The organism is Streptomyces sp. NPDC087420 (assembly GCF_044744165.1).
Classification (GTDB): domain Bacteria; phylum Actinomycetota; class Actinomycetes; order Streptomycetales; family Streptomycetaceae; genus Streptomyces.
The window spans coordinates 226,557-284,016 of sequence record NZ_JBIUXU010000009.1 but is presented as its reverse complement, the minus strand read 5'-3'; the positions used below and the strand labels follow the sequence as shown (position 1 = coordinate 284,016).

Sequence of the window (57,460 nt, the reverse complement as noted above, 5' to 3'; positions counted from 1 at the left end):
CCCGGGCGACGTCCACATCGACGTGGTCGAGCGCCACGACGCGGGTCTCGCCCGCCCCGTACGCCTTGACGACCTGCCGCGCTCGCGCCGCGACGGCCGTACGCCCTCCAGTGCCCCCGTGCCTGGGGATGGTTGCAGCCGTTGTCACGGTCATTCTCCTAAGTCAGTCGATACCTCCGTCGCGGTCGGCGCGACGGGGTCCCCGGATGTGCTCTGAGTCTGTCGGCCGACGCCCGCCCGCACCCTGGTGCGCGGCGGTGTCTTGGCCAGGGGGTTTTCCCCACCCCCCGGGTGCGGCCGCCCCCCGTACCGGCGGCCGCGGTTGCCGTAAGTACAAGCTAAAGAGCACGGCACTCTCCACGCGTCCTCCACCGGAAGGACAGGCCCCTGGCCAGAAGTAAGGAGGAGCCCCTAGGGGACGAGAGGACCGGGACCCGGGCTCAACCCTGACCCTGGCCCTGGCCCCGGTCCCGGTCCCGGCCCGGTACGCGGAAGTGCACCGACGTGCTCTGACGTGCACCGACGTGCACCGACGTGCACCGACGTGCACCCGAACTGCTCGCGCTACGCCATGGCACCCTTCGCGGAGTTCCAGAGCACCCCGCGGTTCACGTGTTCCGGGTAGAGCGTGACCATCGCTTCGTACAGATCGCTGTAGTCGTTCGCCTTCTCCACCGCCGCCGAGAAGTCCTGGATGTAGCGACGGGTCCGGGCGATGTCCTCCGGGCTGTCGGGATCTCCCTCCCGCTTGTGCCCGGACACCACAGCCGTCGGAGCGAGTTCCTCAACGACGTCCAAGGCGTTGAGCCAGCTGTCGCGCGCGTTCCCCTTCGACTCGGCGAGGTACATGTGGACCTGCCCGTAAACAGCGTCCCCCGCCACGACAAGTCCGAGCGAGGGGACATGCAGCGCGCTGGTGCCGTCGGTGTCGGTGTGTCCGAGTTCAATCGCGTGGAGCTGTTCGCCCTCCAGCTCGATCGTGTCGTCCTGAAGCGGCTGGGCAACGACGTGTTGGCCGGAGATCTGGCCGGGGAAGCGCGGGTCCCAGAAGGCGTCGAACCACTTGGGGCCCCACTGCGCGCCCATGTACGCGACAACGCCGGGCGTCGCCACCAGCTTCGCCCGCGGGAAGCGTTCCAAGATCGAGGGGGCGCCGAAGAAGTGGTCTCCGTGCGCGTGGGTGACGAAGACGGTGGTCACGTTCTTGCCGTGCGCGACGATCTTGACCGACGCTGCCACCGAGACGGAATGGGCCCCGGCGTGGGCGGACCGCGCCCTGCCGCCGCGTGGGTGCGGGTGAGAAGGTGTCCCGGAGCACATACGTGCATAGGGAAGGGATCTTGTGAGCAGCGGCGGCACCGAGGACACCGAGGCGATAACCGAAGCCGCCCCCGCAACTCCCCGCGGGCGCGGCCCCGTCGTCGCGGCGCTGATGCTGAGCATGGCGCTCGCGGCCCTGGACGGCACGATCGTCGCGACCGCCGTTCCGCAGATCGTCGGCGACCTCGGCGGCTTCTCCGTCTTCTCCTGGCTGTTCTCCGGCTACCTGCTCGCCGTGACGGTCACCCTGCCGGTGTACGGGAAACTCTCCGACACCCTCGGCCGCAAGCCCGTCCTGATCGCGGGCATCATCATCTTCCTCATCGGCTCACTGCTCTGCGCGAGCGCCTGGAACATGGCAGCCCTCATCGCCTTCCGCGTCGTCCAGGGCCTCGGCGGCGGCGCGCTCCAGGGCACGGTGCAGACCGTCGCGGCCGACCTCTACCCCCTCAAGGAACGCCCCAAGATCCAGGCCAAACTGTCCACCGTCTGGGCGACGTCGTCGGTGGCGGGGCCGCTGGTCGGCGGGTTGTTCGCGGGGTACGTGGACTGGCGGTGGATCTTCATCGTCAACCTGCCCGTGGGGGCGGTGGCGCTCTGGCTCATCGTCCGCCACCTGCACGAACCGGCCAGGACCGCCGCCGTACCGCGCCCCCGCGTCGACTGGGCGGGCTCGCTCGCGGTCTTCGCCACCGCGACGCTGCTGCTCACCGCGCTGGTCCAGGGCGGGGTGGCGTGGCCCTGGGTCTCCGTACCCTCCCTGGGGCTGCTGGCGGGCGCGGTGGCACTGGCCTGCCTGACCGTCGTGATCGAACGCAGGGCGGCGGACCCGATCATCCCGGGCTGGGTGTGGAAGCGCCGCACGATCGCGGCGGTCAATCTGGCGCTCGGCGCGCTGGGGCTGCTGATCGTCGCACCGACGGTCTTCCTGCCGACGTACGCGCAGTCCGTCCTCGGACTCGGGCCGATCGCGGCGGGCTTCGTCCTGTCCGCGATGACGCTGAGCTGGCCGGTGAGCGCGGCGCTGTCGAACCGCGTGTACAACCGGATCGGCTTCCGCAGGACCGCGATCGTCGGGATGTCGGTCGCGCTGGCGGTCCTGCTCGCGTTCCCGCTGCTCCCCTTTCCCGGGCAGGCGTGGCAGCCGGCGCTGATCATGCTGGTCCTCGGGGCGGGGCTGGGACTCTTCCAACTCCCCCTGATCATCGGGGTCCAGTCGTCAGTGGGCTGGGCGGAGCGGGGTACGGCGACCGCGTCGATCCTCTTCAACCGCCAGATCGGGCAGAGCGTGGGGGCGGCGGTGTTCGGGGCGGTGGCGAACGGGGTCCTGGCGTCGCGCCTCGCGGCGGGCGCGGGTTCCGGGGCGGGGCCGGGGTTGCCCGGCGACCTGGACGGGGTCTCCACCGCGCTGAGCCACCCCGGGTCGCTGAGCGCGTCGTCGGAGGAGTACCTGCGCCGGGCGGTGGACGCGGCGGTGGACCACGTGTTCGTGGGCGCGGCGGGGGCGGCGGTGCTGTGCGTGCTGGTCCTGCTGTTCATAGCGCCGCGCGTGTTCCCGGTCCTCCCGGACGAGTAGCCGGCGTCTGGGGGCGATGCGGCTCAGTCGAAGTCCACCGAGCGGCCCAGCTCCGCCCACCGCGTGTCGCCGGCCACCAGCCCGGCCATGGTCGCCGCGTTCATGTCCACGGCGGCCCTGCCGAGCACCAGGTGCAGCGGCGGCTCGTCCATCTCCACCACCTGGAGGAACACCCGGCCGATCCTGGCCGGGTCGACCGGTTCCTTGCCCCGCATGCTCCGGAGGCGGTCGGCGATGGCGCCGATGGTGGGCGCGTACGCCTCTCCGTGCGGGGGGATCCTCATGGACGGTCCCGACCAGTTGGTACGCATCAGGCCGGGCTCGGCGAGGGTGACCTTGATGCCCAGGGGGCTCAGCTCGTCGTTGAGCACGCCGGAGAAGCCTTCCATCGCGAACTTGGCGCTCTGGTAGGCGGAGAGGCCGGGGGCGGTGCCGCGCCCGCCGATCGAGGCGACCTGGATGAAGTGACCGGAGCCCTGCTTCCGGAAGACGGGGACGGCGGCCTTCGACACGTGGACGGTGCCGAAGAAGATCGTCTCCACCTGGGCCCGGAAGTTGTCCAGGGTGATCTCCTCGAAGGGGATCATGTCGGCGTATCCCGCGTTGTTCACGACCACGTCGAGGTGGCCGAAGGTGTCCACCGCCGCACGTACCGCCTCCTCGGCCTGGCCGAAGTCGGTCACGTCGAGCCGCTGGAGCAGGACCTGATCGCCGTACTTGTCGGCCAGGTCGCGCAGCACGTCCGGGTTCCGCGCGGTGGCCACGACGTTCTGGCCGGCGGCGAGCACTTCCTCGGCCACCGCCCTGCCGAGGCCCTGAGAACTGCCGGTGATGAGCCAGGTCTTTGTGTTCATGCCTCAAAGTTAACGCAACGGCGTTCCGATAACAAGAGAACGCCGTTGTGTTAACTTTGAGGTATGAACGGCCAGCCTCCCGCCTTCCAGCGCGCCCGCAGCCCCGAGAACAAGGAACTGCGAGCGGCATCGATCATGGAAGCGGCCCGGGTCCTGGGGCTGCGCAAGGGCGTACGGGAGGTCACACTCACGGACATCGCGGCTGAGGCGGGCATCAACAAATCGGCGGTCCTGCGCTACTTCGAGACGCGCGAGGAGATCTACCTGCGACTCACGGCGGAGGGCTGGACGCGGTGGGCGGGGGCGGTGGGCGAGCGGTTGGCGGGGGTGGGGACGGGGACAGGGGCAGGGGCAGCTAGCGGTACGGGTGCGGGTGCGACGCCGGGTGCGGACGGGACGCCGGGTGCGGACGGGACGCCGGGTACGGCGGCCACCCTGGCGGACGTGCTGTCCGGGACCCTGGTCGATCAGCCCCTGTTCTGCGACCTTCTCGCCCATGCCGCACTGAACCTGGAGCGCAACGTCTCCCGCGAGGCGGTCCTGTCGTTCAAACTGACCACCCTGGCCGCGCTCGACGAACTCGCCACGACGGCGACGCGCTTCCTGCCGTCACTGGGACCCGACGCGGCAAGGAGACTGATCGGCGCCGTGAGCGTCCAGGCGGCGTCGCTGTGGCAGTTCGCCCACCCCCCGCAAACCCTCGCGGAGCTCTACGCGGAACGCCCGGAACTCGCCCACGCGGTGGTCGACTTCACCCCCAGACTCACGGCGATCACACTGGCCCTGACGGTGGGCCTGACAGAGGTCCAAGCGATGGATGGGCCGTAGGCGGAAGGCTCCACTTGGCTGAGGTTCGGGCCGAGGGGTAGTCGGGTGTGGCCGGTCTTGTGTTGTGTGGCGTGGGGCCGCCCCTTGCTGTTGAGTGTCGCGGGTCCGGTCCGGGCGTCAAGGGCGCTCCTGCGGAGCGTCGGCTGCGCCGATTGCGCTGCGCTTCACCCTTGACCCCCGGCCCGGCCCCGCAAGGGAAGGCTGGGGGGGCGGCCCGGGGGAAGGTCCCCCGGTAATGCCCGGATGCGGTTGGGGTTTCGTCGCGGGCCTCGGCTTTCGGCGGGGTGTTGCGCACGACTTGAATGGGGCAGTTGGTCTCAGTTCGGCGGCTGGCGGGCCGTCCGTTGGCCGGTGCGCAAGCACCGTGTCTGTGGTGAGTGGGTGGTGGGGGGGCGGATGTGACGGGGGGAGGCGGCCGTCCGGCCTGTTTCGGCGGGTTGTGTGCTCTGGGAGCCCGTTAACGAAACGCAGGACACAAGACCGGGGAGGAGAGGCCCGCAGGAGGCCTCAAAGCCTGGGCAAATGGGGCATATGGTCTGCGGGGGGTGGGGTGGTGGGCAGTCCCGGCGGCCAGCTGGCACCCACCGGCCCGCACGCAAGCACCACACCCGAGCCGGGTGGGTGGTGGGGCGGATGCCGCCCGCCGGGGCGGTCGTCGGGCCCGTTTCGGTGGGTTGTGTGCTCTCAGAGCCCCTTAATGAAACACAGGACACAACACCCGGCGAGAGAGGCCCCCAGCGGGCCTCAAGACCTGAGCAAATGGTGCATATTGGCCGCCGGGATGAGGGAAACCTCCCCTGGCCCCGCAGCTGACCACGGATCTCAGACACGGTGCCTGCACACCCACCAACAGACGGCCTGGCGGCCGCCGAACCAGCCCGCCACCGCCCCATTCAAGTGGGGCGCAAAACCCCGCCGAAAGCCGGGGCCCGCGACGAAACCCCAACAACAAACAAGCCCCCCGGGGGACCTTCCCCCGGGCCGCCCCCCTCAGCCTTCACTTGCGGTTTCGGGGCGGGAGTCAAGGGTGACCGCAGGTCATCGCGCAGCGACGCGACGCAGGAGCGCCCTTGACGCCCGACCCGAAACCGCGACACTCAACCGCAAGGGGCGGCCCCACGTCGCCCAACACAAGACCGGCCACACCCGACTACCCCTCGGTCTGAACCCACCCACCCCCCTCACCCCTCCGCCGCCGCCCGCCCCGTCAGCGAAGCAAGAGCGTTGCGGACCAGTGCCATGTGTGCCTGCATCTCCTCCCCCGCCGTCGCGTGCGACCGCGCCACCCCCTCCGCCTCCCGCAGCGTCCGGTCCGCCGAGGCCGCCGCCGCCGACAGCAGTTCCGCCGCCCTCGCCTGCGCGTTCTCCTGGCCGTGGCGGGCCCGTTCGCCCGCCTCGGAGAACGCGCGCTGTGCCTCCGTCAGCTCCGCCTGCGCGTACGCGGAGAGTTCCGCCGTACGGACCTCCCACTCCGCCGCCCGCGCGGTCATCTCCCGCTCCGTCGCCGCGAGCCGTTCCGCGTGGCCCTTCTCCAGGCCCTCCACCACCGCCTGCGTCCGGCGGCGCATCTCCCGCAACTCCTCCAGCGCCTCCCCCCGCCACGCCTTCGCCTCGCGCCGCGCCTCGACGCGTTCGGTGTCGGCCAGCGCCTGGGCCGCGCCGAGCACGTCACGCGCGTACGCCTCCGCCTCCGCCCGTACCGCCTCCGACGCCTCCCGCGCCGCCTCCTTGGCCTCCCGGCCCTCCGCCCTGGCCGTGTCGATCACCGCCCTGGCCTCCTCACGGGCCTCCGCCCGCACCCGGTCGCCCTCGTCGGCGGTCAGCGTCATGATCTGCGGGGCCCGGCCACCCAGCGACTCGTACGTCTGCGGCCCCCGCGCCAGCACCTCCTCGACCCGCTCCCGCAGCAGCGCCGCCTCGCCCTCCATGCGCTTGGCGAGGACGGTGAGGCGGGCCGCGCGTTCCCACGCGTCGTCACGGACCCGCGACAGCGTGGCGACCTCGTGGTCCACCTGTCCCGGGTGGTAGCCACGCCCCCGCGTGGGCACGAAACCGTGAACAGACGGCTGAGCAGCACTCATCGGGAAGCCCCTTCCGGCACACAACGCGATCCGGCGCACATCCTGCTGGATCGAAGCGAAATGCGCATAATGCGACACTCCGCCCATCTGTCCTGCCCAAGGATGCGGCATGGCACGCGGAATGCCGGAATCCGCTGCTCAAGAGGGAGACGAGCCGGAAAACGGCCCAGGGCGCCCACCGCGTCACGCGGAGAGCGCCCAGGTCATCCGTACAGCACGTTGTGAAGCGTCGGAGCGGATCCGTCAGAGCAGTCCGTCCCACATCTGCTCCAGCAGCACCGACCACCAGCTCTCCGGCGACGACAGCGCCGCCGGGTCCAGCGCCGCCAGCTGCGCCTGGAAGTCGACGGTCCAGCGGCCCGCCTGTTCCGGCGTCAGCCCGTAGCGCAAACGCCACATCCGGCCGAGGAGCGCCAGCGAACGGGTGAACTCCGGCAGCCCGGTGTTGACGAACTGCGGCGGCACCGACTGTCCGCCGGGGCCCGGCTCGACGGGGACGGCCATGATGTGCGCCGTACCGTACTGGACACAGATCGCCCGGCCGAAGTCACTGCCCATGACGAGGTACGAGCCCGCGTCGGCGGCCGGCTGGATCTGCCGCTGCGCGGCCAGTTCGGCCAGGGTCGGGACAACCGGGTGGGCCGGCTGCGCCCAGAAGAACGGCCCGAAGTCGGCCGGGAGCCCCGCCCACACGAGCGTGCGCGCGACGAGGTCCGGCACGCCCTGCCGGGACACCGCCCGCTGGTCGAACCGGCAGATGCCCTGCGGACCGAACGCCCCCAGCAGCTCCTGCGCCACGCCCTCGGGCGGGATCGGCGGCGCGGGCGGGATCTGCGGCAGCGGGGCCCGTACCGGCGCCGGGCGCGCCGGGCCGTCCGCGACCTGGTGCAATTCGCCCTGGTGGGTGAGCAGATGCTGCATGCCCTGCTGGCGGCTGGCGTGGTCCTGGCCGTACGGGGCGACGCTGGTGATCCGCACCTGCGGCCAGCTCTCCCGGATCATCCGCGCGCAGTACGCGCCGGGCAGTTCGCAGGACTCCAGCTCCGTGTGGAGTTCGAGGACCTGCTGCGGCGGCACGTTCATGGCGCGCAGCTCGTGCAGGATCTGCCACTCGGGGTGCGGGGTCCCGGGCGCCGAGCGGCGGATGATCTGCGCCTCCGAGCCGTCGGGCGCTCGGTAGCGCAGGACGGCCTGGTAGCCGGGGCCGACGGTCGGCAGGCCGTAGGGCTGCTGCGGATAGCCGTACGGCGGGGGCGGGGGTGCCTGGGGCACGGGACCGGGGCCCTGGGGTGCCATGCCGTGCGGTACGGGGGCGGGACCCGTACCCGGACCCGGGGCGTACGGTACGGGGCCCGGCGGTACGGGGCCGTGCCCGCCCCCGGGCACGCCGGGCGGACCCGGCGGCTGCGGAGGGCCGGACGGCGGGCCGACCGGGTTCGGGCCCGCGAGCATCGTCGCGGCGTGGTGCACCCCGCCTGCCGGCGGACCAGGAGGCTGCGGGGCGCCGGGACCCGCGCCGGGAGGACCGGGCGGGCCGGGAGGCTGCGGGGCGCCCGCGCCAGGGGCGCCGGGCGGGCCCGGCGGCTGGGGGAAGCCGGGCGGCGGGCCGACCGGGTTCGGGCCCGCGAGCATCGTCGCGGCGTGGTGGACCCCGCCGCCCGGAGGCGTACCGGGCGCACCGGGACCGGCGCCGGGGGCGCCCGGCGGACCGGGCGGCTGCGGGGCGTCGGACCCTTGCTGCGGGACGAGTTGAGTCGGCAGATAACCGCCCGCCGGCACACCGGGCGCACCCGGGCCGGACGCCGGCGGTGTCCCGCCGGCCGCCCCGGGAACGCCCGGCGGACTCGGCGGCGGAGGCGGGGCGGAGCCACCCCCACGCCCGCCGCGCGGCGGCGCGTACGCCTTGCTGGTCGCGGCGTCGGCGATGTCCCGGGCCCCGGGGGCGGGACCACTGCCGGGGCCCGCACCGGGAATCACTGGGCCCGCGCCAGGGCCGTGCCCCCCGCCAGGACCCGCAGGACCCGCGCCGGGACCCGCGTGGCCCATGCTGGAACCCGCCTGGCCCATGCCGGGCCCGCCCGGACCCCCAGGGCCCGAACCAGGACCCCCAGGGCCCGAACCCGGACCCGGACCCGTGTGCCCTGCACCCAGCCCCACGCCCGGACCTGCCGAGCCCGCACCCGCACCCGGGCGCGCCAAATCCATGCCGGACGGACCGGCGAAGCCGCCGCCCGGCTCCTCGACCGCCGGTGCGATCGTCGTCCTCGGTAGTCCGCTGCCGCTCGACATCAGTGCCGTCGGGGCGTCCGCCGCCATGCCCGGGGGCGGAGTGTCCTCGTCGTCCGCGCCCGAGAGCGCCGGGGCGAAGACGGTGGGGGGCAGCGGTACGGAACCGTCGCCCGCACCGTTCGTGTCCGTCCCCGTCCAGGGGGTCGCCCCGGGCGGTACCGGCGACCGCGGCCCCGGCGGTACGGAACCGCCGGGCGCCGCCGCGTTCGTGTCCGTCCCGGCCCACGGTGTCGCCCCGGGTGCTCCCGGGGGGACGGCGGAGACCACATCGGTGGGCGCGTACGCGCCACTCGCGGCCAGGGGCGCCGCGCCGCCCAGCGACCCGCCGCCGAGCGACTCGTTGCCGCCCAGCGACCCGTTGCCGGGGCCGCCGGTCCCGTACCCCCGTACGAGATTGGTGGGCGCGTCCTCCAGCGACGGGGAAGGGGTCGCGGACGGAGCGTCGCGCCTGTCCGGGATGCCCAGTCGGTCGGCCGCCTCCTGGAGCCACTCCGGCGGCGTCAGCAGGAACGACGTCTGGTTCAGGTCGATCCGCTGCGGCGCCTCCGGCGCGGGTACGGCGTCCGTCGGCGCCCCGTACTCCTCCTCGTACCGCCGGATCACCTCACCCACCGGCAGCGCCGGCCAGAGCGAGGCGTCGCCGCTGTCCCTGGCGATCACCAGCCGCTGCCGCCCGCCGTCCGAGACCGGACCGCCCTCGCGGTCCTCCGCCCAGACGACGAAGCCCAGTTCGAACTCCCGTACCCGCACCTCACGCTGCTGGTACCCGGGCACCTCACCGTTGATCCACTCTTCCGCGCGCTCCTGCGCCTGCGCGAAGGTCACCATCGTGGTCATCCCTCCACCGGGACGGCGCGGGCGAAGCCGCCGTCCACCATCAGGTTCGCCACCGTCTCCAGCTCCGGCGGGTTGCCCGCCAGGCGGAGCAGGAAGGCGTCGAAGTCGTCCCCGCACGGCAGCAACAGCCGTTCCACCCGCTCCTGGACACTCCAGCCGTCCTGGTCGCGGGCGTCGTCGTACGAGCAGAACCAGACCGAACCGACCCGCTCGCCCCTGACCTTGACGGCCAGGATCCCGCCCTGGACGAAGCCCACGGCCAGGTAGTCCTTGGTCAGATGGTCCCGCAGGCACTTGTTGACGTACACCAGGTCGTTGAACGCCGCCTCCTCACGCACCGTGAAGAACGGCTGGTCCACCAACAGCCCCAGCTCCGCGTCGAGCGCCGCGCCGGCCGGCGCGCAGCCGCCCGCCGCCTTGAGGAACGAGCGGTACGCGCCCGGCAGCCGGTAGCCGAGATCCTCCTCGACCCCGAGCACCTGCTGTTCGGTGACCGACACCGCTCCCTTGGGCAGCCCGAAGTGGCCGGGCCTCGTCTCCTGGAGCGGGCGCGTCCCGCGCTTGGCGTGGTCCACCCGCGCCGTCGCGAGACCCCCGTGGTGCCGCAGCAGGGCCTTCACCTCGACCGGCACCAGCACCAGCCGGCGCGAGCCCGGCGTGTGGTGCCAGGTCCAGCCGTGCGGTGTGGCCACCGCGGGGACCGTGTCCCACAGCTCGTGGCCCGCGGCGGCCAGCGCGGCGTTGGCCGACACGTAGTCCGTGAGCCGCAGTTCGTCCACGCCGAACCCCTCCGGGGGGTCCGCTATCTCCGCCGCGGCGCGCGCGTACGGCACAAAATCCGGACGGCCGTCCTCGTCCACACGCACACCCCCGGGGTGGCGGGACGCCCGGACCGGGTCCGGGAAATGCACGACCTGCCCGGCGTAGGCCGCGTTCGGTGGCGCGGCTTGCTGCCCGAGCCGACCTGTCGTCATGGCGGTTGCCCCCTGCTGCTTCCGGCTGGTTCAGCACAGCCCTGGTCCGGACAGCCTATGCGGTGGGGCAAGAGGGGACCGAGGCGCTCCGGGGCCGCGGCCGGACCCCCGGCCCCGGGTCCCGGCGCACCCCTGGCGCACCCTCCCCGACCCCGTGACCAACGGTCACGCCGGGGTGACCCAGCGCCGACAGAACGCCCCTATTCATGCCCCAGCTTTCCCACGGCCCGTCACATTTGGCAGGCTGTCCCCTCGACACGGGGGCGTGACACCAGCGGCTTCCCGCCGCGGGCACGGGAGGGACAGCACTTTGCACACAGCACCGACCGACACGTCCGGCGACCCACGCCTCAGCTGGAGCAGTACGGAACCGCACCGGGCGCCCGCGCTCCGGCAGCGCCGCGACGGCATCCTGCCCGCCGTCGCCGCGGCCCTGTCCGTACGCGGCGAGAACCTCACCTGCACCGCAGGCAAGGCCGACAGGCCGCCGACGCTGCACCCCCTCGTACAGGACTTCCTCGACACGCTCACCAGCGGACAGCGGGAACGGTTCACCGGCCGCTGCCCCGAGGCGATCCTGCTCTCCCGCCACCTCACGGCCACCGAGGAGGGCCGCTCCAAGCGGGCCAGGCGCAAGCCCCTCACCCACGGCGAGGCACGCCGTTCCCTCAAGCAGGCCAAGCTGACCGCCCGTCGCATCCGGGAGGACGGCGACCCGCTGCACGGCAGTTACGCACCGCCGTGCCGGTCCTGTACGGCCATGCTCGCCCACTTCGGCGTGCAGCCGGTCGACCCCACCGAGAAGGACTGAGCCGCGTCATGCCCGACCTCTCCACCACTCGCTTCCCCGTGCCGATCGACGCCGCGCTCCGCGACGCCGGCTGGCAGCCGGGGCGGTGGGACATAAAGCAGGCCGAGGAGTGGGCGGACACGCTCCGCGCCCACATCACGCCCGCCGGGCACACGCACGCGGTGTTCCCGGCCGCGGTGGAGGCCTGGGCGGAGTTCGGCGGCCTGCGGGTCGCCGCGCCGGGGCCTGGCCGGCAGATAGCGCCCGTGGCGTTCCGTATCGACCCCATGGCGGGGATCCACCTGGCCCGTACCCTCTCGGACCTGGGGCGCTCCCTGGAGACCGGGATGAGCCCGCTGGGCGAGGACGACGGGCAGGGAGTGCTGGCGATCGACGACACCGGGGCGGTCTACAGCATCGACCACACGGGCGACTGGTTCCTGGGCCCGGACATCGACCAGGCGCTGGCCACCCTGATCGCGGGCAAACTCCCCACGCGCCTGACGGAGAACTGACCCCGGACCATCCCGTCCGCAGGTACGAATCACGGCCGCCCCGCCCCCTCCCCGCCCCCTACGCCGCAGTCCGGTACGGAAGCACCGCCGACACCCGGAAGCCCCCCGCGTCCGTCTCCCCCGAGACGAAGACCCCGCCCAGCGCCGTCACCCGCTCCCGCATCCCCAGCAGGCCGTTGCCGCCGCTCGGCAGGCCCGCGTCCTGCGCCCCGCTGTCCGACGGCCCGTTCTCCACCTGCATCGCGACCTCCGCCTCGCGGTGCGCCAGCCGTACGATCACCTTCGCGCCCGCCGCGTGCTTCAGGACGTTGGTCAGCGCCTCCTGCACCACCCGGTACGCGGTCTGCTCCACCTCGGGGGCGTACGCGCGCGACTCCCCGTGCACCGTCAGCTCCACGACCATCCCCGTCTCCCGGGACTGGCCCACCAGCGCCTCGATGTCCCCCATGCCGGGCCCGTCCTCGGCCGCCGCGGCGGCGGCAGCGGCAGCAGCCAGCCCCACCGCGGCCAGCGGCACCGTCAACGCGGGACCCGTGTCCGAGGCCTTGCGCGCCGCGACCTGCTCACCGGCCCGCAGCACCCCGAGCATCTCGCGCAGCTCGGTCAGCGCCTGGCGCCCCATGTCGCCCACCAGCGCCGCGTTCTTCACCGCCTTCGGCGGGTCCTTGAGCGCCACCGCCTGCAACGCCGCCGCGTGCACCACCATCAGGCTCACCCGGTGCGCCACCACGTCGTGCATCTCCCGGGCGATCCGGGTCCGCTCCTCCGTACGCGCCCACTCCGCGCGCTGCTCCGCCCGGTCGGCCAGCAGCGACAGTTCCTGCTCCAGGCTGTCGGCCCGCTCCCGCAGGCTCTCCATCAGCCGCCGCCGCGCCCCGACGTAGAGGCCGAAGAGCACGGGCGGCGCGGTCAGCCCGACGGACATCATGATCGCGATGAGCGGTACGTACCACCGGGCGGCGTCGAAGTCCCCCTCGGACACGCTCTGGCGGGTCCGTATGAACGTGACGATCAGCGTCCCCGCCAGCTGCATCCCGGCCAGCGCGGCGATGACGCGGCGCGGTATCTCGGAGGCGGCGAGGGTGTAGAGCCCCACGACCGCCATCAGGAAGCCCATCTCCGCCGGGGTGACGGCGATCGAGACGAGCACCACACTGGCCGGCCACCGCCGCCGCAGGAGCAGTGCGGAACCGGCCAACAGGCCGAAGACCACCCCCACCGGTACGGGCAGCGCGGCGGTGTCCGCGAACCGGACCCCCTCCAGCCCGCACTCCAGGGCCGACACGCCGGCCAGCCCCACATCCAGAACAACACTCCGCCGACGCTCCCACCACCAGTAGCCGCGGGCGGTCGGGCCCGCGGCGTCCTGATGTGCCCCCGTTGTGGTCATGTCTCCCAGCCTACGGGCGGGCGCGACTCATTTTCCGGCGCTCCCCGGGACCGTGACGGCAGAGAAACGTCCCGAGGCGTGGCGATTCATACCGTCGCGGGGAAGGGCTCCCGTACGGCATAGTGTTGGGTGCCAATCCGGCAGCCTGACGTAATCTCCGTTCTGGTGGCCGATATTCCCCCGTGGTGTAATTGGCAGCACTGTGGCTTTTGGTGCCATCTGTCCAGGTTCGAGTCCTGGCGGGGGAGCTTCACGGAACGGGTCCTGACCTTCACGGTCAGGACCCGCACTCGTTTCCGGCGCGAAACCCCCCGGTATCCTGCGGTGGTCCACCACCCGAAGCCGAAGGGCATTCCCGTGAGCGCCAACCGCCCGGCAGCCGTCGTCGTTCTCGCAGCGGGTGAAGGCACCCGCATGAAGTCGAGCACTCCCAAGGTCCTGCATGAGATCTGCGGGCGTTCGCTCGTCGGACATGTGGTGGCCGCGGCCCGTGAGCTCGGGCCCGAGCATCTCGTCGTGGTCGTCGGACACGCCCGTGAGCAGGTGGAGACCCATCTGACCGAGCGGTACGACGGAGTACGCACCGCCGTCCAGGCCGAGCAGAACGGTACGGGACACGCCGTCCGTACGGCCCTCCAGGAGCTGGGCAGTGTCCCGGACGGGACCGTGGTCGTCGTCTGCGGCGACACCCCGCTCCTCTCCGGCGACACACTGAACGCGCTCGCCGCCACCCACGCGGCCGACGGCAACGCCGTCACCGTCCTGACCGCCGAGGTCCCCGACGCCACCGGGTACGGGCGGATCGTGCGGGACGGCGCCAGCGGCGCGGTCACCACGATCGTGGAGCACAAGGACGCCACCGACGCGCAGCGCGCGATCCGGGAGATCAACTCCGGGGTGTTCGCGTTCGACGGGCAGCTCCTCGCGGACGCGCTCGGCAAGGTCCGTACGGACAACAGCCAGGGCGAGGAGTACCTGACGGACGTCCTCGGCATCCTGCGCGAGGCCGGCCACCGCGTCGGCGCGGCGGTCGCCGCCGACCACCGCGAGATCCTGGGCATCAACAACCGGGTCCAGCTGGCGGAGGCGCGCCGGCTGCTGAACGCACGCCTGCTGGAGCGGGCCATGACGGCCGGGGTGACGGTCGTGGATCCGGCGTCGGTGTTCGTGGACGTGGACGTGACGTTCGAGCAGGACGCGGTGGTCCACCCGGGCACCCAGCTGCTGGGCACGACCCATCTCGGCGAGGGGGCGGAGGTCGGGCCCAACTCCCGGCTCAAGGACACGCACGTGGGCGCGGGCGCGCGGGTGGACAACACCGTCGCGGACAGCGCGGAGATCGGCGCGGCGGCGACGGTCGGCCCGTACGCGTATCTGCGGCCGGGGACCCGGCTGGGCGTGAAGGCCAAGGCCGGTACGTACGTGGAGATGAAAAACGCGACGATCGGCGAGGGCACGAAGGTGCCGCACCTGTCGTACGTGGGCGACGCGACGATCGGCGAGTACACGAACATCGGCGCGGCCAGCGTCTTCGTCAACTACGACGGTGAGGCGAAGCACCACACCACGGTCGGCTCACATTGCAAGACGGGCTCGGACAACATGTTTGTGGCGCCCGTCACCATCGGCGACGGCGCGTACACGGCGGCCGGGTCGGTCATCACGAAGGACGTACCGGCGGGTTCGCTGGCCGTGGCCCGTGGCCAGCAACGGAATATCGACGGCTGGGTGGCGCGGAAGCGGCCGGGCAGCGCGGCAGCGCGGGCGGCCGAGGCGGCGGGTCCCGGGGGCGCCCCGGCGGGCGGAGGGGCCGGCGGCGAAAGCTGACCGGAAACAGCCGCGCCCATCTCGGCGTACCGTGATATCGACCCATCCGTTTATCGCACATCGCATAACTGCACGATTCGGCTGGCTCGCAGCGACACGCGGGTGCAGCGGCAGTCAACACGTCTGAGGAGACAGTGCTGTGACCGGGATCAAGACGACCGGCGAGAAGAAGCTGATGCTCTTCTCCGGCCGCGCCCACCCCGAGCTGGCCGAAGAGGTCGCCGACCAACTGGGCGTCGGGATCGTTCCGACCAAGGCGTTCGATTTCGCCAACGGCGAGATCTACGTCCGCTACCAGGAGTCGGCCCGTGGCGCGGACTGCTTCCTGATCCAGAGCCACACCGCTCCGATCAACAAGTGGATCATGGAGCAGCTGATCATGATCGATGCTCTCAAGCGGGCCTCGGCCCGGAGCATCACCGTGATCGTGCCCTTCTACGGATACGCCCGTCAGGACAAGAAGCACCGCGGGCGGGAGCCGATCTCGGCCCGTCTGGTGGCGGACCTGATGAAGACGGCCGGCGCCGACCGGATCCTGACGGTCGATCTGCACACGGACCAGATCCAGGGGTTCTTCGACGGCCCGGTGGACCACCTCTTCGCGCTGCCGGTCCTCGCGGACTACGTGGCCGGGAAGGTGGACCGCTCGAAGCTGACGGTCGTCTCCCCGGACGCGGGCCGGGTGAGGGTCGCCGACCGCTGGTGCGACCGCCTCGGCGCGCCGCTGGCGATCGTGCACAAGCGGCGCGACAAGGACGTGGCGAACCAGGTGACGGTCCACGAGGTCGTGGGCAACGTGGCCGGCCGGGTCTGTGTGCTGGTGGACGACATGATCGACACGGGTGGCACGATCTGCGCCGCGGCGGACGCGCTGTTCGCGCACGGCGCGGAGGACGTCATCGTGACGGCGACGCACGGGGTGCTCTCGGGTCCCGCCGCGGACCGGCTGAAGAACTCGAAGGTCAGTGAGTTCATCTTCACCAACAGCCTGCCGGACCCGGGCGACCTGGAGGTCGACAAGATCACGGTCCTGTCGATCGCGCCGACGATCGCCCGTGCGGTGCGCGAGGTGTTCGAGGACGGGTCGGTGACCAGCCTCTTCGAGGAGCAGGCGTGACGACCCTCGCCTGAGACGCCCGGGAGCCTGGGCGTCTCAGGCGCCTGGGAGCGTGGGCGAAGATCGATTTCTGGGGCGGCCTTCCCGCCGGGTAGACTCACCGAGTTGCTCGGCGAGGGAAGCCGCACCTGTGTGCGGTTGGTCCGTTATCGACGCGCTCTTCGTAGCAGGCCTGTCGTGGCCGGGTGACGGCATCTTTCCGTCATCTTTTGTCATCATCTACGAGGAGTGCAGTCATGGCTGAACTGAAGATCACCGCCGAGGTCCGCAACGAGTTCGGCAAGGGCGCCGCCCGCCGTGCCCGCCGCGACCAGAAGGTCCCCGCGGTCATCTACGGCCACGGCGCCGACACGGTGCACGTGACGCTGCCGGCCCACCAGCTCCAGATGGCGCTCCGTACCGCGAACGCCCTGCTCGACCTGGACATCGACGGCCGCAGCGAGCTGGTCATCCCCAAGGCGATCCAGCGCAACGCCATCAAGGGCGACATCGAGCACGTCGACCTCCTCGCGGTGAAGCGCGGCGAGAAGGTCATCGTCGAGGTGGCCGTGCACGTCGAGGGCGAGCTGGCCCCGGGCGGGAACCTGCTGGAGTACGTCCTCAACACCATCACCGTCGAGGCCGAGGCCACGAACATCCCGACCTCGGTGACGGTCTCCATCGAGGGCCTGGACTCCGGCGCGACCGTGCTCGCGCAGGACATCCCCCTGCCGTCCGGTACGACGCTGTCGATCGACGGCGAGGCGGCCGTCCTCCAGGTCGTGTCCGCGCAGGCCGAGGAGCCGGCCGCGGAGACCGCCGAGGGCGAGACCGCGGGCGCCGAGGCCTGATCCAGGCCTGATCCCCGACGGGGTGGCGGGCCCGGGGCGTATCCACTTTCCGGATACGCCCCGGGGGCCCGCCACCCCTTTTCGGCTGTACGACCCGCACACAACGAGGAGACGCGGCGCCGATGACAACAGATGCGAACGCCCCCTGGCTGATCGTGGGCCTGGGCAACCCCGGGCCGGGGTACGAGGCCAACCGGCACAACGTCGGCTTCATGGTGGCGGATCTGCTGGCGAAGCGTATCGGCGGCTCGTACAAGCGCGCCCAGAAGGCGCAGGCGCTGGTCATCGAGGGCCGGCTCGGCGCCCCGGGCCCCACCGGCCGTCGCGTGGTGCTGGCCAAGCCGACCTCGTACATGAACCTCTCCGGCGGCCCGGTCGCCGGCCTGCGGGACTTCTACAAGGTGGAGACGGCGAACATCGTCGCGATCCACGACGAGCTGGACCTCGACTTCGGCGCGCTGCGGCTGAAGCTGGGCGGCGGGGACAACGGGCACAACGGCCTCAAGTCGATGACCAAGTCGATGGGTCCCGACTACCACCGGGCCCGGTTCGGCATCGGCCGGCCGCCGGGGCGGATGCAGGTGGCGGACTTCGTCCTGAAGGACTTCTCGTCGGTGGAGCGCAAGGAGCTGGACTACCTGGTCGACCGTACGGCCGACGCGGTGGAGGCGCTGGTGACGCAGGGCCTGGAACGGGCGCAGAGCACGTACAACTCCTGAGCCCACGGGCCCGACTTGACCTTGTGCCATCCCATGGCCAAGGATCGCGGCCCATGAAGGCCAGCTCCTCCGACCGCCTGTTCCTCCTCGGCCGCCGCACGGCGATGGGCGGGGTGGCCGCCCTGCTCCTCGCCGCCGGTTTCTGGTCGTCGTGGGGCACGGCGCAGCACGTGATGCTCGCCAAGGGCCGGGAACACGGCACCCTCACGGTCACCAGCTGCTCCGCCTCGTCCTGCACGGGCCGGTACGACCCGGACGGTCCGGCCGGGCCCCGGACGGGGATGACCGCCGAGCGGTCGGTCGCCGTGAAGAAGGGCGAGCGCATCCCGGTGGTGGTGAAGCCCGACACGGACGAGGTGGTACGGACGGGCGCGGGCGGTCAGCTGCACGCCTGGCTGCCGTTCGGCGGCGCGCTGCTGCTGGCCTCTCCGCTGATCGGGGCGGGCCTGCGGATGACCCGTACGGCGTGGGTGACGGGCCTGGCGGGGCTGGCGCTGCTCGTGGCGACGTTCCTGGCGCTGTGAGGGACACCGTCCGAACGGCACCCGGAGCGGACCGTCACTCCTGAGCCGGCTCCTACCGGTCTTGATACACGCGAAGGGGTACGGGGGCCGCCGAAGCGGCCCCCGTACCCCCGGGAACAGATGTGCGTGCGCGGGTCAGCCGGTGTTGCGCAGTCCCGCCGCGACCCCGTTCACCGTCAGCAGCAGGGCCCGTCCGAGCAGCGGGTCCGGTGCCTCGTGGCGGTCCGCCGCCGCGCGCTGGCGGGCCAGCAGCGAGACCTGGAGGTACGAGATCGGGTCGAGGTAGGCGTCCCGGATCGCGAACGTCTGCTGGAGCACCGGGTCGGAGTCGAGGAGCTTCTCGCCGCCGGTGATCCGCAGGACCTCCCGCACGGTGAGCGCGTGCTCGGCCTCGATGTCCGCGAAGACGTGCTTGAGGTTCTCGGGGACGAGCGTGTCGACGTAGTGGCGGGCGATCCGCAGATCGGTCTTGGCCAGGGTCATCTCGACATTCGAGAGGAAGTTCTGGAAGAAGTGCCACTGGCCGTACATCTCGTCGAGGACCGTGTCGAGACCGGCCTCGCGCAGCGCCTTGAGGCCGGACCCGACCCCGTACCAGCCGGGCACGATCTGCCGTGACTGGGTCCAGCCGAAGACCCACGGGATGGCCCGCAGGCCGTCGAGACCCGCGCCCGAGTCGGGGCGGCGGGACGGCCGGGAGCCCAGGTGCAGGTCGGCCAGCTGGTCGACGGGGGTGGAGGCGAAGAAGTACGCGGGCAGGTCCGGGTCCTCGACCAGGCCCCGGTACGCGGCGTGCGCGGCGTCCGAGACGGTGTCCATGGCCGCGTCCCAGCGGGCCAGGGCCTCGTCGGACTGGCGCGGCGCGGTGTGCAGCGCGGACGCCTGGAGGGTGGCGGCGACGGTCAGTTCCAGGTTCTCCCTGGCCAGGGACGGGATCAGGTACTTGTCGGAGATGACCTCGCCCTGCTCGGTCACCTTGATCTCGCCCTCCAGCGTGCCCCAGGGCTGCGCCAGGATCGCGGTGTGCGAGGGGCCGCCGCCGCGGCCCACGGTGCCGCCGCGGCCGTGGAAGAGCCGCAGCCGTACGCCGTACCGGTGCGCGACGTCACGCAGCCGCCGCTGGGCGCGGTGGATCTCCCACTGCGAGGTGGTGATGCCGCCGAACTTGGACGAGTCCGAGTAGCCGAGCATGACCTCCTGGACGTCGCCGCGCAGCGAGACGAGCCGGCGGTACGAGGGGTCGGCGAGCATCTCGTCGAGGATGACGTCGGCCGCGCGCAGCTCGTCGGTGGTCTCCAGCAGCGGCACGATGCCGATCTTCGCCCAGCCGCCGTGCAGGTCGAGCAGGCCCGCCTCGCGGGCGAGGACGGCCGCCGCGAAGACGTCGTCCGCGCCCTGGCACATCGAGATGATGTACGACTCGATGACCTCGGGGCCGAAGCGCTCGAAGGCCTGGCGGACGGTGTGGAACACGCCGAGGGTCTTCTCGCCGGCCGCGTCGAGCGGCGCCGGGGTGGGCGCGAGCGGGCGGCGGGAGCGCAACTCCTTGGCGAGGAGCTTCTGCCGGTAGTCGCGCGGCATGTCGCTGTAGCGCCAGGACTCCTCGCCGAGCCGGTCGAAGAGCTGTCCGAGGGCGTGGTGGTGGGCGTCCGCGTGTTCCCGTACGTCCATGGTGGCGAGCTGGAGGCCGAAGGCCGCGAGCGTACGGATCGTCCGGTCCATGCGGCCGTCGGCGAAGAGGCCGCCGCGGTGCTCGCGCAGGGAGGTCTGGATGAGCGTGAGGTCGGCGAGCAGCTCGGAGGTGCCGAGGTAGTCGCGGCCTTCCTCGTGCGGGGTGTTCCTGGCCAGGCGCTCGCGGGTGTTGACGAGCTTCTGGCGGATGCAGGTGGCCTTGAGGCGGTACGGCTCCTCGGCGTTGAGGCGCTTGTAGCGGGGGCTGATCTCGGGGAGCCGGGCGAGGTCGTTCTGGAGCGAGTCGAGCAGTTCGTCCGTGGCGCCGGTGTAGCGGATGGAGTTGGAGAGCAGTCCGCGCAGGTAGTCGATGAGCTGGAGGGCGTCGGTGATGCCGTGTTCGTGCTGGAGGATCAGCACCTCGCGGGTGACCTCGGGGGTCACGTTCGGGTTGCCGTCGCGGTCGCCGCCGATCCAGGTGCCGAAGGTGAGGGGCCGGGTGCCGGCGGGCAGCTCGACGCCGACGCGCTCCAGCTCGGCGACGAGGTCCTCCAGGACGTCCCCGACGGCTCCGACGTGCAGTTCGTCCAGGTAGTAGATGGCGTTGCGCGCCTCGTCGGCGGGCTCGGGCCGTACCACGCGCAGTTCGTCGGTCTGCCAGATCAGGTCGATCGACTCGGCGAGCCGCAGGTCGTGGCGGCGCCGGTCCGAGGCGATGACGGGCATTTCGAGCAGCTCGGCGATCCGGCGCAGCTTGTTCAGCACGGAGCGGCGGGCGGCCTCGGTGGGGTGCGCGGTGAACACCGGGCGGACGTTGAGGTTCTTGACGGTCTCGCGCAGGTGCTCGGGGTCGGCGTCCTTGAGCCGGTCCGCGGTGCGCGCGAGGAGCCCGCCCTCGGCGGCGCGCCGCTCGCGCATCTCCCGGCCGCGGTGGACCTGTTCGGTGACGTTCGCCAGATGGAAGTAGGTGGAGAACGCGCGTACGAGCTTGGCGGCGGTCTCCAGGTCGGTGTCCCCGAGCAGCTCGGCGGCGGCCTCGCCGTCCTCGCGGGTCAGCGCGCGGACACGCTCGACGAGTTCGAGGAGTTCGGGGCCTTCCTGGCGGACGAGGGTCTCGCCCAGCAGGTCACCGAGACGGCGGATGTCGGAGCGCAGCTCCGCGCTGGCGGATGGGGTCTGGTCGGCACTGCTCACAGGTGCGGCTCCTTGCAGTGTTCAAGCACGTCTGGAGGGTCTGGGGGCATTCGGACCGGCCGGGTGTTCGAGCGGCGGGTCCGGCGGACCGCGCTGTCCGACCACACCAAGGATAGGTGTCGTTCGTTCGACGTTATCCACAGCCCTACTTGTCGCGGCGTTGGGCGCTGCCATACTTACGATGCCGTAGGTTACGCACCCGTATCCGGGCATCTGCCGCATTCCTCACCCCAGGGGCTCCCCAATGACCACAACCCCCGATGTGATCGAAGAATCCACTCCCCCTCCCTCCGTCCCCGCGCCGTCCGACGGCGGCGCCCCACTCCCCTCCGCCACCCTCGGCGCGGACAGCAAGGGGACCATCGAGCAGGTCGCTCTCCTGCTGTTCATCGCCGTCCCGTTCGTCGCCCTCGTCGCGGCCGTGCCGCTCGCCTTCGCGTGGGGCGGCGTCAGCTGGCTCGACCTGGGCCTGATGGTGTTCATGTACTACCTCGGGTGCCACGGCATCACGATCGGCTTCCACCGCTACTTCACGCACGGCTCGTTCAAGGCGAAGCGGCCGTTGCGGATCGCGCTGGCGGTGGCCGGGTCGATGGCCGTGGAAGGCCCGCTGGTGCGCTGGGTGGCCGACCACCGCAAGCACCACAAGTTCTCCGACGCCGAGGGTGACCCGCACTCGCCGTGGCGCTTCGGCGAGACGCTGCCGGCCCTGATGAAGGGCCTGTGGTGGGCGCACATCGGCTGGCTCTTCGACGAGGAGCAGACACCGCAGCAGAAGTACGCGCCCGACCTGATCAAGGATCCGGCCCTGCGCGCGGTGTCCCGGCAGTTCGCCCTGTGGACGGTCGTCTCGCTGGCGATCCCCCCGTTGGTAGGCGGTCTGGTAACGATGTCCTGGTGGGGCGCCTTCACGGCGTTCTTCTGGGGTTCACTGGTTCGGGTGGCTCTTCTGCACCACGTCACCTGGTCGATCAATTCGATCTGCCACGCGGTCGGCAAGCGTCCGTTCAAGTCCCGCGACCGCTCGGGCAATGTGTGGTGGCTGGCCGTGCTCTCGTGCGGCGAGTCGTGGCACAACCTGCACCACGCGGACCCGACCAGCGCGCGGCACGGCGTGCTGCGGGGACAGGTCGATTCCAGCGCCCGCATCATTCGCTGGTTCGAGCAGCTCGGCTGGGCCTCGGACGTCCGCTGGCCGAGCGCCGACCGCGTGGACTCCCGGCGCCAGGGCGCACCCTCCAACGCGGCATGATGGGCATCGTGGCGATCGACGGCAGTACGGACAGCACGGGCAGCACGGAGAAGAGCCGGCCCCCCGCGGGCGGCCGGCGTGCACGCCGAGTCCGTATGACCGGTGCGGAGCGCCGCGAACAACTGCTCGACATCGGCAGGACCGTGTTCGCCGAGAAGGGTTTCGAAGCCACGTCGGTCGAGGAGATCGCGGCGAAGGCCGGGGTCTCCAAGCCCGTCGTGTACGAACACTTCGGCGGCAAGGAAGGGCTGTACGCGGTTGTCGTGGACCGTGAGATGCGCCAGCTGATGGACATGGTGACCAGCGCACTGACCGCCGGTCACCCGCGTGAGCTGCTGGAACAGGCCGCGTTCGCGCTGCTCGACTACATCGAGCGGTACACGGACGGCTTCCGGATCCTGGTCCGCGACTCGCCGGTGGCCCAGTCCACGGGCACGTTCGCGTCCCTGATCAGCGACATCGCGGTCCAGGTCGAGGACATCCTCGGCACGGAGTTCAAGAACCGCGGCTTCGACCCCAAGCTGGCGCCGCTGTACGCACAGGCGCTGGTGGGCATGGTGGCGCTGACGGGCCAGTGGTGGGTGGACGCCCGCCGCCCGAAGAAGTCCGAGGTGGCGGCACACCTGGTCAATCTGGCGTGGCACGGGCTTGAGGGCCTGGAGCCGAAGCCACGGCTGATCGGGCACCGGAGGTCGTGACGCCAGCGCCCTCCGGGCGGTCAGCCCGGAGGGCGGTGGTCACTCGTTGTGATTGTGATGACGTGATTCGATTCCGGCGTTTACCGTGCAGCTGTACGGCCGTCTCGCGTGGGCGCCAAGATCATTCGCGTAGGCCTCGCGGCGGGCTGAGGCCCACTGGGACGTCCCGGAGTCCCGGCTTTCGGCAAGCGCGACATGTGGTCGATGTCGAGCGACCCCGAGGCGGTGACCGAGATCCCGCATCCGGTTCGACGGGGTCAAGCCGTCGAGTCGCCTGTCACGATCGCGGCCGTGCGGGCCACGATGGACGCGGGCGGGTCGGGTGCGCCGGCCGGCACCGGCGCGGACGACGAGGGCGAGGCACGCAACGCGATGAAGTGGCGCCGTGCTGAGGGTGCCGGTCGTCGGCGTCATCAACATCTGACACCCATCCCGGCCAGGTCTGTCAGCGAACTCCCGCGTCGGAGCCGGGAGAGGCGCCGGAGGGGGCGGCCATGGGGCGTGGCTGTTGCTCATGACGGGCCGGGAGCCGTTCGATGGCCAGGAGGGCGACATCGTCGCCCGGTTCCTCTCCCACATGCTTGACCAGGTCGCGGTGGATCTCCCGGAGCAGTACCTCGGGCGTGGCCCCGGCGAATGAGCGCAGGCGTTCGGCGAGAGGGTAGAACTCTCCGCTCGGCGAACGGGCTTCGATGGCGCCATCGGTGTAGAGCAGCATGATGTCACCAGCCTCGAACGCGAAGGTGTCCATACGCCGGCCGGCAAGGGGTATGCCCGACACACCCAGGGGCGGTGTGGAATTGCCGGGGTCGATGGCTCCGACGTGACTGCGGTGTATCAGCAGGGGCGGCGGGTGGCCGCAGTTGATCATCTCGGCGAAGGGCTCCTGATCGGGGATCTCCAGCACGAGCGCGGTGATGAAGTGCTCACCGATATCGGCTTCGACATCGGCGACTTCCTCAATGTCCCGGTAGACGCTCTCTTCCAGAGTCGTGGCGAGTTCGGGCAGGTTGGAGCAGCGCTGTGCGCCCTCGCGGAAGGCTCCCAGCACGACCGACGCCTCGCCGATGGAAGCCAGTCCCTTGCCCCGGACATCGCCGACGACCACCCGGGTGCAGGGGTCGGCGCCGCGCGCGGCGGCGAAGAGGTCGCCTCCGATCTGGGCCTCATTCTCGGCGGCCAGATACAGGCAGGCGATCCGCAATGGTCCGATCCGGTGTGGCGGAGGCCGCAGCAGGACTCGTTGCGCCGCCTCGGCCACCGACTGCGTCCGGGTGAGCTGCTGGGCGCGCCGTTCGCGTACATAACTGGTGGCGACCATCAGAGCGGAAAGTATGGCCAGGGTGATCAGCTGCGCCAAGTGGTTTGTCGTGCCCAGCCTGCGGTCGAGTCCATCGACGAGTTCCTGGGCGCCCAGGGCCACCACTCCGACGAGGGCGGTGAGGCGCGGCCCGGCGAACGCGGCGGCCAAGGCGGGGCCGAGAGCCAGCAACGGACCCAAGTGCGTGGTGGTCGGGGACAAGAAATCCGCCACACTGATCAGGGCCACCACCGCAAACGCACTACCGCCATCCCACGGCCCCATCGCCGGGTCAGAAGGCGGTCCCATTCGGCGCGCCAATTCCACACACGTCCAGGCTACCCCCGGTTACCGCTGGTGGATCGGCGCAGCGGAGCAGGCAGCTGCCGAAGCCAGGCGGGGCATCGCCATGAACCCCGCGATCTCTTGCGCCAACTGTGGGGTTCCCTCTTCGGCCGCGTCTTTCGCGTCAGCTCTTATGCCCGGTTCGGCCGCCGGCCGGACCGTTCGCCATGATCAAGATCCAGTTCCGCGGGACGAGGCCGGAAGACGAAGACCTGGCTGAGCGACCGGCTTGCGGGCCACCGCGAAGACGCGGCGGAACGGGAAGACCGTGCCGTGCGGGCCCGCCGGATACGCCTCCCGTAGGGCGTCGCGGTATTGCGTGGTGAACCTGTCGATCGCCTGCTGGTCGTCCCCCAGCGCGGTGAGTACCGGGCGCAGGGCCGTGCCCTTCACCCAGTCCAGGACCGCGTCCTCGCCGGGGAGGAGCTGGAGGTACGTGGTGTCCCAGACGTCCGCCTCGCAGCCGAGGTCCTCCAGGAGCGTCAGGTAGTCGGCCGGCTCCAGGACGCGGGCGTCGCGGCGGGCCCGGCCCGCCAGGCGGTCGCGCCAGGCGGGGCTGTCGCACAGTTCGGCGAGCAGGACGTGGCTGGGGGCGTCGAAGTTCTTCGGGACCTGGAACGCGAAGGTGCCGCCGGGCGCGAGGCCGTCGAGCCAGGCGGGGAAGAAGCCGGGATGGCCCGGGACCCACTGGAGCGCGGCGTTCGAGACGATCAGGTCGTACGGGCGGGCCGGGTCCGGCGTCCACGTGGTGGCGTCCCCGGCGACGAAGTCCATCCGGCCGCCGCCCGCGGTGGGGCCCGCGTGCCGCTCCGTGGCCAGCTCCAGCATCTCGGCGGAGGTGTCGAACCCGGTGATCAGGGCGGTCGGCCAGCGGTCGGCGAGCAGCGCCGTGACATTGCCGGGGCCGCAGCCGATGTCCGCGATGGTGAGGGGGCCGTCGCCGGCCGGCGGCTCGGGGATGCGGGCCAGCAGGTCCAGGAAGGGCCGGGTGCGGTGGCCCGCGTGGCGCAGGTACTGGCGCGGGTCCCAGGTCGGGGCGGAGGGGGTCGCGGGGGTGGCGGGGGGCATGGTCGAGTTCCTTGGGGGTCGGGGAACGAGGGCGGGGAACGGCTGCGGGCAGCGCGGAGCCCGACGCCAGGCATTCGCGACCACCTTCACCACCCAGCCTGCACCGGATATATCTTGACGTCAAGAGACTTCACGTCGAGGGACCCTCTACACTGATCGCCATGGAGGATGAGGTCGACCGACTGGTGGCGGCATGGCGGCGGGAGCGTCCTGACCTGGACGTGGAACCGCTGGAGGTGCTCAGCCGCGTCTCCCGGCTGGCCCGTCACCTCGACCGCGCGCGCCGGCTCGCCTTCGCCGAGCACCAGCTGGAGCCGTGGGAATTCGACGTACTGACGTCACTGCGGCGCGCGGGAGACCCGTACCAGCTCTCGCCGGGCCAGTTGCTGACCCAGACGCTCGTCACCTCGGGCACGATGACCAACCGCATCGACAGGCTGGCCAAGAAGGGCCTGGTCGAGCGGCTGCCGGACCCGACCGACCGGCGGGGCGTCCTGGTCCGGCTCACCGTCGAGGGCCAAGATCGCGCGGATCAGGCGCTCGCCGGGCTGCTGGCCCAGGAGCGCGCGATCCTCGCGGAGCTCTCCCGCGCGCAGCGCGGGGAGCTGGCCGGGCTGCTACGCCAGCTGACCGCCCCTTTCGACAACATCCCCGGCTAGATCCGCCGGACCGACCCCGGCGCGGCGGGCCAGGGCGACGGCGGCCAGCGTGGAATGCACACCCAGCTTGCCCAGCACGTTCTGCATGTGCGTGCGCACGGTGTGCGGGGAGAGGAAGAGACGCTCGGCGACGGCCTTGCGTCCCAGCCCCGCGACCATGCACCGCAGCACCTCGCGCTCGCGCGGAGTGAGCGACTCGACGAGCCGCTCGCTCTCCGTGCGGTGCTTGCGCGCGGCCGTCAACTCCCGCAGAACGCCGGTGAGCAGAGCCGGCGGCAGATGCGTCTCGTCGCGCAGGACGCCTCGTATCACCGCGAGCAGCCGTTGCAGTGAACAGTCCTTCGCGACCCAGCCGGACGCGCCCGCCTGGAGCGCCAGCGCCGCGCGGCGCTGGTCGTCCTTCTCGGCGAGCACGACCGCCCGGACGGACGGCTGGGCGGAACGGACACCGGCGACGAGCGAGAGCCCGTCGACCAGTACCGCACCGCCGTTGTCGGGCACGGCGCGCGCGACCGGCACCTGAACCGGTCCCGCGATCGTGCCCAGGTCGGCATCGACGAGCATCACATCGAACCGGCGTCCCTCGGCCGCCGCGCGGTCGAGACAGCGCAGCGCCGCGGGGGCGCTGCCGGCCGCCGCGACGTCCACGTCCGGCTCGGCCGCGAGCGCGGCGGCGAGTGACTCGGCGAAGATGCGGTGATCGTCCACCACCAGAACCCTGATACGTACCAATGGACACCCCCAGAAGGCGGGGAGCGGACGTCGCGGGTACGGCGCCCGGCGAACGGGGTCGCGTCGAGGGCACGGCCGCCGCCGTGCTGCTGACCGCGCACCCCACCCCGGGCGTCGTACCCGACTTGCTCCACCCCTGCATCAGCACCGGCCCCCACCGGTGCTGTGCATCAGCGTACGGCTGTGGGCCGTGAGCGGAAGGAAATTCGCAGAACTGGTTGACCGGGGTGTTTAAGGTGGGCTTCATGTTTCGTATTGAGACAGAAGTCGACAAAGAACGACGTACTGAGCTCGGCGAACGACTGCGGGAGACCAACGTGGAGCGCTCACCCGTGATGCGCACGCTGCGGGACAGTCCGCTGGGCCGGGAGGAACCGCTCCAGGTGTGGCTGCTGGAGGAGGCGACGGGCGCGCTGGCCGGCGGGCTGGTCGGCCGCACCTGGGCCCGCTGGCTGCATGTGGACCTCCTCTGGGTGGACCCGAGCCACCGCGGCGCCGCCCTCGGCACCCGCCTCCTGGGGGAGGCGGAACGGGTGGCGAGGGACGAACGCGACTGCGCGCGGGCGCGGTTGGAGACGTGGGACTTCCAAGCGCCCGGCTTCTACCGGAAACAGGGGTACGAGGTGGCGGGCGAGGTGACGGACTACCCGCCGGGGGTGACGGAGTACATCCTCGTCAAGTCGCTGAGCGGGGCGGGTGCTTCGGAGGACGGTCAGCAGGATCAGGAAGGCCGGGGACGTTTCCTGCGCCGCTTCGGGCGGTGACGGCCCCGGCACCGCCCGGTCAGTTCAGCCGCCGCGCGCCCTCCGACGGCACCGCCGTGAAGACGCGCGGCGCGGTGAACCCCGCCGCCGCGAACGCCTTCTCCACCGCCGCCGTGACCCCGTCCGTGTCCGCCTCCTCCACCAGCACGATCGCCGAGCCGCCGAAGCCGCCGCCGGTCATCCGGGCCCCCAGCGCGCCCGCCGCCACCGCGCTGCCCACCACCAGGTCCAGCTCCGGGCAGGAGACCCGCAGGTCGTCGCGGAGCGAGGCGTGGCCCTCCACCAGGACCGGGCCCACCGCGCGGACGTCACCCGCGTCCAGGAGCGCGATGACCCGCTCGACGCGGTGGTCGTCGCTCACGACGTGGCGTACGTACCGGCGGACGTTCTCGCCCTCGTCCGCCAACCGGTCAAGGGCGGCGGGGAGTCCGCCGAACGGGACGTCCCGCAGCGCCGGTACGCCGAGCGCCCGCGCGCCCGCCTCGCAGCCCGCGCGGCGTTCCGCGTACGCGCCGTCGCCCAGCGCGTGCTTCACGCGCGTGTCGACGACCAGCAGCCGCAGCCCCTGCGCCGCCAGGTCGAACGGCACCTGACGCTGCGTCAGGTCGCGGGTGTCCAGGTAGAGGGCGTGGCCCTCGGTGCAGCACGCCGACGCCGTCTGGTCCATGATTCCGCACGGGACACCGACGAAGTCGTTCTCGGCGCGCTGCGCGAGCACCGCCAACTCGCCGCCGGACAGGCCCAGTCCGAACAGGTCGTTGAGGGCGAGCGCGGTGACGACCTCCAGGGCGGCCGAGGAGGAGAGCCCCGCGCCGGTCGGCACGGTCGAGGTGAGATGGATGTCGGCGCCGGTGACGGGGTGCCCCGCGGCGCGCAGCGCCCAGACGACCCCGGCCGGGTACGCGGCCCAGCCGGTGTCCGAGAGGGGTTCGAGGGCGTCGACGGCGAGTTGCACGACGCCCTGGGAGACGTCGGCGGAGTGGAGGCGCAGCACTCCGTCCGTACGGCGGGAGACCGCGGCGACCGTGGTGTGCGGCAGCGCGAGCGGCATGACGAAGCCGTCGTTGAAGTCGGTGTACTCACCGATCAGGTTGACCCGCCCGGGCGCCGCCCAGACCCCGTCGGGCGCGGCCCCGTACAGGGCGCGGAACTGCTCGGCCACGCCCCGGTGCCCCGTACTCCCGCCGCCCGTACTCCCCTCGCCCGTATCCCCGCCGCCCGCACTGTTCTCCGTCACGCTCACTCCCGCGTCTCCTCACGCCGTGCGAACGCCCACGCGTCCGCCACGATGCCGCCCAGGTCCGAGCGGGTCGGGGTCCAGCCCAGCCGCGTGCGCGCGGTCTCGGCGGACGCGACGAGCACCGCCGGGTCCCCGTCGCGGCGCCCTGCCAGAACTTCCGGGACCGGGTGGCCCGTCACCTTCCGTACCGTCTCGATGACCTCACGCACCGAGAACCCGCTGCCGTTGCCGAGGTTGCACACCAGGTGCTCGCCCTTCACCGCCGCCTCCAGCGCGCCCAGATGCGCGTCGGCGAGGTCCGCGACATGGATGTAGTCGCGCACGCACGTGCCGTCCGGCGTCGGGTAGTCCTCGCCGTAGACGGAGATGAACTCCCGCTTTCCGGCGGCGACTTGGAGCACCAGCGGGATGAGGTGCGACTCGGGGTCGTGCCGCTCCCCCGCGCTCCCGTACGCGCCCGCCACGTTGAAGTACCGCAGCGACACCGCCGCGAGCCCGTGCGCCGCGCACTCCCCCGCGATCATGTGGTCGACGGCGAGCTTCGTCGCGCCGTACGGATTGGTCGGCGCGGTCGGGTCGGTCTCCGTGATGGGCGTGGAGACCGGTTCGCCGTACGTCGCCGCCGTGGACGAGAAGACCAGCGTGCGCACCCCGGCGGCGCGCATCGCGCCGAGCAGCGCCAGGGAGCCGCCGACGTTGTTCTCCCAGTACTTCTCGGGCTTCGCCACCGACTCGGCGACCTGCGAGGACGCCGCGAAGTGCAGGACGCCGTCGTACGAGGAGTCCAGCCATTCGGCGGCGTCGTGGACGCGGCCCTCGATGAACTCCGCGCCCGCCGGGACGGCTTCACGGAATCCGGTGGAGAGGTCGTCGAGGACGGTCACCTCGTGGCCGGCCTCCAGCAGGTGGGTCGCCACCACCCCGCCGACATAGCCCGCGCCACCTGTGACCAGGTACTTCTTGCTCACTTGCTCGCTACCTCTCGCAATCGCCCGGCCGCGGTCTCCGGCGGCACGTCGTTGATGAACACGCTCATGCCGGACTCGGAGCCCGCGAGGAACTTCAGCTTGCCGGACGTACGCCGCACGGTGAAAAGCTCCAGGTGCAGGGCGAAGTCGTCCCGCCCCGCGGCCCGGAAGGGCGCCTGGTGCCAGGCCGCGATGTACGGGGTCGGCGGTTCGCCCTCCCCGAAGATCCGGTCGAAGCGCTTCAAGAGTTCCAGATAGATCTGTGGGAACTCTGTGCGGGCCGCGTCGTCCAGGGACCGCAGGTCGGGGACGCGGTGCTTGGGGTAGAGGTGGATCTCGTACGGCCAGTGCGCGGCGTACGGCACGAACGCCACCCAGTGCTCGCCCTCCAGCACCACCCGGGTGCCCTCGGCGCGTTCGCGCGCGACGACGTCGTCGAAGAGGTTGCGGCCGGTCTCCGCCCGGTGCGTACGGGCCGAGCGCAGCATCAGGTCGGTGCGCGGGGTGACGAAGGGGTACGCGTAGATCTGCCCGTGCGGGTGGCCGAGCGTCACCCCGATCTCCTCGCCGCGGTTCTCGAACGCGAAGACCTGTTCCACCTGGGGCAGCCGGGCCAGGTCGGCGGTGCGGTCGGTCCACGCCGCCAGGACCAGCGCGGCCTGTTCCTCGCCGATGTCCGCGAACGAGGCGTCGTGGTCGGAGGTGAAGCAGACGACTTCGCAGCGGCCCGAGTCCCCGGCGAGGGAGGGGAAGCGGTTCTCGAAGACGACCACTTCGTACGACGAGTCCGGGATCTCACTGAGCCTGCCGTCCCTGGAGGGGCAGAGCGGGCACTCGTCGGCGGGCGGGTGGTACGTACGGCTCTGGCGGTGCGAGGCGATGGCGACCGCGTCGCCGAGCAGCGGGTCGCGGCGGATCTCGGAGGAGGTCGCGACCGGGCCGAGGGGCCGGCGGTCCACGGCCTCGCGCGCCGCGCCGCCACCCTCTCCGTCCCCGTCCCCGTCCCCGTCCCCGCCCCCGCCCCCGGAGTCGGAGTCGGAGTCGGAGTCGTAGTAGATCAGCTCCCGGCCGTCGGCGAGCCGCGTCACCGTCTTCTTCATTCCGTCGCCTCCAGGCCCGGCCCACACGTATAGAGCATCTCAACTCAAACAGAATCGCACACAAGAAACCACAAGCAAACAGATGCGTCAATGTTTGCGTGCGGGGCACACGTGACGACGGCACCGATCAACTTCCGCTACCCCATCGACAAACTCCGTACCACCAAAGCCGCACATATCAACCAAGATCGATCACGATCGAACTTGCGACGAAGCGAGTACCCCATGCCTTACCTGGCCGAAGGGCTCCGTCTCCCGACGAACGGGCTCGACTACACCATCCTGGCGATCTACTTCATCGTGGTCCTCGGCATCGGGTTCGCCGCCCGGGCCAGCGTGAAGACCAGCCTCGACTTCTTCCTCTCCGGCCGTTCGCTGCCGGCCTGGGTGACGGGACTCGCCTTCGTCTCCGCCAACCTCGGCGCCACCGAGATCCTCGGCATGGCGGCCAACGGCGCGCAGTACGGCGTCTACACCGTGCACTGGTACTGGATCGGCGCCATCCCCGCCATGGTCTTCCTCGGCCTGGTGATGATGCCCTTCTACTACGGCTCGAAGGTCCGCTCCGTACCGGAGTTCCTGCTCCACCGCTTCGGACCCTCCTCCCACCTGCTCTCCTCGATCATCTTCGCGGTGTCCGCCGTACTGATCGCGGGCGTCAACCTCTACGCGATGGCGATCGTGCTGGAGGCGCTGCTGGGCTGGCCTCAGTGGGTCGCGATCGTCGTCGCGGGCCTCTTCGTCCTCGTGTACATCACCATCGGCGGCCTCTCCTCGGCGATCTACAACGAGGTGCTCCAGTTCTTCGTCATCCTCGCCGCGCTGATCCCGCTGACCGTCGTCGGCCTCAAGCGGGTCGGCGGCTGGGGCGGCCTGACCGACTCGCTGACGGACTCGAAGGGCGGCGCCTTCCTCACCGCCTGGCAGGGCACGGGCGTCGGCTCGCCCAACCCGCTCGGCGCGAACTGGCTGACCATCGTCCTCGGCCTCGGCTTTGTCATGAGCTTCGGCTACTGGACCACCAACTTCGCCGAGGTGCAGCGCGCGCTGTCCGCGAAGAACCTCTCCGCCGCCAAGCGCACCCCGCTCATCGCCGCGTTCCCGAAGATCTTCATCCCGCTGGTCGTGATCGTGCCCGGTCTCATCGCGCTGGTCATGGAGCCCACGCTCGGCAAGGCGGGCAGCGGCCTCCAGTACAACGACGCGATACCGGTCCTCATGCGCGACCTGCTGCCCAACGGCGTGCTGGGCATCGCCGTGACCGGCCTGCTGGCCGCCTTCATGGCGGGTATGGCGGCGAACGTGTCCTCGTTCAACACCGTGTTCACGAACGACATCTGGGGCGCGTACCTCAAGAAGGACCGCGAGGACGCGTACTACCTGAAGACCGGGCGGATCGTCACGGCCGTCGGCGTGCTGATCGGCATGGGTACGGCGTTCATCGCCTCCAGCTTCAGCAACATCATGAACTACCTCCAGACGCTGTTCTCCTTCTTCAACGTCCCGCTCTTCGTGGTCTTCATCATCGGGATGTTCTGGAAGCGGACCACCCCGGCCGCCGGTTTCTGGGGCCTGCTCTCCGGCACGGTCGCCGCGATGGTGAACTACTTCTGGCTGTACAAGGGCGGGGTCATCTCCATCCCCAGCGACCAGGGCGCGAACTTCGTCTCGTCCATCGTCGCGTTTGTGGTCGGCGCCGTGGTGATGGTGGTCGTCTCGTACGTCACCAAGCCCAAGCCCGCCGAGAAACTCGACGGCCTGGTGTACGGCACCCGGTCGCCCGGCATGGACGAGGCCGCCGCCGAGGGCGACGACGCGTGGTACCGCAGGCCGGCCCTGCTGGGCTGGGGCGCGCTCATTCTCGCCGCCGTCTGCTACGTCCCGTTCTCTCTCTGATCCCGACCGGTCGACAAGGAACACAACAACATGAGCGACTACCGGAACGATGTCGAGGAACTGGAGACCAAGTCCGCCACCGCGGCACGGCTCTTCGACGTACGACGCATCATCGGCGGACTCTTCGTGGTCTACGGGATCATCGTGACGATCGCCGGGATCACCGCGTCCGACGCCGACCTGAAGAAGGCACAGGGCATCAACATCAACCTGTGGACGGGCATAGGCATGCTGGCGCTCGGCCTCTTCTTCCTGATCTGGCTCAAACTGCGCCCGACCGCGCCGGCGGAGGAGTCAGGGCCGCCGCCCGCGGAGTGAGGTCCCCGTGGCCGGGCCGGACCTCACGCGCGATCGTCGAAGCGCTCGTCGCCGAAACGTTCGTCGCGGAGGTCCGGCCCGGTGACGGGGCCCCCGGTGAGGGGCCCCCCGGTGACGGGCCCGTTCACCACCGCCCGGTCCAGCAGCCCCGTACGCGCCGCCAGCGCCGCCGCCTCCAGCCGTGAGCCCACCCCGAGCTTCATCAGCACCCGCTGCACATGGGTCCTGGCCGTACTGGGCGCGATGTTCATGCCCGCCGCGATCAGCCGGGTGTCCTCGCCCTCGGCGACCCGTACCAGCACCTCGACCTCGCGCGGCGTGAGCATCCGCAGCAGCCGCTGGCCCTCGTCGTCGGGCTGCGCCGCCGGGTTCAGCAGCTCCGTGAACGCGCCCTGGAGCAGCATCGGCGCCACCGCCGCCTCGCCCGCGCGTGCCTTGACCATGGCGCGCTCGACGCCTTCGATCCGCTCGTCGTGGCGCACGTAACCGGACGCCCCGGCGGCGAACGCGGCGGCGATGCCGCGGGGGCTGGGAACCGGCCCCAGCACCACCACGGCCACCTGCGGCCGCTCGCGCTTGATCCGTACGATCGGGTCGAAGACCCCGGGCTCCGCCGGCGTCGCCGTACCCATCAGGCACACTTCCGGCGCCCTGCTCACCACCAGCTCGGCGACCCCCGCGGTGGGGGCGGCCGCCGCGAGCACCCGGTGCCCGCGCAGTTTCAGGGCCGAGGCGAGCGCCTCGGCGAGCAGTCGGTGATCATCGACCACCATGAGCCGCACGCCCATCGAGCCAACCCCCATCGCGCTGGAGCCTGGTCCCCCCGGGCTCCTGACCCGGCAAGCTACACGCTTGTTCGAGATCGCGCGCCCCCTACCGGCCAGAAGCCCCCCGGATTGCGGAATTCCCCGCCATTCAGGACGAGTGGGGGCAGGTCGTGTCCCGAAGTGACGCTATTCCGTCATGAACGACGACAGGCCCTAGCCCGTCATGAACGACGACACGCCCTAGCCCGTCGTGAACGACACCGCGAGGTACGACGTCAGGTTCAGCGTCGAGGGCTTGCTCAGCATCGCGTCCGCGAGGAAGAGCCGGCCCCCGGCGAAGTGCATCTCCGAGTACCCCTTGGTGAAGCTGGTCTCCGCCTCCCGTACCGCCTTGTCGGACGGATTCTCCATCAGGACGGTCTGCTTGAAGGTGGACCCGTCGATGGAGACGATCTGGCCGCCCTTGTCGTACGGGGGCCACTTGTACGCGATCAGGTTGCCGCCGTCCATGCGCAGCGGCGTGATCGTGTAGCGGTCGCCCGCGTCCGCGCGGTCGCTGGTCGTCTTACCCGTGGCGAGGTCGAAGGAGACGATCTCGTTGGTCTGCCCGTAGTCCCCGGAGCCGTCGTGCTCCTCGGTGGGCAGGTACAGGCGGTCGTTGCCGACGACGACGTCCCGGCAGGACTCGACCTCGGTGGTCGCGCAGTCCGCCGCGTACGTGTCGGCGTCGGCCGGGATCTTGGCCCGCAGCGCGCCCGTCTTCTCGTCGAGGGAGAAGAAGTCCGAGATGCCGCTGCCGTCGCCCGCGGTGTCACCGACGTCGGCGGCGACGACGAGCGGCTTCGTGGAGATGACGCTCGCGTACGCGACACCGGGCGGCATCTTGTACGAGGAGAGCGGGGCGCCCGTCACCGGGTTCAGGGTGTCGATGCTGACCTGGGGGTCCTCGTACGTACCGCACTTGCGGGCCACGACGAGCCCGGCGCCGCCGCCGTACCCCATGTCGGCGCAGTTCTCCGCGCTCGCCTGGGGCTTCCAGCGGAGGGCGCCGGTGGCGAGGTCGAGCGCGGCGCCGCCGTCCGTACCGCCGAGCGCCACCGTACCGGCGCCGATGGTGATCTCCTCGAACTTGAGCTTGGCGTCTCCCGCGTTGGGGCCTGTGACGCTCTTGCGCCACACCAGCTTGCCCGCCGCGAGGTCGATCGCGCCGATCTCCGTGCACGGCTGGTAGTCCGTCTTGTCGGTCCGCTCGGCGGCCTCGAAGGCGATGGCGGTGAGGTTGCCCTTGACGTGGTCCGTGGCGGCGCAGAGCTGGCCGGGGAGGGGGATGCTCCACAGCTGGGTGCCCTTGGCGGGGTCGTACCCGACGATCTCGTTGACGCCGGTCTTCACGAAGGCGGTGTCGGTGAGCCAGGAGCCGGAGACGTTCGTGATGTCGGTGACCTTGGGTGTCGCCAGCTTGAAGGCCATCGTGGACTTGACGTCGGCGGGGGCCTTCTCCTTGCCGCCGCCTCCGATGCCGTTGTCGGTGTCCTCGCCGTCCTTCTGGCCGTCCTTCTGGCCGTCCTTGCCGTCCTTGCCGCCGTCGGCTCCGGACGTGGTGTTCTTGGCGTCGTCCTTCGGGCTGTCGCCGCCGGAGTTGGCGACGTAGATCCCGCCGGCGACGATCAGGACGACCGCGACGGTCGCGGCGATGATGATCTGCGCCTGGGTGGAGAGCTTCTTGCGGCCCTGTGGGGGTGGGGGGTACGGGGACTGCGGTTGCGGCTGGGGCTGCGGCTGGGTCGGATAGCCGTACGGAGGCTGCTGGGCGGGGTAGCCGTATCCGGGCTGCTGGCCCTGCGGCGGGTAGCCGTACTGCGGGTTCTGTGGCGGGTAGCCGTACTGCGGGGGCGGCGTCGGGGCGCCGAAGCCGCCGGGCGGCGGGTCCTGCGGGGCGCCGAACCCTCCCTGCGGGGGCTCGTTGGGCGGCGGGGGCGGCGGCTGTGTCATGGCGTACGTACCTCGGAGGAAGGCTCGGAAGGCTCGGAAGGCTCGGAAGACGGGGAGAAGAGAGGAGCGTGGGGAGCGGCGGGAGCGGGGCTCAAGACGTCGACGGCCGCGGTCAGTTGCCGAAGGCCATCATCGTCTTCTCCTTCAGCTCCGCCGCGTCGTTGCTCGCGCTGACGCGGCCACCCACGACGTAGAAACGCCCGCCCGCCCAGGCCAGGGTCGGCTGGTAGAACGAGTCCTCGATCTCGGCCGTGGATGCGGGATGCCGCTGAACCACCGTCGGCACACCGCCGGTCGGGGCGATGGTCGCGACCGCGCCCGCCTTGTCGTACGTCGGCTCCACGTACACCACCACCTTGCCGCCCTCCATCCGCAGCGGCGTGATCATGCGGTCGCCGGGCGCCTTCGAACGCCACGTGGGCTTACCGGTGTTGAGGTCGAAGGCGACGACCTCGTTCGTACGGGACGTACTGCCCTTCGCGGGCGCCGTCGCCATGTAGAAGGTCTTCGCGTCGGCGGCGAGGCCGGTGCAGCCCTCCAGGTTCCGTCCGAAGATGACAAACCCGCCGCCGCAGTTGGGCGCGAACGAGTCCTTGCCGCCGGCGAGCGAGGAGCGGAGCGTGCCGTTGGCGTTGAGCGCCAGGACGTTCCAGGACGAGTCCTTGTCCTTCTCGCGCGTGGAGATCACCAGCGGGTCGACCGAGTAGACCTTGTCGACCTCCCAGTTCTTGGCCAGCTTGTACGTCCACTTGGCCTTGCCGGTGACGGGGTCCAGCTCCTCCAGCTGATGGTGCGAGGTCTCGAAGTCGCCCGTCGGGCAGCTCTCGGCCGCGATCAGCTTGGGGCCGCCGGCGAAGGCGAACGGCTTGCAGGTGCCGGTCGACTTCTCGAACAGCTGCTTGCCGTCGGTCATCCGGTAGGCCTGGGCGCCCGCGGTCCTGGCGGCGGTGACGGTGCCGCCGCTGATCGTCAGGTTCACGTCGCTCAGGATGTCGAAGAGACCGATCTCCTTGATCTCCTGCTTCCAGCCGCCCTTGCCGGTGGCGAGGTCGACGACCTGGAGCTGGTTGCAGTCGCTCTTGTCGCTGGTGCCGTTCATGTACCCGATGACGATCTTGCCGTCGGCCGAGGGCGCGGTCGGCGCGGCGCACAGCTCGGCGGGCAGGTCGAGCGTCCACTTCTTCTTGCCGTCGGTGGCCGAATACCCCACGACCTGCCTGTACATGGCCTTGACGACGGTGTCGCCGGCGAACCACGGGCCGTAGACGTCGGCGCCGTCGCGCGGCAGGTCCACGTCGTTGGTCTGGAGGAAGAGCACCTTGGACTCGCCGTCCTCGCGCCCGGCGTTGAGGTCGTCGTCGTTCTCGCGCCCGCCGCCGGTGCCGTCGCCCTGGTCGACGTCCGCCGACGAACTGCCCGTCGGCCTGGGGTCCTGGCTCGTGTCGGCGACCGGCTTCTTGCCGTCGTCGTCGCCGCTGAGGACGGCGTACGTACCGCCGCCGACGACCAGGAGCGCTGCGGCGGCCGCCGCGATGACGAGGGCGGGCTTGCCCTTGAAGGGGTTCCGCCCGCCGCCGCCGGGGGGCGGGGTGGGGGCGCCGGGGAACTGCTGGGGAGGGTAGCCGTAGGGGCCGGGCTGTTGGGCGTACGGGCCGGGCTGCTGACCGTACGGCCCCGGCTGCTGGCCGTAGGGGCCGGGCTGTTGCGCGTACGGGCCCGGCTGCTGGCCGGGGGCCTGGGGGTAGCCGTAACCGGGCTGGCCGGGGGGCGCCTGCGGGTAGCCGTACACGGGCGGACCGGCGGGCGGCTGACCGTACGGGCCGGGCTGACCGGGCTGACCGGGCTGACCGTAACCGGGCTGTCCCGGGGGCGGCGTGGGCGGCGCGGCCGGCATCTGCGGCGGCTGCGAAGGCGGTTGCGACGCCTGCGGAGACGGCTCCTGCGACGGCTCCTGCGACGGCTCCTGCGATGGCGGCTGCTGCCCGGGTGGCTGAGTCATCAGCACGTTCCCCCTGTGTCCCCTGTATACGGCCCACTGCCCGACCGGTCTCCCCCGCTGTTCCGATGGCTGGTCCCTCGGAACGGAGCGGTTCGGGTATGGATTCCGCATCGTCACTTCAGTCGAGCGGGGCTTCTTTGTATCACTCGGACGCGCGTACGGAAGGGGCCGGTCCTCCCCTGTTCCCAAGGGAGAACCGGCCCGTGACGCGGCCGTTATGCCTCAACACACGGTCTGCACGCGTCCTCTGTACAGGTCATCCTCACGCGTCTTCGGCAAGCTCCAGCCACCGCATCTCCAACTCGTCGCGCTCGCCGATCAGTTGACGAAGCTCGGCGTCCAGCTTCGCCACCTTTCCGAAATCGGTGGAGTGGTCGGCGATCTGCTGGTGCAGCAGGGTCTCCCGGTCGGACATCTTGGTGAGTTGGCGCTCGATCTTCTGGAGTTCCTTCTTCGCCGCGCGGTCGTCCTTGGCCGACGCGGGCGCGGCGGCGGCCGGCGCGCCGCCGGGGGTGGGCAGGGTGGCGGCGGGAGCGGCCGGGGCGCCCGACTCCGCGAGCTTCTTGCGCCGCTCCAGGTACTCGTCGATCCCGCGCGGCAGCATCCGCAGCGTCCGGTCGCCGAGCAGCGCCATCACCTTGTCGGTGACCCGCTCGATGAAGAACCGGTCGTGGGAGATGACCACCATCGAGCCGGGCCAGCTGTCGAGCACGTCCTCCAGCTGGTTGAGCGTCTCGATGTCGAGGTCGTTGGTGGGCTCGTCGAGGAAGAGGACGTTCGGCTCGTCCATCAGCAGCCGCAGCAGCTGGAGCCGGCGCCGCTCGCCACCGGACAGGTCCCCCACCGGAGTCCACTGCTTCTCCTTGGTGAACCCGAACTGCTCGCACAACTGACCGGCCGTCATCTCCCGTCCCCCGCCGAGGTCCACGCGGTCCCGAACCTGCTGCACGGCCTCCAACACCCGGAGTGTCGGCTTGAGTTCGGCGACCTCCTGGGAGAGGTAGGCGAGCTTGACGGTCCTGCCGACGGTCACCTTCCCCGCGGCGGGCTGGACGTCGCCGCGGGTACGGGACGCCTCGGCGAGCGCGCGTAGCAGCGAGGTCTTGCCGGCGCCGTTGACCCCGACGAGCCCGATCCGGTCGCCGGGTCCGAGCTGCCAGGTCAAGTGACTGAGCAGCACCTTCGGCCCGGCCTGGACGGTCACGTCCTCCAGGTCGAAGACGGTCTTGCCGAGCCGGGCGTTGGCGAACTTCATCAGCGACGACGTGTCGCGCGGCGGCGGCACGTCGGCGATCAGCTCGTTGGCCGCCTCGATCCGGAAGCGCGGCTTGGACGTACGGGCGGGGGCGCCGCGCCGCAGCCAGGCCAGCTCCTTGCGGACCAGGTTCTTCCGCTTGACCTCTTCGGTGGCGGCGATGCGCTCGCGCTCGGCGCGGGCGAAGACGTAGTCCGAGTAACCGCCCTCGTACTCGTGCACGGCCCCGCGCTGCACGTCCCACATCTTCGTGCAGACCTGGTCGAGGAACCACCGGTCGTGCGTGACGCAGACGAGCGCGGACCGCCGCGCCTGGAGGTGCTTCGCCAGCCAGGCGATGCCCTCGACGTCGAGGTGGTTGGTGGGCTCGTCGAGCACGATCAGGTCCGGCTCGCCGATGAGCAGCTTGGCGAGCGCGATCCGCCGCCGCTCCCCACCGGAGAGCGGCGCGATGACGGTGTCGAGCCCCTGCGGGAACCCGGGCAGGTCCAGCCCGCCGAAGAGCCCGGTCAGCACGTCCCGGATCTTGGCGTTCCCGGCCCACTCGTGATCGGCGAGATCCCCGATGACCTCGTGCCGGACGGTGGCGTCGGGATCGAGCGAGTCATGCTGCGTGAGCACCCCGAGCCGCAGCCCGCCACTGTGCGTGACCCGCCCGGAGTCGGTCTCCTCCAACTTGGACAGCAACCGGATCAGGGTGGTCTTCCCGTCCCCGTTGCGCCCCACGACCCCGACCCGGTCCCCCTCGGAAACGCCGAGCGAGACACCGTCGAGCAGCGCACGGGTGCCGTACACCTTGGTGACTGCTTCGACATTGACCAGATTGACGGCCATTTCACTCCTGTACGGGGGGACGGATCGACGTCCCAGCGTAGTCGCCACGACCCGCCGGTCCGCGCGCAGCGTTCGATCGCTCTCACGCACCGGGCGGATCGGCCGCCCCGTACCGGAAAATCCCTCTTCTCGCGGTGGGCGCTCCGCCCCCGGTCGCGCCCGGTTGCGCCTGGCCGGTCAGGCGCCCGTCCGGCGGACGACCGTCGCGCCCCCGGCCGGGGACGGGGCCGGGCGGGCCGTGCGGCAGGTGCCTGAGGTGTGGAGGGTGGTGGCTACCTGGGTGGCTGATTCCTCGTCCTTGGTCAGGAAGGCCGTCGTGGGGCCCGAGCCGGAGACCAGGGCCGCCAGGGCGCCCGCCGTCATGCCTGTCGTGAGGGTGGCCGCCAGGGACGGGCGCAGGGAGAGGGCCGCGGGCTGGAGGTCGTTGGAGAGGGTGCCTGCCAGGGCGACCGCGTCGCCCGTGCGGAGTGCTTCCAGGAGGGCCGGGTCGGGGCTGGGGGGCGGGATGTCCGTGCCGGACGTGAGGCGGTCGAACTCCTGGAACACCTTGGGCGTCGAGAGCCCGCCGTCCGCCACCGCGAACACCCAGTGGAAGGCCCCGCCCACCGCGAGCGGGGTGAGCTGTTCGCCCCGGCCTACGCCCAGGGCCGCGCCGCCCAGCAGGCTGAACGGTACGTCGCTGCCCAATTCCGCGCAGATGGAGAGGAGTTCGGATTGGGGGGAATTGAGGGACCACAGGGTGTCGCAGGCCAGTAGTGCGCCCGCGCCGTCCGCGCTGCCGCCCGCCATGCCGCCCGCGACCGGGATGTCCTTGGCGATGTGGATGTGGACCCGGGGGTCGATGCCGTGCCGGGCTGCCAGTGTCATGGCCGCGCGCGCCGCGAGGTTGGTGGTGTCCAGGGGGACCTGGTCCGCGTCGGGGCCCGTACAGGTGATGCGCAGTTCGTCGGCCGGGGTGACCGTGATCTCGTCGTAGAGGCCCACGGCGAGGAAGACGTTCGCCAGGTCGTGGAAGCCGTCGGGGCGTGCGGCGCCCACGGCCAGCTGGACGTTGACCTTGGCCGGTACTCGTACGGTGACGCTCACGCGCCGGTCTCCTTCGGGGGCGAGGACAGGGGCGGGGTGGTTGGTTGGGCGTCCGTCGGCGGCTCGGGGAGTGGTGTGGGTTTTGACTCCGCGATCCTCGCGAACTCCTCCACCGTCAGCCCCTCCCCCCGCGCCTGCGGCGACACCCCCGCCGCCACCAGGGCCGCCTCCGCCGCCGGTGCCGAGCCCGCCCAGCCCGCGAGGGCCGCGCGCAGGGTCTTGCGGCGCTGTGCGAACGCCGCGTCCACGACCGCGAAGACCTCCGTCCTGGAGGCCGAGGTCGCCACCGGTTCCGCCCTCCGTACCAGCGAGACCAGCCCGGAGTCCACGTTGGGCGCCGGCCAGAAGACCGTACGGCCGATGGATCCGGCCCGTTTCACGTCCGCGTACCAGTTGGCCTTCACCGACGGCACTCCGTACACCTTGTTGCCGGGTCCCGCCGCCAGCCGGTCCGCGACCTCCGCCTGGACCATCACGAGCGTCCGCTCGATGGTCGGGAAGTGCTCCAGCATGTGCAGCAGGACGGGCACGGCCACGTTGTACGGAAGGTTCGCGACCAGCGCGGTCGGCGGCGGGCCCGGCAGTTCCGTGACCCGCATCGCGTCGGAGTGCACCAGCGAGAAGCGCTCGGCGCGGGCCGGCATCCGCGCCTCGACCGTCGCGGGCAGCGCCCCGGCCAGCACGTCGTCGATCTCGACGGCGACCACCCGGTCCGCCGCCTCCAGGAGCGCCAGGGTCAGCGAGCCGAGCCCGGGGCCGACCTCCACGACGACGTCGTCCGGGCGCACCCCGGCGGTGCGGACGATCCTGCGGACGGTGTTGGCGTCGATCACGAAGTTCTGCCCGCGCTGCTTCGTCGGGCGTACGCCCAGCGCCGCGGCCAGTTCACGGATGTCCGCGGGGCCCAGCAGGGCGTTGGTGTCGGGCGGTGGCTCAGTGGTACTCACCGGGTAAGCCTACGGTCAACCGGCGCCGGCCCTGTCGTCCCTGTGGTCCCTGTCGCCCCTCCACCCGTCAGCCCGCCACCCCCGTCACCCCGTGAGCCTCCGGCCGCAGTGCGGCCACGGGCTCGCGCCCCGCTGCACGTACAGCTTCTTCGCGCGGAACGTCTGCTCCGACGCCGGGGCGTCCTGCGGGCGCCCGCTGCCGCCCAGCGACTGCCAGGTCCCCGTGTCGAACTGGTAGAGCCCGCCGTAGTTCCCCGACGCGTCGACCGCCCCCGGACGGCCGCCCGACTCACAGGCGGCGAGTCCGCTCCAGTTCAGGCCGTCCGCGCCCGCGACGGACGCCGGCATCTCCTTCGTACCGACCCTGACCCGCTGGGTGACCGGCTCGCGGACGATCTCGTCGTGGAGCCTGCGGGGCTTCTGCCGTACGCCGTTGACGGTCCGCAGTTCGTACGTGACCCGGCGCGCGCCCTGGCGTCCCTGGCGGTCCACGACTTCCGTGCCCTTGAAGAGCGAGGCGTCCCGGGTGGTCACGGCGCGGTACGGGATCGGCTCCTCCCGGACCTCCTCGCGGCCGGTGATGCGCAGGACCGTGACCGTCTGGCCGTCGCGCGGGAAACTGTCCCGCGCGACGGAGGTGGCGTCCTGGCCGCGCAGCGTGATGCCGGCCTGGGCGAGAGCCTCGCCGACGGTCGCCGCGTTGGTACGGATCGTGCGCTCACGGCCGTCGGCCATGAAGGTCACGGCGCGTTCGGTCCGTACGTCGAGGGCCAGCCCGTGCCGGGCGATCGGGGACGAGCGCGAGACGGACAGGAACGCGCCCTCCGCCCGTACGCCCAGCTGGCGCAGGGCTCCGTCGACCGTGCGGGCCGTCGTCCAGACCTGGCGGCGGTGGCCGTCGAGGGTGAGCAGGAGGGGGCGGCCGTAGCGGACGACGACCTCGTCGCCGCTGGCCAGCTCGGCGCCGGGCGCGGGGGCGATGATGTCGTGCGCGCCGACCGTGACGCCCTCGTCGGCCAGTAGCTCCGCGACGTTGTCGGCGAAGGTGTGCATGGTGCGCGGGACGCCGTCGACGCTGAGTTCGACGGCCTTGTCGTTGGCGACGAAGGCGGAGGTACCGCCGGCGAGGAAGGCGACGACGAGGGCTTGGGGGACGAGGCGGCGGAGGTTTCCGGCGGGGAGGGGGTTCCTGGCCGGGAGGGGATTCCTGGCCAGGAGGGAGTTCCCGGCCGGGAGGGAGTTCTCCGCCGGGAGGGGGTCGGGGGCCGCTTGGGTGTGTTCGTCGTGCGGGAGGCGCGGGGGCGGCGGCGCGGGGCGTCTGCGGCGGTGGGAGGAGTGGCGGGCGGGCGCGGGGACGGGGGCGTACGCGTCGGGGCCGGCGGAGGGTGCGCTGTACGGATCGTTCGAGGCGTACGTGTCATGCGTGTCGTACGTCTCGTGCGGGGCCTGCGCCTCGTACCCGTCCTGCTCCTCGTACCCGCCGCCGTACGGCACAGGCACCTGTCCCCCGTACGGCAGCACCTGCCCGACCCGTCTCAGTGCCCGCGTCTCCACCAGCTCGTCCGGCTCGGCTGCCGTTTCCACGGCCCGGGCACCGCGGTGCCCGCCGCGTGCGGCCCGGTGACTGCCTTGCGCATTGCTCACGACGCTCCAGAGGATCCGGTCGGCCCCGCCGCGATCGACGGTGCGGCCGGGACACTAGCGGAGCTTCGGTCACTCTCCAAAGCGACTCGACCACTCAGCGTGGTGCCGCTACCCTGCGCGCCACGTCACCACAGGGTCACCACAGGGTCACCACAGGGTCGCGAGAGGGCCTCAGGACGGCCCGTAACCGAACGCCTGCGCCGTATTGCGCGCGATGGCCTCCGCCAGCGCGTCCTCACCGATCCCACGCACCTCAGCCATCGCGCGCAAAGTGACCGGAATCAGATACGGCGCATTCGGCCGGCCCCGGTAGGGCGCCGGTGTGAGAAAGGGCGCATCCGTCTCGACAAGTACCCGTTCCAATGGCGCTACTGTGAGCGCGTCACGCAACGGCTGAGCGTTTTTGAATGTCACATTGCCTGCGAAAGACATAAAGTAACCGGCCGCCGAACAAATTTCGGCCATTTCCGCGTCACCCGAATAACAATGGAAGACCGTACGCTCCGGCGCACCTTCTTCGGCCAGGATGCGCAGCACGTCCGCGTGCGCCTCGCGGTCGTGGATGACCAGCGCCTTGCCGTGCCGTTTGGCCATCTCGATGTGGGCGCGGAACGACCGCTCCTGCGCGGCGACGCCGTCCGGGCCTGTCCGGAAATAGTCGAGACCGGTCTCGCCGACGGCCCGTACGTGGGGCAGCCCGGCCAGCCGGTCGATCTCGGTCAGCGCCTCGTCCAGCGCCGCGTCACCGCGGCCGGGGCGTGCGCCCTGGCGCGACCACCCGTCGGGGTCGCCGAGCACGATCCGTGGGGCTTCGTTGGGGTGCAGGGCCACCGCCGCGTGGACGTTCTCGTACGCGGCCGCCGTCTCGGCGGCCCACCGGGATCCCTTGAGGTCGCACCCCACCTGGACCACAGTCGCCACACCGACCGAGGCGGCCTTCTTCAGGGCGTCCTCGACCGTGCTGTCCTGCATGTCCAGGTGGGTGTGCGAATCCGCGACCGGCACCCGGAGGGGCTCGGGCAACGGTGGCGCGGCCTGTTTCGAACTCATGGGCGCGATCCTACGAGAGGACCGCGCCCACGGGTTCACGTGCGGTGATCACCCGGGTCCCGGGGTCACTCGGCCACGGTGGTTCACCTGCGATGGCTCACCTGCGGTGATGGAACGGGTGCAGCAGGTCCGACAGGTGCCAGTGGTGGACGGGCCTCCCCGTGCCCCCGTCCCCCGGCTCCGACCCGTCGTCCTGCGCGGGTATCTGCGCGTTCTTGTCCGCCTTCGACGCCTTCCCGGCCCTGCCGTTCCTGGCCGCCTTGGTCGTCCTCGCGGGCTCGTAGTGCTGCATCGCCAGTGCCCTCACCGACGACACCTGCCCGGACCTCATGATCCGGACGACGTGTCCCCCGCAGTTGCTGCACGACGGGCTGGAGAGCGGGGAAGGAACCCGCACTCCGCCGGCCTTGTATACGACGAAATTGTGGCCCGTACCGTCGACGTGGTGCTCTATGTCATAGGCCTGTTCCCACCCATGACCACAGCGCATGCAACAGAACGCATATGCCTCGTGAGCGACGGCAGCGCCCGTAATCTCAGTCATGCCAGCTCCTCTCCACTTCTCCAGTGGACGCCTATTACGGCGGGAGCGCACCAGGCCCTGTCGATTAATGGAGCGGTCTTGGCCTACTCATGCCCAAATGGCCCGGCAGCCGGTCTGTGCTTTGCAATTCACGATCGTCCTTTACCTTCCGGTACCTTCCGGGGAGCCGGTACGAGCCCTCTCGGCGGATCCCGCCCGCGCGGCGTTCTTCGCCGCCACCACGGCGTCGAACACCTCGCGCTTGGGCAGCCCCGCCTCGGTGGCCACGGCGGCGATCGCCTCCTTGCGCCGCTCGCCCGCCTCCTCCCTCACCAGCACCCTGCGCACCAGCTCCTCCGGGGCCAGATCGGTGGCCCCCGGCGCCGGCGCGCCCTCGACGACGACGGTGATCTCGCCCCGTACGCCCTCCGCCGCCCAGGCGGCCAGTTCGCCGAGACCCCCGCGCTTGATCTCCTCGTACGTCTTGGTCAGCTCGCGGCACACGGCGGCCCTGCGGCCGGCGCCGAAGACCTCGGCCATCGCGGCGAGGCTGTCGTCCAGCCGGTGCGGGGCCTCGAAGTAGACGAGGGTGCGGCGCTCGCCGGCGGCTTCCCGGAGCCGGCTGAGGCGTTCGCCCGCCTTGCGGGGCAGGAACCCCTCGAAGCAGAAGCGGTCGACGGGCAGGCCCGAGAGGGCCAGCGCGGTCAGGACGGCGGACGGTCCCGGCACGGCCGTGACCCTGATGCCACGCTCGACCGCGGCGGCCACCAGCCGGTAGCCGGGGTCGGAGACGGACGGCATGCCCGCGTCCGTGACGAGCAGCACCCGCGCGCCACCGGACAGGGCGTCGGCCAGATCCGGGGTCCTGGCCGACTCGTTGGCCTCGAAGTAGGACACGATCCGGCCACGGGGCTGCACGCCGAGCGCCTGGGTGAGCCGGCGCAGCCGGCGGGTGTCCTCGGCGGCGATGACGTCGGCGGTCTCCAGCTCGGCGGTGAGCCGGGGCGGAGCGTCGCCGAAGTCACCGATCGGGGTGCCGGCGAGGACGAGGACGCCGCCGGTCCCGCGCGTCGCGTAGGCGCCGGGCTCCAGGGGAAGTTCGTCGTCGCTCTCCCCGAGCCCCTTTCCCGCTCCGTCGTCCACTACCCCGTCCTCTGCCCCGTCCTCATCCTCGTGCGGCGCACTCAATGGATGAGATTCGTACGCTTCGTACGGCTCGTTCGGTCCCGGCGTTGCCTGCGTTCCGTTCACATCCGTCATCCTCGCAGGGCGCGACGCGCACCACTCACAGCGGCGTTCCCTACGATGGCGCGGTGACCAGTACTGCGCCAGAAGCCCTCCACGGGCCCGACGCCGGCGACAAGCCGCCCTCATGGCCCCAGCGGCTGCGCCGATTCGGCCATGTGCCCCGGCCGGTGATCGGGCTCCGCGAGCGGCTGGTGCCGCCGTACACCGAGCCCTCCGAGCGGCTGTGGGCGGTGCTCGCCTGCCCGCCCGTCCTGGCGGCGCGGCTGACGCGCTGGTCGGCGTGGGGCGGGCCGCTGCTGATCACCCTGGTCGCGGGAGTGCTGCGGTTCTGGCACCTGGGGTCACCCAAGGCGGTGATATTCGACGAGACGTACTACGCCAAGGACGCCTGGGCCCTGATGCACCAGGGGTACGAGGGCGACTGGAAGGTCAAGGACGTCGACAAGCTGATCCTGGCCGACCCGTCCTCCGTGGCGGTGCCGTCGGATCCCGGCTACGTCGTGCATCCGCCGGTGGGCAAGTGGGTCATCGGGCTCGGGGAGGAGATGTTCGGCCTCAACCCGTTCGGCTGGCGTTTCATGGTGGCGGTGCTCGGCACGCTGTCGGTGCTGCTGCTCTGCCGGATCGGGCGGCGGCTGTTCCGTTCGACGTTCCTGGGGTGCCTGGCGGGAGCGCTGCTGACCGTCGACGGCCTGCACTTCGTCATGAGCCGTACGGCTCTCCTCGACCTGATCCTGATGTTCTTCGTGCTGGCCGCGTTCGGCTGTCTGCTGATCGACCGCGACTGGGCCCGGCGCAAACTGGCCGCCGCGCTGCCCGAGGACGCGGAGGGCGTCCTGCGCCCGGACGCCAGGATCGCGGAGAACCTCCGGCTCGGCTGGCGGCCGTGGCGGCTCGCGGCCGGGGTGATGATCGGGCTGGCGATCGGTACGAAGTGGAGCGGTCTGTACGTCCTGGTCGCCTTCGCGATCATGACGGTGCTGTGGGACGTGGGCGCGCGCCGCACGGCCGGGGCCGTACGCCCGTACCGGGCCGTGATCCTGCGGGACATCCTGCCGGCCTTCGTCTCGACGGTGCCGGTCGCCCTGGCGACGTATCTGGCGTCCTGGACCGGCTGGTTCGTCACGGACGACGGCTACTTCCGGCCCTGGGCGAGCACGGGCGCGGGCAAGGGCGGGCACTTCACGTGGCTGCCGGATTCGATCCGGAGCCTGTGGCACTACGAGTACGAGGTCTTCCAGTTCCACACGAACCTGACCTCGGGCCACACGTACCAGTCGAACCCGTGGAGCTGGATCGTCCTGGGCCGGCCCGTCTCGTACTTCTACGAGTCCCCGGCGGCCGGCACGGACGGTTGCCCCGCGACAACGACGGGCAAGTGCGCGCGCGAGGTCCTGGCGCTGGGCACCCCGCTGCTGTGGTGGACGGCCGCGTTCGCCCTGCTCTACCTGCTGTGGCGGTGGATCTTCCGCCGCGACTGGCGCGCGGGCGCGATCGCCTGCGCGGTGGCGGCGGGCTGGCTGCCGTGGTTCCACTACCAGGAACGCACGATCTTCCTCTTCTACGCGGTCATCTTCGTCCCGTTCCTGTGCCTGGCGGTCGCGATGATGATCGGCGCGATGGCGGGCCCGGCGGGCTCGGACGAACGCCGCCGCACGATCGGCGCGGTGGGCGCGGGCGTCCTGATCCTGCTGATCATCTGGAACTTCATCTACTTCTGGCCGCTGTACACGGGGACGTCGATCCCGGTGGACTCGTGGCGGAACCGGATGTGGTTCGACACGTGGGTGTAGCTGGGTAGATGCACCATGGGGCCCGGCGTCACGCCGGGCCCCATGGTCGTCACTGGTCGTTGTCGGTCGTCGCAATTCGCCCTCGGACGGCCCACAGACGGCCCGGGCACCCACCGCGCACGGACTCGTGGCCAGCTACTTCTTCCGTTGCTGCTTGAGTTTCTTCTTCGCTTCGTCGGCCTTGCGCTTGGCCACGCCGTAGGTCGACCACGGCCCTCGGTGCAGTGGGCAGCGAGAGGCGCCCACCATCGCCAACCGTTGGCAACTACCTCCGGACTTGGTTGGTGCTCCGCATCTCGACTGAGACCCCATGACGGATCAGCTCCTCACGCTGCCGGGAGATCCAATGGATCTGGTTCGTCGCCCCATGGCCTCACATCCGCCCGAGCAGGAAGGAGGTGGCAAGTCCGGTCGCAGAGACGCACGGGGGCGCACATGCCCACCGGATGACAGGGGTCAGAGGGATTTACATCCGACGCTTGTACAATCCAGGGTCACGCGGATGATCTCGTCGGGAGTCGAGCCCTTCGGCTCAATGCGCCATACGACAGCGTCGGCCTTCACGACCCAAGCAAGGTCGTGAAGGCCGAACGGGCATTGCGCTCGGGTGACCGTCCGAACAGAGTGTCACTCAAGCATGTCTCGGACGAGACGAGCCTGTCCTCCGGCCTTACCAGCTAGAGGCGCACGACTTCATCTGGGATGTTCCGTCGTACAGGCACATCATGATGCTCGGATGTTTGGCGTTGGAGACTGCCGCAGTTGTCAGCGCTGCAGTGGCTCCCGAACCGCCGACACTGCCCAGCTTGTAGTACTTCCGGGCGCCTGTGGCACAGTCGTCATACGCCATATAGGCGATGACGCCGTGGCCATCCGCATCCTCATCCCAGATTCTGCCGCTCGTGACCCATAGGCGCGCACACTTGGCCAGATCATCGGCGCTGGTGTTGAGGACCCCCTGTCCCCAGCCTCCGTAGAATGCTCCACCGGAGTCTCCCGTGTTCAGGCCAAAGGAGCGTGAATACGCTTGGGCTGCCGAAGCCGAAAAGAAGAGGGTGGCGAGAATGACGCCAACCGCCGTGACGACTCTGCCGAGTTTCAGATTCATGGTTCTCCTCACTCAGGTTGCGCAGTCGATAAAGGAACCGCCGCCTGTCGTCCACGCACAGAGCAGCAGCCGCGGGAGCTTCGCGTTGTAGACGGAAGTAAGGCTGAGATTCGTTTTCCCGGTCCCCACTTTCCCAACTTCCATCTGCTTAATTTGCCCGGTGGCGCAGTCTGTGTACTGAAGGTAGGCAACGACGCCGTACGCGTCGGCATTCCTGTCCTCCAGCACCCCTCTGTACGTGCCGTTCACCTTCGCGTATGAACATCCTGTATTGGATGACGCACCATGAGAGATGTAAGCGTCCACGTACCCGTAACTATTGGAAATTGAATTCCTCCAAGTACCAGCACTTGCCGGGGATGCCATGAGAAGCGTCCCAGAAATTGCGGCTATAACAGCCACGAACGCCCTCTTGTGCCATGCAGTTACTTTCATGATCGAGATCCAACCCCTCTAGTCCCTTAGACCACCGAAAACTGCTCGATGGTGTGCCCTACGGCGCACTCCGCAAATTGACTGACTGACGGAAGCATTCCGGTTCCGATTTGGATTTGCCTGACCCACCGACTCGATGCTGTCGAAGGACTTAGGAGGTCGGTCCTCCCGCTGTTCACGAGGCTGACGGGCAGCCCTCGCACGAATCTTGGGGAAACCTTGAATGGCTGGTCAGACGGGGTGTAAGACCTGTCGCCTGATGGGTGAGCAGGTCCGCCGAGGGCCGGCGGTCCGAGACAGAGCGGCGCCGTCAGGGCGCTGCGACGAAGGCAGCGTAAGGGCGTCGAGGACGCCGTGCTCGCGTGCGGCGCGGATGCCATGGATGGCTCCGGGCACGGCGGGTGACCGGCGAGACTGTCCAGCGAGCGGCGCCCACGACGGCGGCGGCAGGGTGCGAGACGTGCCCCTCCGAGGTCTGTTCACGCGAGCGGATGCCATACATGGGGCATCCACAGGAACATGATCACGGCCCAGAGATCGCCCAGTAGGGATCGGGCGGCCCCGAGCTCAGTCGTGGAGGTGCGCTCGGAGTGAGCGGGACAGGTGGTCCGCCTGGTCGGCCGTCACTTGTTGCTGTTCGGGGAGCTGGAGCATCCTGAAGACGCCTGGTCCACGGTGCTCCGGGGGCAGGTCCGCCGTGCGCGGCACGATGTGGAAGTGCACGTGGGCGAAGCCCTCGGCTTCGGCGAACTGGACGACGTACGTCTTGACGCAACCGGTCACGCCGCGCAGGGCACGGGAGAGCTTGACCTGCCAGGTGCCCAGTGACGCGGCTTCGGTGTCGGTGAGGTCGTGGACTGCGGTGACGTGGCGGCGGGGCAGCAGCACCAGCCAGCCGGGCAACCCGGTGTTGAGGGCGTGTGCCACCCGCCAGTGCTGGTCGAAGGCGACGCGCTCCCGTGGGGGGAGGGTGTCGAACCGTGCTTCCTGGGCGCACGCGTAGCAGGCGGGAGTTGTCATGCCGAAGATCGTAGGACCGTCGCGCCGCAGGCGTGGGAGGTCGAGCGGAGCCGTCGTCGCTCGCTGCATCGATTCCCGAGCTGCCGGGGAGAAGTGGCCTGCCACGGCGGGTGGGTGGGTGGTGTGGGGGCGGTGTCTCGGCTCCCTGCTGGGTGCGGCCGCGGTCGCCGTCCATACCTGGGGGCTGCTCCTTCTCGCCGGTGCGGTGATGGATGCGGAGGACGGAGGGACCGACTCCTCGCCGATGCGGCCCTGCCGGACGCCTGGACAGTGGGAGCGCGCGTTGCAAGTCATCGACTACGACGTCGACTACGTGCCCCTCCGCTTCGTCTGCGAGACGACGGACGGCGGAAGCTTCGTCGCCGACGCCATTCCCGGTTACGTCAACCCGATCGTCGTGGGCTTCGCGCTGGGCGCCGTCGTATGCGCCGGGGCGGCGGCCTTCACGTCGGAGATGTCGGCCAAGTCGGAGCACCGCGCGGGGAAGGGGTCGGGGGGGGGTGAGGGACCGCTCCCTTCTCGTGGGTGGTCGTCAACCCGTCAGGGCGCGCCAGCCGTCTTCCTCCCCGCCGTACCGGCTATTCCCCCAGACCAGCACCCCGTCGACCAGACCCGGCTCGTCCCGCGTCGCCAGGGCCGGGGCTTCCAGCATGTCGGCGGCCTCTTCCAAGTACGTGACCAGGGTGTCGAGTTCGTCGTCCGGGGGTTCGTTGTAGCGGGACCAGCGGCCCAGGAAGCCGGTCGCGGCATCCAGGTACAGGCCCGAGGCGCCGTCGGCCGGGCCCAGGGCGATCACCGGGATCCAGGTGGCCTTCCACGCGGTGAACCGGTCGTATTCGGGGCGGGGGGCGTCGCGGCGGGCGTTGAGGGCGTCCCCGTGGTCCTGGGTGTCCTCGTGGGCCTGGGTGTCCTCGTGGGCCTGGGTGTCCTCGTGGGCCTGGGCGTCCATGCGGTGCCGGTACGACTCGGCCACGGCGTCCAGGGTCATCAGGGCCCGGTTGCCGGGCAGGCATCCCCGGCCGCCGACCCCGTCGTCGCCCGCGCTCAGGGACCACAGGGCACGCAGAGCCGGGGGTATCGGGGTGCCGAGGTCGTGTTCCAGGGCGGTGAGGGTGGTGGGGCCGGCGCCGGGGCGGAGCGCGGCGTGGGAGGCGGGGGCGTGGCGCCGGAGCCAGTGGGTGATCCGCTGCCAGGCGTCGGCGATCTCTCGTACGGTGAGCGCTTCCGCCGCCGGGTCGACCGGCTGGTCCCGGGACCGGGCGGGCGCGGCGGGTGCGGCGGGCCCGGCGGAAGCGGAAGGGGTCGGGATCGCCTGCCGTATCTCGATCCGGCCCGGCTCGCGGAGGTAGTCGACGGCCAGGGTCGGGCAGTCCTCGAACAGGTCACCGTCCACCATCACGGTGAGCACGCCGGGCGGACCCGTGGGCCGGCCCAGCTCCGGTTCCTCGGCCAGTCGCCCGGCCAGGACCTTCAGGGCGTAGGGGACACCCGCCCCGAGTTCGGTGGCGGCCTCGCGTAAGCGCGGGGAGATCTCGACGTTCATCACGGCCTGGTGCTCCTTGCCGGTCGGACGGAGGACGGCGTTCTTCGTACGCCCTTCCCTATGCCCTTCCTACAGGAGACGACCGCGCTCCCCGGCGGGTGGTTCGGGGTCGGGTTCTGAGAGAGACTTCGGGGAGTCTTCAGCAGCGTTACGAACAGCAAGGACGGATCAGCGGATGCGCCATTACGACCTCGTCATCATCGGTTCCGGCTCCGGGAACTCGATCGTGGACGAGCGGTTCGCCCAGTGGGACGTGGCGATCGTGGAGAAGGGCATCGGGCCGGACTCCCTGTACGGAGGGACGTGTCTGAACGTCGGGTGCATTCCGACCAAGATGTTCGTGCACGCGGCCGACACCGCCCGTACGCCCGCCGGTTCGTCGCGGCTCGGGGTGGATCTGGAGCTGCGGGGCGTGCGGTGGGGTGAGATCCGGGACCGGATCTTCGGACGCATCGACCCCATCGCGGCCGGCGGTGAGCGCTATCGCGCCGAGGGCAGCCCCAACGTCACGCTGCTCAAGGGGACCGCCCGCTTCACCGGGATACGGGAGTTGGTGGTCGAGACCGCCACCGGGCCCGAGGCCGTCACGGCCGACCGGATCGTCGTCGCCGCCGGGAGCCGGCCCGCCGTCCCCGCGCTGCCGGGGCTCGACACGTCCGGTTACCTCACCAGCGACACCGTCATGCGGCTGGACGAGCTGCCCCCGCGCATGATCATCATGGGTACGGGGTTCGTGAGCGTCGAGCTGGCCCACGTCTTCTCCGCCCTCGGCGTCGAGATCACCGTCATCGGACGCTCGGGGCTGCTGCTGCGCCACGAGGACACCGACATTGCCCGCCGGTTCACCGACCTCGCCGGCCGGCGCTGGGATCTGCGCATGGACCGGACCGCGTCGCGTGTGGAGAGGGAGGGGAGTCTTGTACGGGTGTACGTGGACGGGCCCGAGGGGCCCGAGACCATCGAGGCCGAGGAACTCCTCGTCGCCACCGGTCGCGTCCCCAACAGCGACCTGATCGACGCCGCCGCGGGCGGGCTCAAGCTCACCGACGACGGGCGGGTGTACGCCGACAGCACCCAGGCCACGTCCGTGGAGGGCGTCTGGGCGCTGGGCGACATCAGCTCCCCGTACCAGCTCAAGCATGTCGCCAACCACGAGGGGCGGGTCGTGCAGCACAACCTGCTGAACCCCGGCGCCCCCATCGAGTCCGACCACCGGTACGTGCCGCACGCCGTGTTCTCCGCACCGAAGATCGCCTCGGTCGGCCTGACCGAGGACCAGGCACGCCGGGACGGCGTCGAGTACGTCAGCGCGACACACGCGTACGCGGACATCGCGTACGGCTGGGCGATGGAGGACACGACCGGCTTCGTCAAACTCCTCGCGGACCCGATCACCGGCCTGCTGCTCGGCGCGCACGTCATCGGCCCCGAGGCGCCCACCCTGATCCAGCCGATCATCCAGGCCATGCACTTCGGCCTCGACGCGCGCACGATGGCGCGCGGTCAGTACTGGATCCACCCCGCGATGCCGGAGCTGGTGGAGAACGCCCTGCTCAAGCTGGATCTGCGGGTGGCACCGGCGTAGGAAGTGCCGTCAATGCCGGGGGCATTGGGCACCCGTACGTCACCCGCACGCCGCCCGAATGTCATCGTCGCAGTCCGATAACACCCGGCCGATCTGTCACACCTGTCCCGTAGAGTTCCCCCGACTGCCTCCTTGAACGTGTTCAAAGGAGGCCCCGGGGAGGGGACAGCAGGATGCGCAGCGGAGCGAAAGTGGCCGTCGTCGGCGGGGTGTTCGCCGTGGTCGTCGGTGGGGTGGGGTACGGGGCGGTCAACGTCTACAACGGGCTCGGCGACAGCGGGACGGGCGGCACCACCACCACCTCACAGTCCGAGGAGGTCAAGACCGGTCCGCTGAGCGCCGAGGAGATCGACACGGCGGCCAAGGACTTCCTCGCCGCGTGGGCGGGCGGCAAGGACCCGGCCGCCGCCGCGCAGTTGACCAACAACGCCGCCGAGGCCCAGTCCGTGCTGACCGACTACCGGGACGAGGCGCACGTCGCCTCCGCCGTCATCACCCCCGGGACCCCGGTCGGCGCGAAGGTGCCGTACACCGTCAAGGCCACGGTCACGTTCGACGGCAAGAGCAAGCCCTGGTCGTACAGTTCCGAGCTGACGGTGGTGCGCGGCCTGACCACCGGCAAGCCGCTCGTCGACTGGGCGCCGCGCGTGATCCACCCCGACCTGACCGCGACCACGTCGCTGGTGACGGGTGAGGCGTCCGTCCCGCCGATCGAGGCGGTGGACCGTAACGGCAAGGTGCTGACGGCGGAGAAGTACCCGTCCCTCGCGAGTGTCCTGGACGAGCTGCGCAAGAAGTACGGCGAGGACGCGGGCGGCACGCCCGGCATCGAACTGTCGCTGCGCGGCGACGACGCCACCACCCCGAACCGGACGCTGCTCACGCTCGCCAAGGGCAAGACCGGCAAGTTGCGCACGACGCTGGACGCGAACGTCCAGGCGGCGGCGGAGACGGCGGTGAAGAAGTTCAGCGAGGCGTCGGTCGCGGCCGTCAAGCCGAGTTCGGGCGAGATCATCGCGGTCGCCAACAACCGGAGCGACGGCTGGAACGCGGCGATGCTCGGCAAGCAGGCGCCCGGCTCCACGCTCAAGATCATGACGGCGGCGATGCTGATGGAGAAGGGCCTCGCCGGCCCGGACGGACCGGCGGACTGCTCCCCCGACGTGCTCTACCAGGGGCGTACGTTCACCAACCTCGACGGCTTCTCGATCCAGGGCGGCACCTTCGCGCAGAGCTTCGCCCGCTCCTGCAACACCGGCTTCATCCACTTCATCGACGACACCCACGACGACGCCGCGCTGAGCAAGGAGGCGCAGGAGGTCTTCGGTATCGGGCTCAACTGGCAGACGGGCGTGACGTCGTTCGACGGCAGCGTGCCGGCCGCGGCGGGCGGCGAGGCGGCGGCGCAGTACATCGGGCAGGGCACGGTGCAGATGAACGTGCTCAACCTGGCGTCGATCACGGCCACCGCGAAGAACGGCACCTTCCGGCAGCCGGTCATCGTGTCGAAGTCGCTGGACGACCGGCAGATCGCGTACGCGCAGCGCTCGCTGCCGTCCGCCGTGTCGCAGAACCTGCGGTACATGATGCGGCTGACCGCGACGAGTTCGTACGGCACCGCGACGCAGGCGATGTCGGGGCTCGGCGGCGACAAGGGCGCGAAGACCGGCTCCGCCGAGGTCGACAACCAGGCCGACTCCAACAGCTGGTTCACCGGCTACCAGGACGACCTGTCGGCCGCGGCGGTCGTCCAGTCCGGGGGACACGGGGCGGACGCGGCGGGGCCGGTGGTGGCGGCGGTGCTGGGAGCGGGGTGAGCCGGCAGCAGGCCGGTCACGGGCGCGAAAGCCGTTCGCGGAGCCCGTACCCCGCCGACTAGCGTGCCAGCCATGAACGAACGCGACACCACGGCAGCTCACACCACGGCACCTCACACCGCGGTACCCACCGCCGCGGCACCCGCCACCGCCGCCCACCCCCGCTTCGCCGAGGCCCTGCGCGAGCTGGGCCTCGGCCACCTGGCCGGGGAGATCCGCCGCTTCCCCGACGCCACCCGCACCGCCGCCGAAGCCGCGGCGGCGGTCGGCTGCGCGCTGGACGAGATCGTGAAGTCCCTGGTCTTCGAGGCCGACGGGGTCCCGGTCCTGGTGCTGATGGACGGCGCCTCACGGGTCGATCTGGAGCGGGTACGGCAGGAGTTGGGCGCCGTGGCCGTCACCCGCGCGAACGCCGATCGGGTACGGGAGACCACGGGGTACGCCATCGGCGGCATCCCGCCCTTCGGCCACCGTACGAAAACGACCGTCCTCGCCGACCGGGGCCTGCTGGACCACGCCGTGGTGTGGGCGGCGGCGGGCACCCCGCACACCGTGTTCCCGATGGACCCCGCGTCCCTGGTGGCCCACGCCAACGGCACCCTGGTGGACGTCCGCGAGCGCAAGGCGTGACTCCGCTCGTCGCCGTGGCGGTCCTGGTGGCCGCCCTCACCCACGCGACCTGGAACGCCATCGCGCACACCATCCGCGACCAGCTCCTCGCCTTCACCCTGATCGCCGGGGGCGGCGCGGCGCTCGGCGCGGTGGCCGCCTGCTTCGCCCCGCTGCCGCACGCGGCGGCCTGGCCCTACCTCGGCGTCTCGGCGGCGCTGCACATCGCCTACCAGGCGCTGCTGATGCGGTCGTTCAGCCTCGGTGACTTCGGCCAGATGTATCCGATCGCGCGCGGTACGGCGCCGCTGGTGGTCACCGTGCTGGCCGCGCTCTTCGTGGGCGAGAAGCTCGACGCCTGGCAGGCGGCGGGGGTGGCGGTCGCGTCGGCGGGGCTGGTGGGGGTGGCCCTGTGGGGCATCAAGGGCTCGCGCACCAAGCCCGGGACCGAGCCGCGCACCAAGCCCCACTGGCCCGCGCTGGTGGCCGCGCTGGCGACGGGCCTGTCGATCGCCGCGTACACGGTCGT

At 71.0% G+C, this 57,460-nt stretch carries 47 protein-coding genes, 1 tRNA gene and 2 pseudogenes (2 of these 50 only partly in view); 21 read left to right on the top strand and 29 right to left on the bottom strand.

Going from position 1 to position 57,460, the window contains the following annotated elements:
* Both ACIO1C_RS20805 and ACIO1C_RS20800 read right to left on the bottom strand, forming a co-directional pair.
* Nucleotides 1-148, bottom strand: the 5' end (the start) of a protein-coding gene (locus ACIO1C_RS20805) for an ABC transporter ATP-binding protein (protein WP_167032315.1). 641 nt of this gene lie to the left of the window's left edge; the window shows 148 of its 789 coding nt (coding positions 1-148); its start codon is at nt 146-148; its stop codon lies beyond the left edge, outside the window.
* 416 nt (nt 149-564) lie between these two features.
* The gene (locus tag ACIO1C_RS20800; RefSeq protein ID WP_401865622.1) at nt 565-1,239 is read right to left on the bottom strand and encodes an MBL fold metallo-hydrolase; all 675 of its coding nucleotides are present in this window, start codon (nt 1,237-1,239) and stop codon (nt 565-567) included.
* Nucleotides 1,240-1,342: 103 nt separating this feature from the next.
* On the opposite strand from ACIO1C_RS20800, the gene ACIO1C_RS20795 reads away from it, so the two are divergent.
* Nucleotides 1,343-2,896 carry an MFS transporter gene (locus ACIO1C_RS20795; protein WP_401865620.1) on the top strand — a complete coding sequence of 518 codons (1,554 nt, stop codon included), beginning with the start codon at nt 1,343-1,345 and terminating at the stop codon, nt 2,894-2,896.
* 23 nt (nt 2,897-2,919) lie between these two features.
* Here ACIO1C_RS20795 and ACIO1C_RS20790 read toward each other — a convergent pair whose 3' ends face one another.
* Entirely contained in the window at nt 2,920-3,750 is an 831-nt protein-coding gene (locus ACIO1C_RS20790; protein ID WP_401865618.1) for an SDR family NAD(P)-dependent oxidoreductase, read from the bottom strand.
* A 63-nt stretch (nt 3,751-3,813) separates the two neighbouring features.
* Here ACIO1C_RS20790 and ACIO1C_RS20785 point away from each other — a divergent pair, with 63 nt between their 5' ends.
* The gene (locus ACIO1C_RS20785) at nt 3,814-4,578 is read left to right on the top strand and encodes a TetR/AcrR family transcriptional regulator (protein ID WP_401865616.1); all 765 of its coding nucleotides are present in this window, start codon (nt 3,814-3,816) and stop codon (nt 4,576-4,578) included.
* 1,181 nt (nt 4,579-5,759) lie between these two features.
* Here ACIO1C_RS20785 and ACIO1C_RS20780 read toward each other — a convergent pair.
* From ACIO1C_RS20780 to ACIO1C_RS20770, 3 genes are all read right to left on the bottom strand, one after another.
* Nucleotides 5,760-6,659 carry a cellulose-binding protein gene (locus tag ACIO1C_RS20780; RefSeq protein ID WP_401865614.1) on the bottom strand — a complete coding sequence of 300 codons (900 nt, stop codon included), beginning with the start codon at nt 6,657-6,659 and terminating at the stop codon, nt 5,760-5,762.
* Nucleotides 6,660-6,902: 243 nt separating this feature from the next.
* On the bottom strand, nt 6,903-9,776 hold the full coding sequence (locus tag ACIO1C_RS20775; protein ID WP_401865822.1) for an SUKH-4 family immunity protein: 2,874 nt from the start codon (nt 9,774-9,776) through the stop codon (nt 6,903-6,905).
* A 5-nt stretch (nt 9,777-9,781) separates the two neighbouring features.
* Nucleotides 9,782-10,759, bottom strand: coding sequence for an SMI1/KNR4 family protein (locus ACIO1C_RS20770; RefSeq protein ID WP_401865612.1), 978 nt, complete (start codon nt 10,757-10,759; stop codon nt 9,782-9,784).
* 310 nt (nt 10,760-11,069) lie between these two features.
* On the opposite strand from ACIO1C_RS20770, the gene ACIO1C_RS20765 reads away from it, so the two are divergent.
* The gene (locus ACIO1C_RS20765; protein ID WP_401865610.1) at nt 11,070-11,570 is read left to right on the top strand and encodes a YwqJ-related putative deaminase; all 501 of its coding nucleotides are present in this window, start codon (nt 11,070-11,072) and stop codon (nt 11,568-11,570) included.
* Between the two features lie 8 nt (nt 11,571-11,578).
* On the top strand, nt 11,579-12,064 hold the full coding sequence (locus tag ACIO1C_RS20760; RefSeq protein ID WP_161312482.1) for an SUKH-3 domain-containing protein: 486 nt from the start codon (nt 11,579-11,581) through the stop codon (nt 12,062-12,064).
* Nucleotides 12,065-12,122: 58 nt separating this feature from the next.
* On the opposite strand, the gene ACIO1C_RS20755 is transcribed toward ACIO1C_RS20760, so the two are convergent.
* On the bottom strand, nt 12,123-13,454 hold the full coding sequence (locus ACIO1C_RS20755; RefSeq protein ID WP_401865608.1) for a sensor histidine kinase: 1,332 nt from the start codon (nt 13,452-13,454) through the stop codon (nt 12,123-12,125).
* Nucleotides 13,455-13,630: 176 nt separating this feature from the next.
* Here ACIO1C_RS20755 and ACIO1C_RS20750 point away from each other — a divergent pair.
* The 6 genes from ACIO1C_RS20750 (at nt 13,631) to ACIO1C_RS20725 (ending at nt 18,471) form a co-directional block, all read left to right on the top strand.
* Nucleotides 13,631-13,702: transfer RNA gene (locus ACIO1C_RS20750), tRNA-Gln, on the top strand.
* A gap of 109 nt (nt 13,703-13,811) precedes the next feature.
* On the top strand, nt 13,812-15,281 hold the full coding sequence (gene glmU / locus ACIO1C_RS20745; RefSeq protein ID WP_401865606.1) for a bifunctional UDP-N-acetylglucosamine diphosphorylase/glucosamine-1-phosphate N-acetyltransferase GlmU: 1,470 nt from the start codon (nt 13,812-13,814) through the stop codon (nt 15,279-15,281).
* 139 nt (nt 15,282-15,420) lie between these two features.
* Nucleotides 15,421-16,398 (top strand): ribose-phosphate diphosphokinase, encoded by a 978-nt coding sequence (locus ACIO1C_RS20740; protein WP_401865604.1) that lies wholly within the window; start codon nt 15,421-15,423, stop codon nt 16,396-16,398.
* A gap of 236 nt (nt 16,399-16,634) precedes the next feature.
* Nucleotides 16,635-17,228 (top strand): 50S ribosomal protein L25/general stress protein Ctc, encoded by a 594-nt coding sequence (locus ACIO1C_RS20735; protein WP_401865602.1) that lies wholly within the window; start codon nt 16,635-16,637, stop codon nt 17,226-17,228.
* A gap of 122 nt (nt 17,229-17,350) precedes the next feature.
* A complete protein-coding gene (gene pth / locus ACIO1C_RS20730) occupies nt 17,351-17,947 on the top strand; it encodes an aminoacyl-tRNA hydrolase (protein WP_401865600.1) in 597 nt (198 codons plus the stop codon).
* Nucleotides 17,948-18,000: 53 nt separating this feature from the next.
* Nucleotides 18,001-18,471 carry a hypothetical protein gene (locus tag ACIO1C_RS20725; protein WP_401865598.1) on the top strand — a complete coding sequence of 157 codons (471 nt, stop codon included), beginning with the start codon at nt 18,001-18,003 and terminating at the stop codon, nt 18,469-18,471.
* Between the two features lie 135 nt (nt 18,472-18,606).
* Here ACIO1C_RS20725 and ppc read toward each other — a convergent pair whose 3' ends face one another.
* The gene (gene ppc, locus ACIO1C_RS20720; protein ID WP_401865596.1) at nt 18,607-21,336 is read right to left on the bottom strand and encodes a phosphoenolpyruvate carboxylase; all 2,730 of its coding nucleotides are present in this window, start codon (nt 21,334-21,336) and stop codon (nt 18,607-18,609) included.
* Between the two features lie 244 nt (nt 21,337-21,580).
* Here ppc and ACIO1C_RS20715 point away from each other — a divergent pair, with 244 nt between their 5' ends.
* Complete coding sequence (locus ACIO1C_RS20715; protein ID WP_401865594.1) at nt 21,581-22,588, top strand: acyl-CoA desaturase; 1,008 nt, start codon at nt 21,581-21,583, stop codon at nt 22,586-22,588.
* Complete coding sequence (locus ACIO1C_RS20710) at nt 22,588-23,286, top strand: TetR/AcrR family transcriptional regulator (RefSeq protein WP_401865817.1); 699 nt, start codon at nt 22,588-22,590, stop codon at nt 23,284-23,286. Before ACIO1C_RS20715 ends, ACIO1C_RS20710 begins: the two co-directional genes overlap by 1 nt.
* A gap of 108 nt (nt 23,287-23,394) precedes the next feature.
* Here ACIO1C_RS20710 and ACIO1C_RS20705 read toward each other — a convergent pair.
* From ACIO1C_RS20705 to ACIO1C_RS20695, 3 genes and pseudogenes are all read right to left on the bottom strand, one after another.
* Nucleotides 23,395-23,525 (bottom strand): annotated as a pseudogene (locus ACIO1C_RS20705) (HNH endonuclease); the annotation flags it as partial.
* Between the two features lie 206 nt (nt 23,526-23,731).
* Nucleotides 23,732-24,838, bottom strand: a complete 1,107-nt coding sequence (locus tag ACIO1C_RS20700) for a PP2C family protein-serine/threonine phosphatase (protein ID WP_401865592.1) — start codon at nt 24,836-24,838, stop codon at nt 23,732-23,734.
* Between the two features lie 264 nt (nt 24,839-25,102).
* Nucleotides 25,103-25,999 carry a trans-aconitate 2-methyltransferase gene (locus ACIO1C_RS20695; protein ID WP_401865590.1) on the bottom strand — a complete coding sequence of 299 codons (897 nt, stop codon included), beginning with the start codon at nt 25,997-25,999 and terminating at the stop codon, nt 25,103-25,105.
* A 161-nt stretch (nt 26,000-26,160) separates the two neighbouring features.
* Here ACIO1C_RS20695 and ACIO1C_RS20690 point away from each other — a divergent pair, with 161 nt between their 5' ends.
* Nucleotides 26,161-26,658: a MarR family transcriptional regulator gene (locus ACIO1C_RS20690; protein WP_327236247.1), complete on the top strand. Its 498-nt coding sequence runs from the start codon at nt 26,161-26,163 to the stop codon at nt 26,656-26,658.
* Here the strand turns inward: ACIO1C_RS20690 and ACIO1C_RS20685 are convergent.
* Nucleotides 26,617-27,390, bottom strand: a complete 774-nt coding sequence (locus ACIO1C_RS20685) for a response regulator transcription factor (RefSeq protein WP_161312468.1) — start codon at nt 27,388-27,390, stop codon at nt 26,617-26,619. The genes ACIO1C_RS20690 and ACIO1C_RS20685 overlap by 42 nt on opposite strands.
* Before the next feature lie 245 nt (nt 27,391-27,635).
* Between ACIO1C_RS20685 and ACIO1C_RS20680 the strand changes: the two are divergent.
* A pseudogene (locus tag ACIO1C_RS20680) lies at nt 27,636-28,076 on the top strand (GNAT family N-acetyltransferase); the annotation flags it as partial.
* Between the two features lie 97 nt (nt 28,077-28,173).
* Here ACIO1C_RS20680 and galK read toward each other — a convergent pair.
* From galK to galT, 3 genes are all read right to left on the bottom strand, one after another.
* Nucleotides 28,174-29,316, bottom strand: coding sequence for a galactokinase (gene galK / locus ACIO1C_RS20675; RefSeq protein WP_401865815.1), 1,143 nt, complete (start codon nt 29,314-29,316; stop codon nt 28,174-28,176).
* Nucleotides 29,317-29,393: 77 nt separating this feature from the next.
* Nucleotides 29,394-30,362, bottom strand: coding sequence for a UDP-glucose 4-epimerase GalE (gene galE, locus ACIO1C_RS20670; RefSeq protein WP_401865587.1), 969 nt, complete (start codon nt 30,360-30,362; stop codon nt 29,394-29,396).
* Nucleotides 30,359-31,462 carry a galactose-1-phosphate uridylyltransferase gene (galT, locus tag ACIO1C_RS20665; protein ID WP_401865585.1) on the bottom strand — a complete coding sequence of 368 codons (1,104 nt, stop codon included), beginning with the start codon at nt 31,460-31,462 and terminating at the stop codon, nt 30,359-30,361. The genes galE and galT overlap by 4 nt, the downstream gene beginning before the upstream one ends.
* Nucleotides 31,463-31,687: 225 nt before the next feature.
* Between galT and ACIO1C_RS20660 the strand changes: the two genes are divergently transcribed.
* Complete coding sequence (locus ACIO1C_RS20660) at nt 31,688-33,358, top strand: sodium:solute symporter family protein (protein WP_327236243.1); 1,671 nt, start codon at nt 31,688-31,690, stop codon at nt 33,356-33,358.
* 30 nt (nt 33,359-33,388) lie between these two features.
* Nucleotides 33,389-33,676 carry a hypothetical protein gene (locus tag ACIO1C_RS20655; protein WP_401865583.1) on the top strand — a complete coding sequence of 96 codons (288 nt, stop codon included), beginning with the start codon at nt 33,389-33,391 and terminating at the stop codon, nt 33,674-33,676.
* A gap of 23 nt (nt 33,677-33,699) precedes the next feature.
* Here the strand turns inward: ACIO1C_RS20655 and ACIO1C_RS20650 are convergent, their stop codons facing one another.
* From ACIO1C_RS20650 to rsmI, 10 genes are all read right to left on the bottom strand, one after another.
* The gene (locus ACIO1C_RS20650; RefSeq protein WP_401865581.1) at nt 33,700-34,464 is read right to left on the bottom strand and encodes a LuxR C-terminal-related transcriptional regulator; all 765 of its coding nucleotides are present in this window, start codon (nt 34,462-34,464) and stop codon (nt 33,700-33,702) included.
* 219 nt (nt 34,465-34,683) lie between these two features.
* Entirely contained in the window at nt 34,684-36,435 is a 1,752-nt protein-coding gene (locus tag ACIO1C_RS20645; protein ID WP_401865579.1) for a PQQ-binding-like beta-propeller repeat protein, read from the bottom strand.
* A gap of 112 nt (nt 36,436-36,547) precedes the next feature.
* The gene (locus tag ACIO1C_RS20640; protein ID WP_401865577.1) at nt 36,548-38,434 is read right to left on the bottom strand and encodes a PQQ-binding-like beta-propeller repeat protein; all 1,887 of its coding nucleotides are present in this window, start codon (nt 38,432-38,434) and stop codon (nt 36,548-36,550) included.
* 262 nt (nt 38,435-38,696) lie between these two features.
* Nucleotides 38,697-40,523, bottom strand: coding sequence for an ABC-F family ATP-binding cassette domain-containing protein (locus tag ACIO1C_RS20635; protein ID WP_401865575.1), 1,827 nt, complete (start codon nt 40,521-40,523; stop codon nt 38,697-38,699).
* A 177-nt stretch (nt 40,524-40,700) separates the two neighbouring features.
* Nucleotides 40,701-41,609, bottom strand: coding sequence for a 4-(cytidine 5'-diphospho)-2-C-methyl-D-erythritol kinase (locus ACIO1C_RS20630; protein ID WP_401865573.1), 909 nt, complete (start codon nt 41,607-41,609; stop codon nt 40,701-40,703).
* The gene (gene rsmA / locus ACIO1C_RS20625) at nt 41,606-42,556 is read right to left on the bottom strand and encodes a 16S rRNA (adenine(1518)-N(6)/adenine(1519)-N(6))-dimethyltransferase RsmA (RefSeq protein ID WP_401865571.1); all 951 of its coding nucleotides are present in this window, start codon (nt 42,554-42,556) and stop codon (nt 41,606-41,608) included. The genes ACIO1C_RS20630 and rsmA overlap by 4 nt, the downstream gene beginning before the upstream one ends.
* A gap of 84 nt (nt 42,557-42,640) precedes the next feature.
* Nucleotides 42,641-44,140, bottom strand: a complete 1,500-nt coding sequence (locus tag ACIO1C_RS20620) for a ubiquitin-like domain-containing protein (protein ID WP_401865569.1) — start codon at nt 44,138-44,140, stop codon at nt 42,641-42,643.
* Nucleotides 44,141-44,371: 231 nt separating this feature from the next.
* Nucleotides 44,372-45,250, bottom strand: a complete 879-nt coding sequence (locus ACIO1C_RS20615) for a TatD family hydrolase (RefSeq protein WP_401865567.1) — start codon at nt 45,248-45,250, stop codon at nt 44,372-44,374.
* 97 nt (nt 45,251-45,347) lie between these two features.
* Nucleotides 45,348-45,794: a hypothetical protein gene (locus ACIO1C_RS20610; RefSeq protein WP_401865565.1), complete on the bottom strand. Its 447-nt coding sequence runs from the start codon at nt 45,792-45,794 to the stop codon at nt 45,348-45,350.
* Between the two features lie 141 nt (nt 45,795-45,935).
* Nucleotides 45,936-46,865, bottom strand: a complete 930-nt coding sequence (gene rsmI, locus ACIO1C_RS20605) for a 16S rRNA (cytidine(1402)-2'-O)-methyltransferase (RefSeq protein ID WP_401865813.1) — start codon at nt 46,863-46,865, stop codon at nt 45,936-45,938.
* Nucleotides 46,866-47,086: 221 nt separating this feature from the next.
* Here rsmI and ACIO1C_RS20600 point away from each other — a divergent pair, with 221 nt between their 5' ends.
* Nucleotides 47,087-48,814: a dolichyl-phosphate-mannose--protein mannosyltransferase gene (locus ACIO1C_RS20600; protein ID WP_401865564.1), complete on the top strand. Its 1,728-nt coding sequence runs from the start codon at nt 47,087-47,089 to the stop codon at nt 48,812-48,814.
* 670 nt (nt 48,815-49,484) lie between these two features.
* On the opposite strand, the gene ACIO1C_RS20595 is transcribed toward ACIO1C_RS20600, so the two are convergent.
* From ACIO1C_RS20595 to ACIO1C_RS20580, 4 genes are all read right to left on the bottom strand, one after another.
* Entirely contained in the window at nt 49,485-49,922 is a 438-nt protein-coding gene (locus ACIO1C_RS20595) for a hypothetical protein (protein ID WP_401865562.1), read from the bottom strand.
* Between the two features lie 12 nt (nt 49,923-49,934).
* On the bottom strand, nt 49,935-50,357 hold the full coding sequence (locus ACIO1C_RS20590; RefSeq protein ID WP_401865560.1) for a hypothetical protein: 423 nt from the start codon (nt 50,355-50,357) through the stop codon (nt 49,935-49,937).
* 567 nt (nt 50,358-50,924) lie between these two features.
* Nucleotides 50,925-51,377 (bottom strand): HIT family protein, encoded by a 453-nt coding sequence (locus ACIO1C_RS20585; RefSeq protein ID WP_401865558.1) that lies wholly within the window; start codon nt 51,375-51,377, stop codon nt 50,925-50,927.
* A 532-nt stretch (nt 51,378-51,909) separates the two neighbouring features.
* Complete coding sequence (locus tag ACIO1C_RS20580; RefSeq protein ID WP_401865557.1) at nt 51,910-52,920, bottom strand: hypothetical protein; 1,011 nt, start codon at nt 52,918-52,920, stop codon at nt 51,910-51,912.
* 175 nt (nt 52,921-53,095) lie between these two features.
* Between ACIO1C_RS20580 and ACIO1C_RS20575 the strand changes: the two genes are divergently transcribed.
* The 4 genes from ACIO1C_RS20575 to ACIO1C_RS20560 form a co-directional block, all read left to right on the top strand.
* Nucleotides 53,096-54,505, top strand: a complete 1,410-nt coding sequence (locus tag ACIO1C_RS20575) for a mycothione reductase (protein ID WP_401865555.1) — start codon at nt 53,096-53,098, stop codon at nt 54,503-54,505.
* A gap of 173 nt (nt 54,506-54,678) precedes the next feature.
* Nucleotides 54,679-56,322 (top strand): penicillin-binding transpeptidase domain-containing protein, encoded by a 1,644-nt coding sequence (locus ACIO1C_RS20570; protein ID WP_401865553.1) that lies wholly within the window; start codon nt 54,679-54,681, stop codon nt 56,320-56,322.
* Between the two features lie 72 nt (nt 56,323-56,394).
* Entirely contained in the window at nt 56,395-56,952 is a 558-nt protein-coding gene (locus ACIO1C_RS20565; protein ID WP_401865551.1) for a YbaK/EbsC family protein, read from the top strand.
* A protein-coding gene (locus tag ACIO1C_RS20560; protein WP_401865549.1) for an EamA family transporter crosses the window boundary here: on the top strand, nt 56,949-57,460 show its 5' portion. Its footprint extends 364 nt past the window's final position; only the first 512 of its 876 coding nucleotides appear in the window; the start codon lies at nt 56,949-56,951; its stop codon lies off the right edge, out of view. The genes ACIO1C_RS20565 and ACIO1C_RS20560 overlap by 4 nt, the downstream gene beginning before the upstream one ends.

Bases quoted from the DNA above. Each gene is read 5' to 3' on its own strand.
- ACIO1C_RS20790 (WP_401865618.1), bottom strand. From the start codon at position 3,750: ATGAACACAAAGACCTGGCTCATCACCGGCAGTTCTCAGGGCCTCGGC.
- ACIO1C_RS20785 (WP_401865616.1), top strand. From the start codon at position 3,814: ATGAACGGCCAGCCTCCCGCCTTCCAGCGCGCCCGCAGCCCCGAGAAC.
- ACIO1C_RS20780 (WP_401865614.1), bottom strand. From the start codon at position 6,659: ATGAGTGCTGCTCAGCCGTCTGTTCACGGTTTCGTGCCCACGCGGGGG.
- ACIO1C_RS20775 (WP_401865822.1), bottom strand. From the start codon at position 9,776: ATGGTGACCTTCGCGCAGGCGCAGGAGCGCGCGGAAGAGTGGATCAAC.
- ACIO1C_RS20770 (WP_401865612.1), bottom strand. From the start codon at position 10,759: ATGACGACAGGTCGGCTCGGGCAGCAAGCCGCGCCACCGAACGCGGCC.
- ACIO1C_RS20760 (WP_161312482.1), top strand. From the start codon at position 11,579: ATGCCCGACCTCTCCACCACTCGCTTCCCCGTGCCGATCGACGCCGCG.
- ACIO1C_RS20755 (WP_401865608.1), bottom strand. From the start codon at position 13,454: ATGACCACAACGGGGGCACATCAGGACGCCGCGGGCCCGACCGCCCGC.
- ACIO1C_RS20735 (WP_401865602.1), top strand. From the start codon at position 16,635: ATGGCTGAACTGAAGATCACCGCCGAGGTCCGCAACGAGTTCGGCAAG.
- pth (WP_401865600.1), top strand. From the start codon at position 17,351: ATGACAACAGATGCGAACGCCCCCTGGCTGATCGTGGGCCTGGGCAAC.
- ACIO1C_RS20725 (WP_401865598.1), top strand. From the start codon at position 18,001: ATGAAGGCCAGCTCCTCCGACCGCCTGTTCCTCCTCGGCCGCCGCACG.
- ACIO1C_RS20715 (WP_401865594.1), top strand. From the start codon at position 21,581: ATGACCACAACCCCCGATGTGATCGAAGAATCCACTCCCCCTCCCTCC.
- ACIO1C_RS20710 (WP_401865817.1), top strand. From the start codon at position 22,588: ATGGGCATCGTGGCGATCGACGGCAGTACGGACAGCACGGGCAGCACG.
- ACIO1C_RS20695 (WP_401865590.1), bottom strand. From the start codon at position 25,999: ATGCCCCCCGCCACCCCCGCGACCCCCTCCGCCCCGACCTGGGACCCG.
- ACIO1C_RS20690 (WP_327236247.1), top strand. From the start codon at position 26,161: ATGGAGGATGAGGTCGACCGACTGGTGGCGGCATGGCGGCGGGAGCGT.
- galT (WP_401865585.1), bottom strand. From the start codon at position 31,462: ATGAAGAAGACGGTGACGCGGCTCGCCGACGGCCGGGAGCTGATCTAC.
- ACIO1C_RS20660 (WP_327236243.1), top strand. From the start codon at position 31,688: ATGCCTTACCTGGCCGAAGGGCTCCGTCTCCCGACGAACGGGCTCGAC.
- ACIO1C_RS20655 (WP_401865583.1), top strand. From the start codon at position 33,389: ATGAGCGACTACCGGAACGATGTCGAGGAACTGGAGACCAAGTCCGCC.
- ACIO1C_RS20650 (WP_401865581.1), bottom strand. From the start codon at position 34,464: ATGGGCGTGCGGCTCATGGTGGTCGATGATCACCGACTGCTCGCCGAG.
- ACIO1C_RS20645 (WP_401865579.1), bottom strand. From the start codon at position 36,435: ATGACACAGCCGCCGCCCCCGCCGCCCAACGAGCCCCCGCAGGGAGGG.
- ACIO1C_RS20640 (WP_401865577.1), bottom strand. From the start codon at position 38,434: ATGACTCAGCCACCCGGGCAGCAGCCGCCATCGCAGGAGCCGTCGCAG.
- ACIO1C_RS20635 (WP_401865575.1), bottom strand. From the start codon at position 40,523: ATGGCCGTCAATCTGGTCAATGTCGAAGCAGTCACCAAGGTGTACGGC.
- ACIO1C_RS20615 (WP_401865567.1), bottom strand. From the start codon at position 45,250: ATGAGTTCGAAACAGGCCGCGCCACCGTTGCCCGAGCCCCTCCGGGTG.
- ACIO1C_RS20610 (WP_401865565.1), bottom strand. From the start codon at position 45,794: ATGACTGAGATTACGGGCGCTGCCGTCGCTCACGAGGCATATGCGTTC.
- ACIO1C_RS20595 (WP_401865562.1), bottom strand. From the start codon at position 49,922: ATGAATCTGAAACTCGGCAGAGTCGTCACGGCGGTTGGCGTCATTCTC.
- ACIO1C_RS20590 (WP_401865560.1), bottom strand. From the start codon at position 50,357: ATGAAAGTAACTGCATGGCACAAGAGGGCGTTCGTGGCTGTTATAGCC.
- ACIO1C_RS20585 (WP_401865558.1), bottom strand. From the start codon at position 51,377: ATGACAACTCCCGCCTGCTACGCGTGCGCCCAGGAAGCACGGTTCGAC.
- ACIO1C_RS20580 (WP_401865557.1), bottom strand. From the start codon at position 52,920: ATGAACGTCGAGATCTCCCCGCGCTTACGCGAGGCCGCCACCGAACTC.
- ACIO1C_RS20575 (WP_401865555.1), top strand. From the start codon at position 53,096: ATGCGCCATTACGACCTCGTCATCATCGGTTCCGGCTCCGGGAACTCG.
- ACIO1C_RS20570 (WP_401865553.1), top strand. From the start codon at position 54,679: ATGCGCAGCGGAGCGAAAGTGGCCGTCGTCGGCGGGGTGTTCGCCGTG.
- ACIO1C_RS20565 (WP_401865551.1), top strand. From the start codon at position 56,395: ATGAACGAACGCGACACCACGGCAGCTCACACCACGGCACCTCACACC.